General features: G+C 58.6%; 46 protein-coding genes, 1 tRNA gene and 1 pseudogene (2 of these 48 only partly in view). 15 read left to right on the top strand and 33 right to left on the bottom strand.

Annotated elements, in window-relative coordinates:
* Positions 1–1,612: the 5' portion of a metallophosphoesterase gene (locus PSH64_RS16035; RefSeq protein ID WP_305477799.1), read on the bottom strand. It extends 347 nt beyond the left edge of the window; only the first 1,612 of its 1,959 coding nucleotides appear in the window; it begins with the start codon at positions 1,610–1,612; the stop codon falls past the left edge of the window.
* A gap of 125 nt (positions 1,613–1,737) precedes the next feature.
* On the opposite strand from PSH64_RS16035, the gene PSH64_RS16030 reads away from it, so the two are divergent.
* Positions 1,738–1,917: a hypothetical protein gene (locus PSH64_RS16030; RefSeq protein ID WP_146114696.1), complete on the top strand. Its 180-nt coding sequence runs from the start codon at positions 1,738–1,740 to the stop codon at positions 1,915–1,917.
* A gap of 132 nt (positions 1,918–2,049) precedes the next feature.
* On the opposite strand, the gene PSH64_RS16025 is transcribed toward PSH64_RS16030, so the two are convergent.
* From PSH64_RS16025 to PSH64_RS16015, 3 genes are all read right to left on the bottom strand, one after another.
* Complete coding sequence (locus PSH64_RS16025; protein WP_305477798.1) at positions 2,050–2,370, bottom strand: isochorismate lyase; 321 nt, start codon at positions 2,368–2,370, stop codon at positions 2,050–2,052.
* 76 nt (positions 2,371–2,446) lie between these two features.
* Entirely contained in the window at positions 2,447–4,186 is a 1,740-nt protein-coding gene (locus PSH64_RS16020) for a dipeptidase (RefSeq protein WP_305477797.1), read from the bottom strand.
* Between the two features lie 154 nt (positions 4,187–4,340).
* Positions 4,341–5,453, bottom strand: a complete 1,113-nt coding sequence (locus PSH64_RS16015; protein WP_305477796.1) for a CapA family protein — start codon at positions 5,451–5,453, stop codon at positions 4,341–4,343.
* A 225-nt stretch (positions 5,454–5,678) separates the two neighbouring features.
* Between PSH64_RS16015 and PSH64_RS16010 the strand changes: the two genes are divergently transcribed.
* A tRNA-Gln gene (locus PSH64_RS16010) sits at positions 5,679–5,753 on the top strand.
* 186 nt (positions 5,754–5,939) lie between these two features.
* Here the strand turns inward: PSH64_RS16010 and PSH64_RS16005 are convergent.
* On the bottom strand, positions 5,940–7,940 hold the full coding sequence (locus tag PSH64_RS16005) for a U32 family peptidase (protein WP_305477795.1): 2,001 nt from the start codon (positions 7,938–7,940) through the stop codon (positions 5,940–5,942).
* Between the two features lie 164 nt (positions 7,941–8,104).
* Positions 8,105–8,371, bottom strand: coding sequence for a hypothetical protein (locus PSH64_RS16000; protein WP_305477794.1), 267 nt, complete (start codon positions 8,369–8,371; stop codon positions 8,105–8,107).
* 232 nt (positions 8,372–8,603) lie between these two features.
* On the opposite strand from PSH64_RS16000, the gene PSH64_RS15995 reads away from it, so the two are divergent.
* Positions 8,604–8,753, top strand: coding sequence for a hypothetical protein (locus PSH64_RS15995; RefSeq protein WP_305477793.1), 150 nt, complete (start codon positions 8,604–8,606; stop codon positions 8,751–8,753).
* A gap of 1,056 nt (positions 8,754–9,809) precedes the next feature.
* Here PSH64_RS15995 and PSH64_RS15990 read toward each other — a convergent pair.
* The 6 genes from PSH64_RS15990 to PSH64_RS15965 form a co-directional block, all read right to left on the bottom strand.
* Positions 9,810–10,724 carry a hypothetical protein gene (locus PSH64_RS15990; protein ID WP_305477792.1) on the bottom strand — a complete coding sequence of 305 codons (915 nt, stop codon included), beginning with the start codon at positions 10,722–10,724 and terminating at the stop codon, positions 9,810–9,812.
* Between the two features lie 537 nt (positions 10,725–11,261).
* Entirely contained in the window at positions 11,262–11,483 is a 222-nt protein-coding gene (locus tag PSH64_RS15985) for a hypothetical protein (protein WP_095131298.1), read from the bottom strand.
* A gap of 2 nt (positions 11,484–11,485) precedes the next feature.
* Positions 11,486–16,360, bottom strand: coding sequence for an RHS repeat-associated core domain-containing protein (locus PSH64_RS15980; protein WP_305477791.1), 4,875 nt, complete (start codon positions 16,358–16,360; stop codon positions 11,486–11,488).
* Positions 16,360–17,097 carry a DUF4123 domain-containing protein gene (locus PSH64_RS15975; protein WP_305477790.1) on the bottom strand — a complete coding sequence of 246 codons (738 nt, stop codon included), beginning with the start codon at positions 17,095–17,097 and terminating at the stop codon, positions 16,360–16,362. The genes PSH64_RS15980 and PSH64_RS15975 overlap by 1 nt, the downstream gene beginning before the upstream one ends.
* A complete protein-coding gene (gene tssI, locus PSH64_RS15970; protein WP_305477789.1) occupies positions 17,087–19,129 on the bottom strand; it encodes a type VI secretion system tip protein TssI/VgrG in 2,043 nt (680 codons plus the stop codon). The genes PSH64_RS15975 and tssI (PSH64_RS15970) overlap by 11 nt, the downstream gene beginning before the upstream one ends.
* A 130-nt stretch (positions 19,130–19,259) precedes the next feature.
* Positions 19,260–19,775: an Hcp family type VI secretion system effector gene (locus tag PSH64_RS15965; RefSeq protein WP_074687775.1), complete on the bottom strand. Its 516-nt coding sequence runs from the start codon at positions 19,773–19,775 to the stop codon at positions 19,260–19,262.
* 394 nt (positions 19,776–20,169) lie between these two features.
* Here PSH64_RS15965 and PSH64_RS15960 point away from each other — a divergent pair, with 394 nt between their 5' ends.
* Entirely contained in the window at positions 20,170–20,847 is a 678-nt protein-coding gene (locus PSH64_RS15960) for a type 1 glutamine amidotransferase domain-containing protein (RefSeq protein ID WP_105344634.1), read from the top strand.
* A gap of 166 nt (positions 20,848–21,013) precedes the next feature.
* Entirely contained in the window at positions 21,014–23,566 is a 2,553-nt protein-coding gene (ligD, locus tag PSH64_RS15955; protein ID WP_305477788.1) for a DNA ligase D, read from the top strand.
* A 46-nt stretch (positions 23,567–23,612) separates the two neighbouring features.
* On the opposite strand, the gene PSH64_RS15950 is transcribed toward ligD, so the two are convergent.
* A complete protein-coding gene (locus PSH64_RS15950; protein ID WP_105344630.1) occupies positions 23,613–23,891 on the bottom strand; it encodes a DUF3303 domain-containing protein in 279 nt (92 codons plus the stop codon).
* Between the two features lie 211 nt (positions 23,892–24,102).
* Positions 24,103–24,504: a hypothetical protein gene (locus PSH64_RS15945; RefSeq protein ID WP_105344628.1), complete on the bottom strand. Its 402-nt coding sequence runs from the start codon at positions 24,502–24,504 to the stop codon at positions 24,103–24,105.
* A 198-nt stretch (positions 24,505–24,702) separates the two neighbouring features.
* Here PSH64_RS15945 and PSH64_RS15940 point away from each other — a divergent pair, with 198 nt between their 5' ends.
* Complete coding sequence (locus PSH64_RS15940) at positions 24,703–25,167, top strand: VOC family protein (RefSeq protein WP_105344777.1); 465 nt, start codon at positions 24,703–24,705, stop codon at positions 25,165–25,167.
* A gap of 102 nt (positions 25,168–25,269) precedes the next feature.
* On the opposite strand, the gene PSH64_RS15935 is transcribed toward PSH64_RS15940, so the two are convergent.
* A complete protein-coding gene (locus tag PSH64_RS15935; RefSeq protein ID WP_305477787.1) occupies positions 25,270–25,767 on the bottom strand; it encodes a GNAT family N-acetyltransferase in 498 nt (165 codons plus the stop codon).
* A 336-nt stretch (positions 25,768–26,103) separates the two neighbouring features.
* Here PSH64_RS15935 and PSH64_RS15930 point away from each other — a divergent pair, with 336 nt between their 5' ends.
* Both PSH64_RS15930 and PSH64_RS15925 read left to right on the top strand, forming a co-directional pair.
* Positions 26,104–26,799: a class I SAM-dependent methyltransferase gene (locus PSH64_RS15930; protein WP_280523893.1), complete on the top strand. Its 696-nt coding sequence runs from the start codon at positions 26,104–26,106 to the stop codon at positions 26,797–26,799.
* 271 nt (positions 26,800–27,070) lie between these two features.
* Positions 27,071–27,943, top strand: a complete 873-nt coding sequence (locus PSH64_RS15925) for a DNA/RNA non-specific endonuclease (RefSeq protein ID WP_105344623.1) — start codon at positions 27,071–27,073, stop codon at positions 27,941–27,943.
* A gap of 172 nt (positions 27,944–28,115) precedes the next feature.
* On the opposite strand, the gene PSH64_RS15920 is transcribed toward PSH64_RS15925, so the two are convergent.
* The 5 genes from PSH64_RS15920 to PSH64_RS15900 all read right to left on the bottom strand — a co-directional run bounded on the left by PSH64_RS15920 (position 28,116) and on the right by PSH64_RS15900 (position 34,490).
* Positions 28,116–29,672, bottom strand: coding sequence for a methyl-accepting chemotaxis protein (locus tag PSH64_RS15920; RefSeq protein WP_105344621.1), 1,557 nt, complete (start codon positions 29,670–29,672; stop codon positions 28,116–28,118).
* 747 nt (positions 29,673–30,419) lie between these two features.
* Positions 30,420–31,412 (bottom strand): FAD:protein FMN transferase, encoded by a 993-nt coding sequence (locus PSH64_RS15915; protein WP_305481169.1) that lies wholly within the window; start codon positions 31,410–31,412, stop codon positions 30,420–30,422.
* Complete coding sequence (locus tag PSH64_RS15910; RefSeq protein WP_305477786.1) at positions 31,402–33,582, bottom strand: PepSY domain-containing protein; 2,181 nt, start codon at positions 33,580–33,582, stop codon at positions 31,402–31,404. Before PSH64_RS15910 ends, PSH64_RS15915 begins: the two co-directional genes overlap by 11 nt.
* A gap of 25 nt (positions 33,583–33,607) precedes the next feature.
* Complete coding sequence (locus PSH64_RS15905; protein ID WP_105344611.1) at positions 33,608–34,078, bottom strand: DUF2271 domain-containing protein; 471 nt, start codon at positions 34,076–34,078, stop codon at positions 33,608–33,610.
* An 88-nt stretch (positions 34,079–34,166) separates the two neighbouring features.
* A complete protein-coding gene (locus PSH64_RS15900; protein ID WP_305477785.1) occupies positions 34,167–34,490 on the bottom strand; it encodes a PepSY domain-containing protein in 324 nt (107 codons plus the stop codon).
* Positions 34,491–34,620: 130 nt separating this feature from the next.
* On the opposite strand from PSH64_RS15900, the gene PSH64_RS15895 reads away from it, so the two are divergent.
* A complete protein-coding gene (locus tag PSH64_RS15895) occupies positions 34,621–35,280 on the top strand; it encodes a response regulator transcription factor (protein WP_305477784.1) in 660 nt (219 codons plus the stop codon).
* A complete protein-coding gene (locus PSH64_RS15890) occupies positions 35,277–36,629 on the top strand; it encodes an ATP-binding protein (protein ID WP_105344604.1) in 1,353 nt (450 codons plus the stop codon). Before PSH64_RS15895 ends, PSH64_RS15890 begins: the two co-directional genes overlap by 4 nt.
* Positions 36,630–36,779: 150 nt before the next feature.
* Here the strand turns inward: PSH64_RS15890 and PSH64_RS15885 are convergent, their stop codons facing one another.
* From PSH64_RS15885 to PSH64_RS15875, 3 genes are read right to left on the bottom strand one after another with little or no spacing between them, the layout of a single operon-like run.
* A complete protein-coding gene (locus PSH64_RS15885; RefSeq protein WP_105344601.1) occupies positions 36,780–37,322 on the bottom strand; it encodes a histidine phosphatase family protein in 543 nt (180 codons plus the stop codon).
* Positions 37,323–37,339: 17 nt separating this feature from the next.
* Positions 37,340–38,383, bottom strand: a complete 1,044-nt coding sequence (locus tag PSH64_RS15880; protein ID WP_105344599.1) for an SDR family oxidoreductase — start codon at positions 38,381–38,383, stop codon at positions 37,340–37,342.
* A 3-nt stretch (positions 38,384–38,386) separates the two neighbouring features.
* Positions 38,387–38,806 (bottom strand): ester cyclase, encoded by a 420-nt coding sequence (locus PSH64_RS15875; RefSeq protein WP_305477783.1) that lies wholly within the window; start codon positions 38,804–38,806, stop codon positions 38,387–38,389.
* Between the two features lie 116 nt (positions 38,807–38,922).
* Between PSH64_RS15875 and PSH64_RS15870 the strand changes: the two genes are divergently transcribed.
* Positions 38,923–39,828, top strand: a complete 906-nt coding sequence (locus PSH64_RS15870) for a LysR family transcriptional regulator (RefSeq protein WP_305477782.1) — start codon at positions 38,923–38,925, stop codon at positions 39,826–39,828.
* 89 nt (positions 39,829–39,917) lie between these two features.
* Here PSH64_RS15870 and PSH64_RS15865 read toward each other — a convergent pair whose 3' ends face one another.
* Complete coding sequence (locus PSH64_RS15865) at positions 39,918–40,229, bottom strand: hypothetical protein (protein ID WP_105344592.1); 312 nt, start codon at positions 40,227–40,229, stop codon at positions 39,918–39,920.
* A gap of 302 nt (positions 40,230–40,531) precedes the next feature.
* Here PSH64_RS15865 and PSH64_RS15860 point away from each other — a divergent pair, with 302 nt between their 5' ends.
* Positions 40,532–40,876 carry a cupin domain-containing protein gene (locus tag PSH64_RS15860; RefSeq protein ID WP_105344590.1) on the top strand — a complete coding sequence of 115 codons (345 nt, stop codon included), beginning with the start codon at positions 40,532–40,534 and terminating at the stop codon, positions 40,874–40,876.
* 87 nt (positions 40,877–40,963) lie between these two features.
* On the opposite strand, the gene PSH64_RS15855 is transcribed toward PSH64_RS15860, so the two are convergent.
* The 6 genes from PSH64_RS15855 to PSH64_RS15830 form a co-directional block, all read right to left on the bottom strand.
* Positions 40,964–41,746, bottom strand: coding sequence for a hypothetical protein (locus tag PSH64_RS15855; protein WP_305481168.1), 783 nt, complete (start codon positions 41,744–41,746; stop codon positions 40,964–40,966).
* A 172-nt stretch (positions 41,747–41,918) separates the two neighbouring features.
* On the bottom strand, positions 41,919–44,474 hold the full coding sequence (locus tag PSH64_RS15850; RefSeq protein ID WP_305477781.1) for a bacteriophage N4 adsorption protein A: 2,556 nt from the start codon (positions 44,472–44,474) through the stop codon (positions 41,919–41,921).
* Positions 44,471–46,585: a glycosyl transferase family protein gene (locus PSH64_RS15845; protein ID WP_305477780.1), complete on the bottom strand. Its 2,115-nt coding sequence runs from the start codon at positions 46,583–46,585 to the stop codon at positions 44,471–44,473. Before PSH64_RS15845 ends, PSH64_RS15850 begins: the two co-directional genes overlap by 4 nt.
* Before the next feature lie 12 nt (positions 46,586–46,597).
* Complete coding sequence (locus tag PSH64_RS15840) at positions 46,598–48,811, bottom strand: hypothetical protein (protein WP_305477779.1); 2,214 nt, start codon at positions 48,809–48,811, stop codon at positions 46,598–46,600.
* A gap of 41 nt (positions 48,812–48,852) precedes the next feature.
* Positions 48,853–50,025 carry a non-hydrolyzing UDP-N-acetylglucosamine 2-epimerase gene (gene wecB, locus PSH64_RS15835; protein ID WP_305477778.1) on the bottom strand — a complete coding sequence of 391 codons (1,173 nt, stop codon included), beginning with the start codon at positions 50,023–50,025 and terminating at the stop codon, positions 48,853–48,855.
* A 646-nt stretch (positions 50,026–50,671) separates the two neighbouring features.
* Positions 50,672–51,562 carry a LysR family transcriptional regulator gene (locus PSH64_RS15830; protein WP_105344576.1) on the bottom strand — a complete coding sequence of 297 codons (891 nt, stop codon included), beginning with the start codon at positions 51,560–51,562 and terminating at the stop codon, positions 50,672–50,674.
* A 92-nt stretch (positions 51,563–51,654) separates the two neighbouring features.
* Here PSH64_RS15830 and PSH64_RS15825 point away from each other — a divergent pair, with 92 nt between their 5' ends.
* Positions 51,655–52,662 carry an aldo/keto reductase gene (locus PSH64_RS15825; protein ID WP_305477777.1) on the top strand — a complete coding sequence of 336 codons (1,008 nt, stop codon included), beginning with the start codon at positions 51,655–51,657 and terminating at the stop codon, positions 52,660–52,662.
* A 386-nt stretch (positions 52,663–53,048) separates the two neighbouring features.
* Positions 53,049–53,921, top strand: a complete 873-nt coding sequence (locus PSH64_RS15820; RefSeq protein ID WP_305477776.1) for an ADP-polyphosphate phosphotransferase — start codon at positions 53,049–53,051, stop codon at positions 53,919–53,921.
* A 37-nt stretch (positions 53,922–53,958) separates the two neighbouring features.
* Here PSH64_RS15820 and arsA read toward each other — a convergent pair whose 3' ends face one another.
* On the bottom strand, positions 53,959–55,719 hold the full coding sequence (arsA, locus tag PSH64_RS15815) for an arsenical pump-driving ATPase (protein ID WP_305477775.1): 1,761 nt from the start codon (positions 55,717–55,719) through the stop codon (positions 53,959–53,961).
* Between the two features lie 80 nt (positions 55,720–55,799).
* Here arsA and PSH64_RS30465 point away from each other — a divergent pair.
* Positions 55,800–55,883, top strand: a pseudogene (locus PSH64_RS30465) (tRNA (adenine-N(1))-methyltransferase); the annotation flags it as partial.
* On the opposite strand, the gene tssI (PSH64_RS15810) reads toward PSH64_RS30465, so the two are convergent.
* Both tssI (PSH64_RS15810) and PSH64_RS15805 read right to left on the bottom strand, forming a co-directional pair.
* Positions 55,844–57,160: a type VI secretion system tip protein TssI/VgrG gene (tssI, locus tag PSH64_RS15810; RefSeq protein WP_305477774.1), complete on the bottom strand. Its 1,317-nt coding sequence runs from the start codon at positions 57,158–57,160 to the stop codon at positions 55,844–55,846. The pseudogene PSH64_RS30465 and the gene tssI (PSH64_RS15810) overlap by 40 nt on opposite strands.
* 296 nt (positions 57,161–57,456) lie before the next feature.
* Positions 57,457–57,671, bottom strand: the 3' portion of a protein-coding gene (locus tag PSH64_RS15805; protein WP_305477773.1) for a polyamine ABC transporter substrate-binding protein. 889 nt of this gene lie beyond the right edge of the window; the window shows 215 of its 1,104 coding nt (coding positions 890–1,104); its start codon lies beyond the right edge, outside the window — the gene reads right to left on this strand; the stop codon is at positions 57,457–57,459.

Raw genomic sequence — 57,671 nt, 5'->3', positions numbered from 1 at the left:
TTCCGCCGAGCAGCAGTGTGCCCACCAGAAACAACAAGACCTGGAGCAGGTTTTCGACCTCGAACTGTAAGTAATGGATGTTGACACGACCCATAAGCCATAACAGCCCGATCGCCAGCCCCAGGTGAAGCAGCCCGTGAACGGCCCCGACGCCATAGGCAAGCTTTCGGGTGCGCTTGACCCCGGCAGCTGAGAGCACCGCGCAGCCCAGCACAATGGTCACGGCAAACATCACCGAAGAGGGACTGTGGGCCAGGACCAGGAATAGCTGCCGCCAAACCTCGCGGATGTTGGGGATAGATACTTCGAAGTCAGACAGTACCTCCATCAGGCTGCGGTTACCTCGCGCCGGGTGGGGGATCTTGCTGGCGCTTTGTATCATCCAGTCGAACAGCAAGTACAAGATGGCCAGCATGCCGCAGAAGGGGAGGTTGTGGGTGGGGAGCCGCCATGCCCGATTACGCAGCTGTTCGGAGGTTTTCTTGTCCGGGTAGACCCCGGCCAGTTCGTAGCGCTGCCGGGTTCCGCCGACGTTGATCGGCTCGGGCGGATCTGGAAGTTGGTGCGTGCCATGCAAAAAGGCGCCGCCGCCTCCGCAGGTGATGCGTTGCGGCGCCTGGCTGCCAGCTTTTGGCTGGTAGCGCGCATAGTGGTGCGAGTCTCCGGCCAGGACCACCGCCAGATGATCACCCAGGAGCTGCTCGATCTCGCGCAGGCTGCGGAAGCGCGGCGTCTGGGTTTCGATCGAGGACAAGGCCTTGTCCTCGCGTGCCAGCCGTTCGGCTTCATCCACCCAACTAGGCTCAGGCGTACAGAGGATCACGCGGTCACCCGGCTGCAGCCTGGTGCGCATTTCTTCGAAGTATTGCTTCTGCTGCCGGTCGATCAACGACTCCAATTGCAGGTCCAGGCCCCAGATCCACCAACCATTGGCCAGTTGCAGCACGTAGTAACTGGTGCGCTGGCGGGTTTCCCAGCCGCCGATGGGTTTTTGCTCGCAAAACAGTTGGGAGAAGCCACGCAGGCCGTCATACCAGTCGTGGTTACCGGGCGTCGCCACTATCCATGGTGCTCCCGGCTGCGGTACGGATTGCTCTTGCTGAGCAGGGCGCACCTTGGGGACCGGCGCAGGAAATGCGGCGCGGAAAGGATCCAGGAAGCGGGTGCGGTAGCCGGAGCGCGCCGGTGTGGGATAGACCTGATCGCCACCCAGCAGCAATACGTCGCCGCGCGGCAGAGTGAGTTCCGGCAACTTGACATCCTGGCTGACGCACAGCGCCATGGAATAGGTGGAGTCCCAGCCATCGCCGGTATCCGCCAGATAGTCGATCCACACGTCACCGTCGGCAGCCACCTGGATGGGCGGATTGGAGTCCCGAGGGTTGAGCATGGCCAGAACCTCGCGCGGGTCCGCGAAGGCACCTATCGTGGTGGCCACAGCCGTTTGCAAACCCGTGCGTCCAAGCTGGACCGGGCCTAGCCAGTTGACCATCGCCTCCTGGGTGTACAGCTCGATGCGACTATTGGACGTGGAAGGTTGGGTGGAGTGGGGCATGACTATGGGCACAGGCTGCCCAGCTCCCGCACGGAACTCAATCGATTGATCCTTCATCGTGTAGCCTCCATTGCTATAGAGAGAGCGTCCGGTATGCCAGAAGGGAGTGATTCCTTGTCGGCTGATTCAGGATAGGCCAGTTATGCAGCAGCCGCCTGTGCAGGGCTTTGAGGAGGTATGCGGTGAGCCAATGGTTGGCCGGACAGGCAGTGTCCGGCGAGTGTGTTCAGCAGCCAGGGTTAAACAAGGCCGATAAAAGACAGAATCACCAGGACGATCACAACGGCCCCGACGATATAGATAATATTGTTCATGAAAACCACCTCTGGATATCAACAGGATTGCGGCACTACGGTGCCTAATACAAATGACATCCCTGCTTGCGGTTCCGTTCCTCGAACCGGCTCGGAGGCAGCGCTGGAATTCACAACACCTACGGCTTTAGCGTCTTTAGGGACGGGACTGGCCCTCTCGCGCCACCCGCCCCCCGGACGTCAGGCTTTGGATTGATGAGCCGCCCAGTGCTTCATTTCTTCGGCAATGAAGTGGTTCACCAAATCGCTATACATCTTCTCGATGGCATCCGGGCTCAAGCCTTCGGCCTCCGCCCATTCGCGACGTGTTGCCAGCATGGCTCTGAAACGCTCCGGAGCACGCACCGAGGTCGCCGAGGTCTTGAACTTGGAGGCGGCCAACACGTATTGAAAACGCTTGCCCAACAGTTTGATAACGGTTTGATCAAGGGCATCGATCTCGCGTCGGATGTCCTCCATGCCTGTACATTCTGCGGGCTGCAACTGATTGATGACTTCCATGTAGTCACTCCATGTGTCAGGGGTTCAAAACAATAAAAGAGCTGGACCCGCCACAATAGCGGGTCCGAAAGGAAGATCACAGTTTCGGTAACTGGCCCATGCGCCCGAGCATTTCGGTCACGATCTGCAGGTCCAGCAGGAACTGGTCGACGGTCTTGAACTCGTTGTCGTTGTGGCCGGTGTACTTGACCTCGGGCCTGGCCAGACCGAACTGCACGCCATTGGGCAGTTCATGGACCGAGGTGGCGCCGGCAGAGGTGCCGAATTTGTGTTCCATGCCTAGGTTTTCGCTGGACACGGCCAGCAGGGCCTTGACCCATTCACCCTCGGGATTGCGGTACATCGGCTCGGCGATCGAGTAGTCGAAGGTGGCCGCGACGTGGGTCTTCTTGCTCCAGGCGTCAATTTTTTCGGCGATTTCGGCCTTGAGCGTTTCCGGGGACTTGCCCTTTGGCACACGCAGGTTAACCGCGAGCTTGAAGGCTTTCTCATCCATTCCGACGTAGGTCAGGGAAGTGGTCAGCGGCCCCATGAAATCATCGGAAAAGCCAACGCCCAATTTGCCGCCCAGGTAATCCAGGCCCCAGTTGTCGGCGGCATAGCGGGCGGCGTCGGTCATGTGGTTGTGCTTGAGCGCGACCTTGCCGTCGAGGCTATTGATCAAGCCCAGCATCCGTGCCACCGGGTTGACGCCTGACTCGGGCTCGGAGGAGTGGGCCGAAACGCCGGTGACCGTAAGTTTGACGTCCTTGTCGACGACCTTGGCGGTCACGTCGAAGTTGCCGCCATGACGCTTGGCGTAATCAGCACCGGCCTTTTGCAGGCTGGCGGCCAATTGGGCGGGTTTGTCACTTACGAACGTGGCGACCGAAGTCGACGGGATCTGGTTGGTTGCCAGGCCGCCCGTCATTGCAGTGATTTCGGCGCCTTTGCCCTCTGCGGCACGTCGGGCAAAGCTCGCCATGACGGTGCCGTAGCCTTTTTCGGCAATCACCACCGGGTAGCCGCCGTCCAGCGCCAGGTTGTAGTTGGGTGTCGGGTTGTGTTCGAAATAATAGGGAATGGCGTCGCCGGTGGTTTCTTCGGTGGTGTCTACCAGCAGCTTGAAATTCCTGGCCAGCGGCAGCTTCTCTTCCTTGATGATCTTCATGGCGTAGAGCGCCACGACGATACCGTTTTTGTCATCTTCGGTGCCCCGGCCATACATGCGGTCGCCGACCAGCGTGACCTTGAACGGATCGAGTCGTGTGCCGTCTTTCAGGACCCAGTTCTCCGGAGTCACGGGCACCACATCGGCATGCGCGTGAATGCCCACGACTTCGTCACCACTGCCATCAAGGGAGATTTCGTAGACGCGGTTGTCGATATTACGGAAGTTCAGGTTGAAGGCCTGGGCCAGCCCCTTGAGCTTGTCGCCGATCTTGATGAATTCAGGGTTCTCGTGTTGGGCCAGGCCGTCCACGCGGAAGGTCGGGATGGCCACCAGTTCACGCAGGGTCTCGGTGGCGGCGTTGCCATACTTCACTCGTGCATAGAGGCCAAGCAGGCGATGGATCTCGTTCTGCTGTTCAGGGGAAAGGGGCTTGTTGTCCTGGAAGGCACTGATTGCCAGGCCGAGGTTGTCGGTTGTGGCAAGCTCGCTCTTGGCCAGGCGTCCCAGGAATTGCCTGAAATCGGTTACCGATGCGTCATTGAAGGTCTTGAGGATGGTCGCGCTCTGCTGCGGGGTGATGTTGGCGTGCGCTGACGTGGTAAACGCCGAAAGGCTGGCCAGCATCAGGGTTGTCGCGGCCAGGTGCTTGAGTGAAAAGTCCATTGCTGGAGGCATTCCTTTGCAGGTGGTTGGTAAGAAATATCTGATTGATTAGTCAGAAACTTTTCCAAACTAACACCAAGAGGGAGTAGTACGGGAGTGCCTGAAGTGCGATCTGTCGCACAGAAATGCAAAAGCGACGCAGAAATGAAAAAGCCTACCAACGCAACTTGAAGGCATTTTGCGCGCCCGGCCGGATGCCGCTGCCCAAGCCTGCGCACTCACGAGAAAGGGTGTCGTGCAGCCATTGGCGGTCATCCCCTTCGGCGCGACAGAGGCGAAAACGATGGAGGCGGGTGGGTATCAGCTCCAGCGTCTGCAGGTGCCCGTCCGGGGCCAACGAGGCAAAGTACAGAAGCCCCAGGTCGCCGCGATAGGCTGCGTGGCCCTCGATGCCTTCGTAATCGTTCAGCAGATCCCCGCAGCCATACAGAATCAGGCGTTCGCGGTACACCTCGATGCCCTTGATGTGGTGCGAGGAATGCCCGTGCACCACGTCAACTCCGGCCTCATCGATCAGGGCATGGGCGAACCGGACCTGCTCCTGTGGGATCTCGAACCCCCAGTTGCCGCCCCAATGAATGGAGGCCACCACCCGATCTCCCGGATTCTTGTACTTGAGAATCCGCTCGGCCACAGGGCGCAGACTGTGCATCGACAGATCTTTCAGCCGTGCGACGCCCGCGCGCTTATCAGTCGCGGCCCAGTCTGGTGGAATGCCACTGTCGGGTGTGCCGAGGCCAAACACCAGCAAGCGCTGCCCGCCAGGCAACGGCAGCACGGCGGGCGCTTCGGCAGATTGCCGGTTGAGCCCGGAGCCGGCACTGCACATGCCGTTGTTCGATAGGGTATCCAGCGTATCGGCCAGACCGGCCGCGCCCCAGTCCAGCACATGGTTGTTGGCCAGCACGCAGCAGTCGATGCCGGCGGCGCAGATGGCCGGGAAGTTCTCCGGGGTCATGCGGTAATTGATGCCCTTTGGCTCCGGTCGTCCGCGGCGGGACACCGCGGTTTCCAGATTGATGATGCGTGCGTGTGGCTGGCGAAGTTCGAACTCATCCAGCGCAACGCCCCAGATATAGTTGAAATCGACCGGACGGGGAATCGGACCATTGACGCTCTCTGCCAGCCGGACGTAATCACCGGCATTCTTGACATAGTCTTCGTAAAGCCGCGGATCGCCAGGTTGCGGCAGTACGGAGTCGATGCCGCGAGCGGTCATGACATCGCCGCAGAGAAACAGCTTCAGCGTACCGGTAACAGCTGCCATGGCACCCTCCGGATATCCCGAATCGCCTGGATCTACAGTAAATATCTGTTTTAAAACAAATTAGTTTGTTTTTGGTCTTCCCAGACACAGCAAAAGTTGATAAATTTCCGCGCGTTCTTGCAGAGGTCCCTTACAGGGCTTGCAGCTCAAGGACGCAGCAGCTCGATATTGCTCGCAAGCTGCGAAATCAGAAAGAGAGTGCCAGGCACTCGTCGCAACAAATACAGGGGCGTCGCCAAGCGGTAAGGCAGCAGGTTTTGATCCTGCCATGCGTTGGTTCGAATCCAGCCGCCCCTGCCATTTTCCTTACACTCATCCAGATTTGACTCAGCCGGCAGGTAGTGCGCGAGTCCGGGATGGTTGTGTTTACGAGAAACGCCAACGCCGTTCCGGCCTGGCGTTTTTTTGTGTCGGTTACATACCCGCCTTTAACCTCATTCAGCCGACATGCGAGCGCGACGTCTTGGCGCCGCGCTCGCCCGTCACTCAGTGGGGCGCGCGAGGGATGGTCTTGAGCAGGTCTTCAGGGCTGATGTAGCCGACGACCGGCTGCGTCACGCTGCCCGGTTGCGGCAGATCAAGGATATGCCCCTTCATCTTGCCGATCACGTGCATCTCGCAGGGCTTGCAGTCGAACTTCAGCGTCAATACCTCGTCACCGTGCACCAGTTGCATCGGCGCGACCTTGGTACGCACACCGGTGACGCCCTTGGCCTGTTTGGGGCAGAGGTTGAAGGAGAAGCGCAGGCAGTGCTTGGTGATCATCACCGGCACTTCACCGGTTTCCTCGTGAGCCTCATAGGCCGCGTCGATCAGCTTGACGCCGTGACGGTGATAGAAGTCGCGGGCTTTCTGGTTGTAGACGTTGGCCAGGAACGACAGATGCGACTCCGGGTACACCGGTGGCGGATCGGTCTCGGCCTTGCGACCACCCCGTGGGTGGGCATTGATGCGGGCCGTGGTCAGCGCCTCGATGACTTCCCGGCGCAAGGCCTTGAGCTGCGAGTTGGGGATGAAATATGCCTGCGGTGCATCCAGCTCGATGGCCGTGGCGTGGTACTGAGTGGTGCCCAGTTGGCCGAGCAGGTCGTGCAGTTGCTCCAGCGCCTGTTCCGGCTTGTTGGCCAGACCGAATGGACCGTCCAGGGCGACACTGGCGCTGACACCTTCCTCACTGGTGGCGGTCAACTCCAGGCGATCCTCATGCAGGCGAGCGACCCATGCCACACCCACCCGGCGCTCGGCGGAGGTCTTGAGCAAGGCCTGCTGCCAGTTGTGGTCGAGGTTACGGTTCAGCGGGTGGTTCGGCCGCAACTGATGCAGCCCCTTCGGCATCTCGTTGGGCTCGACACGGTAGCGGTAGCGCTTTTCACCGTCCTCTTCGAACTCGCCCTTGGCCTCGGCAATGTTGGTACGCCAACCCACCACCTCGCGCTTGACCAGCACATTGAGGCCGTCGCCATTGGACAGCGGCTCATGGGTAACTACCAGCAAGTCGCGCTTGCCGACTTTCTCCACCACGCCCACCGGCAGGCCGGTGAAGGTCGGCGAGTCGAAGGCGCCGATGTCGATCTTGCGCTCGCTGACGAAGTAGTCGGTGCTGCCACGGTGAAAGGTCTTGTCCGGATCCGGCAGGAAGAAGTGCGCGGTGCGGCCGCTGGAAGCGCGAGCCAGGTCCGGGCGGTCTTCGAGGACGTCGTCCAGGCGCTGGCGATACCAGGCGGTGATGTTCTTCACATAGCCCATGTCCTTGTAGCGCCCCTCGATCTTGAACGAGCGTACGCCGGCTTCCACCAGCGCGCGGATGTTGGCGCTCTGGTTGTTGTCCTTCATCGACAACAGGTGTTTTTCGTAAGCGATCACACCGCCTTTTTCGTCCTTGAGGGTGTACGGCAGGCGGCAGGCCTGGGAGCAGTCGCCACGGTTGGCGCTGCGCCCGGTTTGCGCATGGGAGATGTTGCACTGACCGGAAAACGCCACGCACAGCGCGCCATGGATGAAAAATTCGATGGCCGCGTCAGTCTCGTCGGCAATCGCGCGGATCTCCTGAAGGTTCAGCTCACGGGCCAGTACCAGTTGCGAGAAACCGGCCTGATCGAGGAACTTCGCCCGCGCCAGGGTGCGGATATCGGTCTGGGTGCTGGCGTGCAGCTCGATCGGCGGAATGTCCAGCTCCATCACGCCCAGGTCCTGGACGATCAGCGCGTCGACGCCGGCGTCGTACAACTGGTGGATCAGCTTGCGCGCCGGCTCCAGTTCGTTGTCATGCAGGATCGTGTTGATGGTGGTGAACACCCGGGCGTGATAGCGACGGGCGAACTCCACCAATTGGGCGATATCGCTCACCTCGTTGCAGGCGTTGTGGCGGGCGCCGAAGCTCGGGCCCCCGATGTACACGGCATCGGCGCCATGCAGGATGGCCTCGCGGGCGATGGCCACATCGCGGGCGGGGCTGAGCAATTCCAGGTGATGCTTGGGTAGGGACATGTTTTTTTAGTCTGGCTTGTCACGGTCAAGGTGCGCATTGTAGCGGCGAAACGCTTGACCGGCATCCGCGTGCTGTCCGGTACGTAAGGTTTGTCGTCGAGAAAGTCGGGTATAAGGGGATAAAAGATGGGCGACCCTGGGGTCGCCCATTGTTATTGGCTGAATTAAAGCTGCGTTCGTAACCGCCGCCCGACCACATCCAGCAAATCGCAGCCGTCCCGCAGCGGGATGGCCAGCACCCGCGCAAACTCTTGCAACAGCGCTGCGTCACCGCCAGGCGCTTCGCCAAGAGACAGCCCTTCCAACAGCTGAGTGACACAGCGAATGCGATACGCCGCTGTGTCGTGCAACACATCGACAGGTGTTTCAGTGTCGATCAGCAGGGAAGGGGTCGTGCAGTCGATGCCGGTAATCGGCATGTATCGAATCATGGCTGAGCCTCCTGAACTTCCGACGCCCCACCGGGTGGGTCGAGGTTGTCCTGCGCCCGGTTTACCAACAACTCACCCAGCACGGCCAATTGCTGAATCGATAGCGCCAGGCTGCGGTGCGAGCCTTGAGGCCAAAAGGGGACATTGAGGCCAAAAGGGGCCAAAAGGGGACAGATTTATTTTCCCGCCATGAAAATAAATCTGTCCCTTTTTCTAGGTGCGGATGGCAGAGATGGAGTTTCGCAAAGCACAGGGAGAACTGGTGGAAATAAGCTTCGTGCAGAAGGCCGCGTATGAAACGGCACGTTCGCTCAATCAGTCGTTGATGAGCCTGTCCCCGCAATTAGCACCGCAGCTCGCCGCCCGGACCCATGGGAAGTAGAGAGGCGATTAACCGCTGCGCTCCGCCAACGGCTCAACGAAGCGGCTCAGGTGTCCAACGACGACTTCGGCTTTGCATTGAACGGTGCTAACGATATGCGCATGAGTACCTAGTACTGCTGGCAGCGTGAACCAGCTCGTCTGCCATCGGCCATAAGCAGACAGCACCGATGTACGATGGTTACTTTCTGGCAAAAGGACTCTTCCCTCATGATGCGTCGTGTCGGCTTTTTGCTCATCGGAACTCTTGGACTCGCGCTCATCCTGCCTTGGGGTGCCTATTGGGTCGGTCTGTATAGAATGTCTCAGTACCCTTTGCCCCCATCTCAGGCTATATCGGCCCCGCAGCGTGAGTGGGTATGGAGCCTCGCCAAAGTCTCAGGCGAGCCGATAATAGTGCTGTTAAGTCCATATTCGTATCTGTACGACCTTTTCATTTTGAAAGGGGAAACCGATAGGAGTAAGCGGGTCGCCTGGTGGGTGGCTTCTGATCACCTGATCAAACAGAACACAAGCCAACGAATGCTGTGGTGGCACCTATCCGGCGCGTCTCTGACCATATGGTTAACCAGGAACTGGACAGATCAACAGATAACAGCAGCCGCTTTCATCGCCCTTCAGCACCGGGGTGAGGTATATGGCGGTAACTAGCTGAACTTAACAAATGCGCAGTCCTTAATAGCTCCGCATTTGGAATGGCACGTTTGCCATGATGACCATGCCACCCATACCATGCTTTCTTGGCGACGCATGATTCAGGCAGTAATCGGCCAACAGGCGTCGTTCGTGGATCAAAGGAGTTGGCTGCCGATAGCCCCTACACTGGGGCACTCGCATGGCTTGGGGTTCCAACTCAATCAGCAGGGTGTTGTCAGCAGCGGGGCGAGAGGCGACGACTTCGTAGCCTGACCAGAAAGCGGCAAGATCAATAGGATGCACGGCGACAGCAGGGGCAGGTGAAGGGTGTGTTTGGGGACTGCCGATTTACCTGCTTCCCAGACGGTCAACTCGCTCGTACCCCCAGAGTCCGCGAATAACCTTAAATTTTTGCTTCGCTTTACTTTGCTGCGGTCACAGCGTATGGCGCATAAGCCTGTTTCACCGCATATACGGCGGCGGCGCATTCCTGCCATTGTTTGCAATCCAGGGGCAGGCCTGGAGTTTTGATAGCGGAATCGTCCGAGCGTTTCCCCAGCACGTTGTGGTTGTTCATCAGTACCGCTTTTGAGCCATCCATGTTGATGAACCAGCAGTACCGTTCGGTCTTATCCGAAACCTCCCGCGACGCGCAAGTGGCGGCAACAAGTGGCTCATCTGCAGGAAGTGTCAGGCTGAATTTGCCGCTGGCATCGGTCTGAGTGGTGATCGCCGACTCCGGCGCTGCCTCAGCGTAGGGCTTAGCACCGGATACATAGAGTAGATCTTCGTAGGCATATCGCAGGTACCTCTCTGCATTATCCAACATTCCGCGAATTGTTTTGTAATTTTTGTATTGCTGTTTCTCTACTACTTCGTTGTATATAGCTTCGGTGGCCGCATATTTCATATACTGTTTTTCAAATTTTTCAGAGTATTTGGCTACATCCGAGGCCAATGCCTGGTACATTCTAAGTTCATAGTCTTTGATCACTTGCGGGGAATGAAACGACACGAAGATACCCCCAAGTGGGATGCTTTCACCGCCCCGCGTGACTACAAATATTTGGCCCTGGTAAGTCTTGGCGGATGGTGCAAATTGAGGAGTTTTGGCCAACTGATCTGGTAGGCTGCCGATAGGTTTGCCTTGCTGATTTGTGTACAGCACGTAGGACGTCGAGGCAAAGGCAACTGTAAGTGTGGCGAAGATGAAGAGGAGTGCGTTTTTCATGCTCCAGCTACCTTCAATTCTTAAGTGGAAAACCCCGTTCTCAGTCAAGACCAATTCGCTAGAAAGTTCCAGCCAGGCTGCTTGGCCGCTTTTGTTTGCTTCCAAAAGAAACTCGTCACTGAGCGAGTCTAGGTGTCTAACCTGGCCGGGCTTTGCATGATGGCGACGTCTCCCCCGGTTTGAGTAGTGCCAAGCTTTATAGTCAAACCCAAGCAGTCAATCACTGAGGCAGCCCCCAAGGTGGCAAGTTCGAGTAGGGTTAGATCTGTCCGCTCCTGGCCGATTTCTGCCGGTCGCCGCCGGCAGAAATCCACCCAGAGTGTGTAAAAACGCTTCACCAAAATTGAAGTGCCCGCGTCTACGTTAAATCTGAAATTTATCGCCACGTCAGCAGATGTGGATTTTGCGTAGAAGCGCGATTTTCAGTCCGGTTTTGAGTACCTGTCGCGCTCAAAAACGTTTTTACACAGCCTCGGCCGATAGCTGCCCGCCATCAGTGGCAGCTATCGGGTAATGGTAGATATCAAAATGAGAGGGGCCAGAATGAGCCAAACGGCTTGCGCTGCTCTAACCAAGCTTGAACGGACACTGATCGAAGGCGTTCATATTTCAACCGTTCGCCCGCTACCAATACGTTTCGTCTCACCCATACATGTACAAAAGGTCGTCGATCAGCTCAAGCTCCTGCTGTGTGTACTGAACCTTGTTGTACCGTCTAATATCCTCAAGCACACCCCTGATCGGAACTTGCCGCGAAGGATCCTGAACAATTTCGATCAGACGGTCGTAATCGGGATCTCTTCCCTTGAGGTATTTTTCAATCAGTTCTTTGAGCGCTACGCGCGCTTCTAGATCGGTTAGCACTGTTACTTCTCCGGCAAGATAGTGACTTCATCCGCTTTGATGATGGTGGTGGTACCCGGTTTGGGGATGAGTTGCTGCGCACCACCCGTACCGTACTCAGGGTACGCTTTGGTGAACGGTTCCAGGTTCGGACCTTTGCCACCAAGCTCGTACGGCACTGTAGCGTTGGGCACACCATCTTTGTAGAGTTGCAGCGTGTCAAACTTCAAGCGCAGACGCCCATCACTCCATGCCGGATCCGGGTCGGCCGCGGTAACGTGCTTCGGTGCTCGTACCTGGAAAGCTTCCGTAGCGGCGTCTCCGGTCTCAAATTTTTCAAAACCAAAATACGACAATCGAGCTTCCTGAGTGTTGATTGTGTTCTGCGCGTGAGTGTTTACGGTTCCGTCAGCATTCTTGTAGCCCATATACCGGTAACCCGTCGCAGGCAAAGTCGAGTCCGGCCCGGATGGTCCGACATAGAAGTCTGGCTTCGACTCTATGACTGCCGGTGGGGTGACGTCGCCAGTCTTTACGCTGGAGTCTGCGAGGGTAGGGGTGGTGCTCGGAGAAGATGTCCCTCCGGGCTTCGGGCAGTTCGCAGCGGGTTTCAACGGTGCCTTTTTGGCGACACCGGAAACTGCCTTAGTTATTGCCCTGAACATCAGGCCGAGCGGGTCTACCCAGCCGGTAGGGTTGGGTGCGTACTGGTAGTTGTTTAGGCCACCTGCAAGCTTTACCGGGTCCGGGGTTAGAAACCGTCCTGTACTCGGGGTGTAGTAGCGGTGGCGGTTGTAATGAAGTCCTGTCTCTGCATCGAAATACTGGCCTTGAAACCGTAGCGGGTTATCGATCTCCGATACATCCAGCGCAGCCAGGTTGCCGTAGGCCCGATATTTGGCCGACCACATGGTCGCGCCGCTGTAATCGGTGAGTTCCTGCGGTGTGCCCAAATGATCGAGCTGGTAGTAGAAAGGCGTGGCTTTGAGTGGGCCTTCACCATCGAGCATTGCCAATGGGCGGAAGCTGTCCGGCTCATAGACATAGGTGCGATACCGATTGTCACCACTTTCTACGACCAGACGTTCGCCTTGCCAGAGGAATTCGGTGGTGTGACCATCGACTGTTTTCTCGATTCGCCGGCCGAATGCGTCGTACCTGTAGGATGCGATACTACCGCCCGGTAGGCTGGCGCCAATCAAACGATGCTGGCAGTCATAGCGGTATTCAGTGACGAGTTTCTGTCCGGTGCCTCGGCGTTCGCGAATCAGATTTCCGTAGGCGTCGTAGTCGTAGTGACGATCGCCCTGCATGAGCAGGCGGTTGCCTTTTACGTTGGCAAGGTTGGCGGTGCCTTCATTGTTCTGGCCCAGCAGATTGCCGGCTGGGTCGTGTGCGAAGCTCTCCGGTGTTGCACCCCGAACGCCGATCAAGCGATCCAGCGGATCGTAGTGAAAGTTGCGGATACCTTTAAGGCTGTCGTTGATGCCTGCAAGGTTGCCTGCCGCGTCGTAGTTATACCGGCGCTGCAGCAGGACGCTGTCGCGCTGGCTGACGCTGTGGGCACGCAGGCGACCCTGATCGTCGTATTGATACTGACTCAACAGCAAACCTTGTTGACGTTGCTGTTCACGGCCAGCCTTGAACTGGTGAGACGTCAGGCGAGAACCATTGAGGTCAATGCTGCTGAGATTGCCGCCAGGCAAACGGCGATAGTCGAGCTTGCTACCGTCCGGTAGACGGCAATGCTTGAGTTGGCCGACGCTGTCGTACTCGTAGCGCAGGGTGCCCCAGCCCTGATGCTCGGTGATCAGCCGATCTTGGGAGTCGTATTCATAAGCCAGTGGCCAGTGACCGTCATCGACGTTGACCAAGCGACCGAGAGCGTCATAGCTGTAGTGAATTTCCTCGCCATCAGCCAATGTCTTCACGAGCAAGCGGCCACCGGAGTCACGCTGGTATTCAGTGACCAGTTCGCTACCGTCGTCGCCGTACTCGGTTTTTTTCAGCAGATTGCCATTCAGGTCATATTCGTAGGCAGTACGGCGACCATCAAATCCAGTTTCCTGCTGTATCAGCCCGTTTGAGTAATAGTCGAGCTGATAATGTTCGCCGCGCTCGTTTTCGATCTCAGTCAGCAGCAGGCGTGAGTTGTCGTAGCGATAGCGCAGCTCACTGCCGTCCGGGTTGATGCGGCGGCTGACAAGTTGCAGGTTGTCGGCGTATTCGTAGCGGGTGATACGGCCCAGTTCATCGCGCTCGGCTGTGATCTTGCCGTAGGCGTTATAGGTGTAAGTGCGGGTCGCACCGCCAGGCTGTGTGGTCTGCGTCAAGCGGCCAGCCGCATCCCATTGGTAATGGGTGATGGTGCCGTGTTCGTCCTGGCGGGTGATCTGACGACCCAGTGCGTCGTAGCGGTATTTACGCCGCCCCCCATCAGGCAATGCCTCTTCGATCAACTGACCCAGTCCATTCCAGGCGAGCTGATGCCGTCCGCCGTCTGGATGAACGATCTCCAGCACACGACCTTGGGCATCGTAGCTGTAGTGTGTTTCGTTGCCGTCAGGATCTGTCTGGCGGGTGATATCGCCTTGGCTATTTCGCTGGTATTTCCAGCTCGCTTTGCCGCGATGAATCTCACTCACAAAGCCATGTCGATATTCGTAGAATGTCGGCGCATCTTCAGGAGGAATAACAACGGCAAGCAGGCCGGCGTCGTTGTAACGATATTCAGTGATTGCGCCGAGAGGATCCTTTTCTTCAATCAGCCGACCTTTTTCGTCATAGGCTTTCTGTGTTTCAGCGCCGTCCGCAGCGATCTCGCTGATGAGTCGAGCATTTTCGTCATGCACATAAACCTGCTCGCTACCATCCGCGTTTGTAACGGTAACTTTGCCGGCATCGTCCCAAGCGTACTGCGAGTCCATCTGTGAAAAGCTGGCCCAGTGACGGATGCTGCGTGACGATTTACCTTCGTTTTCCCACTCCCAGAAAAAGCTCGCACCGCCGGCCAGTTGTCGTTCCAAAATTACGTGCTGTTCGTTGTAACGGTAGTGTTCAGTTTCACCGGCAGCATTGGTGGCGCTGATAAGTTGGCCTTGCGAGTTGTACCGATAGGTCACCAGGGTTTGTACGGTGATCCATGGCTCCTGCCGTTGACCTTGATCCGTGTATTCGGCGCGGCGCAGCTGGTAATCCACGGCAACGATATGACGGTCTTCGTGGCGGACTAAAAGGGAACGTCCGGCGTTGTTGTCGATACGCTGGATTCGGTCAGCAAAATCGTAGGTCAACAGTAACTGGTTGTTGTACGCGTCACTGATGGTGATCAAACGGCCCGCGCGGAAATGATAAAAGCGCGGATTCTGTCCGGCCTGCGTCAAGATGAGTTCGCCTGGGGTCGATCCCAGGTAGATGGCCGCTTTCGACAGGCTATTAGTGATAGCGGGGCGCTGTTGTGTCGGCATCGGAAAACGAGTGGTTCGGTTTTCGTTGTCCGTCCACAGGACGCCTTCATCATCCAGATCCAGCCGATGAGAAAGAGCGTGGCTCCATCCATACCCAAGACGACTGTCGATCTCGACCGCACTGGTGCGATAAAGGCGCGTCCACTCAAACGGCAGCAGACCGTGGAGTTGGCCATCGGTAAGAGTCAGTAGTTCCTCACCCGTGACCATTGAAACCGGACAGCCGTTGGTGCAAGTGTCCTGCGCCGGTGCAGCGCTTTTTTCATCGGGGTTTTTCGATTGTTTCGAGGCATCATCAGGACGCTTTCCGTGTTCAACGGTCGCATTACGTTTGCCATCAAAGCGTAGCTGCGCGACTCCCTTTTCTACCCGAGTCGCTACTCCACGAGCGGCGATAGCGACGTATTTGCCGACGTAGCCCATGAAGCCTTTGATGATGTTGAACAACGACTTCACAAATCCGGTAACAGCCTTGACGATGATCTGGCCGTATTTTGCTAAACGTGCGGCTAGGTAAAATAGCCCGGCGCCTTCGGCTGCGACGGTCAGTACGACCGAAATCACGATGTCGATGAGAATTCCGATAACGGCGGCCGATGTCATCTTCGCCGTTTGGCCCGCCGCTTGCGTCGGTGGCAATGCTGAAACCCAGATAGATGCGCAATGCACCATCAAGAACAGTGCGGCCTCGTCGCTGGCAAGCAACATCGCCTGTTTCATCACATCTGGCGCCTCTTTGGCCAGCTTGATCAGTTCCTCGGCACCGGCCCCCAAGTCCTCTGCAAACTTTTTAGGGTTTTGAAGGATGTCCAAGGCCTTTGAGATGCCATCCCAGACGCCTTTGATAGCTTCCCATCCACCTTCGAGAATGCCGACCCCAATTGCCATCGCTTTGGCTGACGCACTTTGATTCGACCACTGCGGTTTGAAGCCTGTCCATTCCTTGCGCAGAAACCCTTCCAGATCGGCAGCTAAGCCGTCGTAGGATTTGAAAAGGGTGTCGATCTGCGCAGGCGTCACCTGATCGTGGACGTGGATCTTATAGGATTTTCCAGGCTGTCCCTGAAAGCTGCCTTTACCCTGTTTATCCAAGGTAATCGTCGACTTGGCGCCTCCATCCACGGCAATGATATCGACCTTGATATCGCCGATAGGGATGTCGAAAACCGATTCGAATTTGCTCTCAATCAGCAGTGGCCCTACAAGCGGGCACTTGGCGACGTATGAAAAATCACCATCAGTCATGCTGACAGACTTGCTGGAGTCGCCGGCCTTGATTACGCGCTCCATACCAAGCAGGGAGGGCATGTCTGCAGCTCGGCTGGCTTTGTCAGCAAGCTGTGCGTACCAGCTCTTGGTTTCCTCGCGGTACAGCTTCAGGCTGTTTTTGAAGGAATCCAATTGTGTTTCGATAGTGGCAACGCGATCCATCAGCCTTGCTCCAGAATCAGGTGGTTTAACAGTGCTTCTTTAAGGTTGTCCGGAGCATCCGGGCGGCGCACGAAACGGGTGATTTTCAGTTTCAGGTTGTTCTCGGGCCACGCGGTGTAGAGATCCGGGCGTGCTTCTTCGAGCCATTGCATCAAGTTGCCGACCAGCGTCGTCTGATCTTCTTTCGCCAACTGATCCAGCAACTTCTTCGGCACCTCCCACCACGGCCAATCCTTCGCCTTCGGCACCACCCTCGGCCCGACTTCCAGGCTGCGCCCATTGATCAGATACCGCTCAAACATCGGCAACACTTCCCCAGCCGTTTCACCCAGCCCTTCAAGAATCGGATAGATATGCCGCCCGTCCCAGAACCGGAAAAACACCTCGGTCCCGTCCGGCATCTTCACTTGGGTCAAACTGCGCAGGTGTTCGAAGACTTCGTTGGGTTCCGAGCGGGAAACCGCCAGCCAACCCCAGTCGAGGGCGTCGGTTTCGGTGACCCAAGGCAGGAAGGCCGAGTTGTTTTCCAGTTCGGCAACGTAGGGCATTACCGGTTGCCAGGTGGAGTAGGGCGTTCCGCCCCAGACGGGAATGGTTTGGATGGACGGTTCGCTCTGGTACAAGGCTTTGAGCGCTTCGGCATCGCTGGCGGCGCTGACGATCAGGTACAGGCGTTCGTCTTTTTGCAGCGGCTGTTGTGCCAGCCAGTCTTTGGGTGTCAGCCGATTAGATCGCACAAGCACCTGCCTTGCACTTCTCGCACTCTTCACAGAACGGCGCGTTACGTTTGAGGGTGTTGATCTGGGCCGGGGTCAGGACCTGGCCGGCCTTGTCAGCGTCGGCCTGTTTCAGCACGCCGGGCATCAGCGGGGCGGCGCCGGTGCCGCTGCCCGGGCTACCGCCGGAGTTCATGTTGATCGCCGGGCCGCTGAGGGTGACGCCGCTGGCGTCGATCTTGATGAAGCTGCCGCCGGCCTTGAGGGTGAGTTCGCTGCCGGCCTCGAGCACGACTTTCATGCCGCTGCTCAGGTGGATTTCCTGGCCGGCTTCGATGAACTGGCCGGTGCCGACCTTGATGTGCTGGTTGACGCCCACGGTGAGGTGGTCGTTGGCGCGGGCTTCGACTTTGCGGTCGGCGTAGACGGTGTGGTGTTCTTCGGCCTTGAATTCGCTGTAGCTGTTTTGCTCGACGGTGTCGTGGCGTTCGTTGCCGACGCGGATTTTCTGGTCGTGTTCGACGTTCTCGTCCCAGTCGCGCTGGGCGTGCAGGAAGATCTGTTCCTGGCCCTTTTTGTCTTCGATGCGCAGTTCGTTGAAACCGCCGCCGCCCGGAGAGCTCAGGGTTTTGAAGGTGCTGCGGGTCTTGTTCGCCGGCAGGGCGTACGGGACGACGTTTTCCTTGTGGTACAGGCAGCCGCTGATCAGCGGTTGATCGGGGTCGCCTTCGAGGAAGCTGACCAGTACTTCCATGCCGATCCGCGGAATGGCAATGCCGCCGTAGTGGGCGCCGGCCCAGGCGGAGGAGACGCGCAGCCAGCAGCTGGTCTTGTCGTCGGCCTGACCTTCGCGGTCCCAATGGAATTGCACTTTGACGCGGCCGTATCGGTCGCAGTGGATCTCTTCACCTTTTGGCCCGGTGACCACGGCGCTCTGGCTGCCGAGGATTCGTGGCTTGGGGTGGTTCAGCGGCGGGCGGTTCGGCACGTCCCAGGGGGTGGCCTGGAAACGGTTGCGGTAGCCCTGGTGGAAGTCGTCCTTGAGGTTGGTGGTGCTGCTGGTCACCGACTCTTCCAGCACTTGCGGCTGTTTGCCTTCGTGGAGGATTTCGGTCAGCAGCCACAGGTCGTTCCACTTGGCCTTGGGGTGTTGGGTCAGGGCCAGGAAGTGGCCGCTGACCAGCAACGGCTGATCGCTTCGGCCTTCGGCCAACTGGAAGTCGCTGCGATGACGCTCGAGGGCGCGTTTGGCCAGGTGCTTGCCGCGTTCGCGGTCGATGAAGCGACCAGGGTAGTCGTAGTCTTCGAGGTCGGGCAGGGCGTCGCCACGGTTTTCGCTTTCCAGTTTCAGGCGCGGCTTTTCGAAGTCGTAGTCGCGGCGGGTGGTGCGGCTGGTGCGGGTTTCCAGGCGCAGGTCGAAGCGCTTGATCACCGGGTCGTTGGCGACCATGCCGGAGTCTTGATGATAGGCCACGGGCGCGAGTTTCGGGAACACCGTCTGATCATCGCCGAACACCAGCTTGTGGGCCGTGGCGCTGTGCTGGAAGTGGTAATGGATACCTTCTTCCTCGCACAGGCGCTGGATGAATTGCAGGTCCGATTCATCGTACTGAACGCAGTAAATGCGCTCGGGATAAATCGCCCCGACTTTGAATTCGTAGGCATTGCTCTGGATGCCGTGCTCTTCGAGGACCATCCCGATGATTTTCGGAACGGTGAGGTTCTGGAAGATGCGTTGGTTGATGCGGTGCGCCAGGTAGGACAGCTGCGGGCGCAGCGTCACGGCGTAGCGGGTCAGGCGTTTGCCCGAATCGCCCTGGGCGGCGCGGTAGATCTGGCCATGAATGCCGCTGCCGTCAGGCGAGAGCTGCAAAAAAGCCGGTTTGTGCAGCAAGGTCTCGAGGTCCAGGGACGGCTGCTCGCTGACCAGCTCCACCTCAAACACAAAAGGCTGGCTGATGGCTTCCCGACCTTGCAGGGACAGGACCTGGAGATCGTTTTCCAGTCCTTCGATGGTCAGGGCAAAGTGAGTCTGATTGGCCGGCGCGAACATCCCTTGTTCCTCGTGCAGTGCTGCTGCGTTCGTTGGCAACCGGAAACCGGGCAACGGACGCGAAATTCTGGAGGGGCGTAAACAACATCGACCAGCAGAGCTGGCCGATGCTTGTAACTGTCAGCCGCGATTAAACGACTGGAGCGCGCCAGTCATCGGAACCCGAAGTACCGGATACTTCGTGGGTCCAGGTGATTTTGCGGTAGGTGAACTGCACTTCTTCCAGGTGCGTGAAGTGTGCGTTCGACGGATCCTGGCAGTTGTGCATTTTGTTGTTGATGGCGACGATGATCGCGTCTTCCAGTTTGGTGGTGTAGTAGTGCTCTTGGGTACCTTGAGCCGAAGTGCGGTACCACTGGATAACGATTTCGCTCATGCGCTCGCCGGAGGTCAGCGCCGCTTGCAGCAGTGGCGAAGACTTGTCGTAGACCTTGGTGATCACGACTGGCTTGTGTACACGCTGACCGGTCGGTTGGCCGGACTGTGGGTCACGCGGGATGATCACGTCGTGGCTGAACGCCTGAACCATGACCTGGTCTTCGTGGCCTTCCTGGTAGGTGTTGCCAACGGAGTCGGCGGTGAATGCGCCGGCAGTGATCAGGCCTTGTTTTTCGCCGGTAACGGACATGTACGCTGGTGTTGCCATGGGGTGCTCTCCTTGCGGATAAATTTAAGGTGCCCGGGAGGCGGTATCGCCCGGTGGGTGCCTGACTGTTATCAAAGAGCGTGCCAGAAATGATTAAAGCTATATAAAACAGGTGGTTGGGAGGTTTTTTCAAGCGCTTGGAGGTTTCTTGGCAACGATTACCTGAAAAAGTGCGCAAGAAGTTGCGCACCACTGCGCAACTTCTTGCGCACTCGGCTGGAGGGCTTGATACACCGGGCCTCCAGCGTTGTCGAGGCGCCTTTCGACGGGATGACTGCGCAACTTCTTGCGCACTAAGGCTATGAGCCGTCATGCCGGGAGTGAGTGCAACGAACGGTGTCGCCCGATGGTCAAATCCAGCGCCGAACACACCTGAAATCGACTGGAGAACGACATGAAAATCCTGATGGTTTTAACGTCCCACGATCAATTGGGCAACACTGGCAAGAAAACCGGCTTTTGGCTCGAAGAATTCGCCGCGCCGTATTACACCTTCAAAGACGCCGGCGCGCAGCTGACCCTGGCCTCGCCCAAGGGCGGCCAGCCGCCGCTGGACCCTAAAAGCGATGAACCGGACGCGCAAACCGCAGCCACCGATCGCTTTCGCAAGGATTCCGCTGCGCAGTCCGCATTGGCGTCTACCGTGGTGCTCAGCACCGTCAAGGCCGAGGATTACGACGCTGTTTTCTACCCCGGTGGCCATGGCCCGTTGTGGGATCTGGCTGAAGACACCGATTCGATTGCGCTGATCGAGGCGTTTTCCAAGGCGGGCAAACCGGTGGCGGCGGTCTGTCACGCGCCGGGTGTGTTGCGTCACGTCAAGGATGCGCACGGCCAACCGTTGGTCAAAGGCAAGCGCGTGACGGGTTTTACCAACTCCGAAGAAGCCGCTGTGCAATTGACGGACGTTGTGCCGTTTTTGGTGGAGGACATGCTCAAGGCCAGCGGTGGCATTTACTCCAAGGCCGATGACTGGGCGAGTTACGTGGTGGTGGATGGTCTTTTGCTAACCGGCCAGAACCCGGCGTCCTCGGAAGCGACCGCCAAGGCGTTGTTGGCGAAGCTGGAATAAGCTCAAAAGATTGCAGCATTACTCTGCGAGGCGGCGAACAAGTACCTCGGCACTGGTCCGTCTGTCCGGGCGATTTCAATGGCGATGGAATTTTATTCCGGGCCTGTCGCTCTGCTGATGTAGAGACGTGCCGATTCAGCGTCCCGCAGCGAGCACCCGGTATGCCATGAACAAGACCCTGGACGATTACAACCGCAAGCGTGATTTTGCGGCGACCCCGGAACCGGCCGCCGCCAAACGCTCGGGCAAAAGGACGACGAAGGATCATGCCTTGCAGTTCTGCGTTCAGAAGCATGACGCCTCGCACCTGCACTATGACTTTCGCCTGGAACTCGATGGCGCACTGAAAAGTTGGGCCGTGCCGAAAGGCCCGTCGCTGGACCCCAAGGTCAAGCGCCTGGCGATTCATGTAGAAGACCACCCACTCGATTACGCCACGTTCGAAGGCAACATTCCCGAAGGGCATTACGGTGCCGGTGACGTGATCGTTTGGGATCGCGGCGTGTGGATTCCCCAGGACGACCCGGCAAAGGCATATGCCAAGGGGCGATTGAAATTCGAGTTGCAAGGGGAAAAACTCGGCGGTTTGTGGAACCTCGTGCGCACGCACATGCCGGGCAAGCAGGAGCAATGGTTTCTGATCAAGCATCAGGACGGCGCAGCCAGGCCCGAAAGCGAGTACGACGTGGTCGCCGCCGAGCCCGACAGCGTGCTCAGCGACCGCACCATCGTGGAAAAAAAGCACGGTGCGGAACCACCCAAACCGATCAAAAAAGCTCCGGCCAAGGCACGCAAGGAAAAGTCGCCAATACTGAAAGGCGCCCGTAAAGCCAGGCTGCCGGAGCTGCTCAAGCCTGAACTGGCGACGCTGGTCGAATCCGCGCCGAGCGGCGAATGGAGCTATGAGATCAAGTTCGACGGCTACCGGGTGATGGCGCGTATCGACCACGGCGAGGTCAAACTCTTTACCCGCAACGGTCACGACTGGACTCACAAATTGCCTGAGCAGGCCCAGGCGCTAGCGGCGCTGGGCCTGGAATCGGCCTGGCTCGACGGCGAAATGGTGGTGGCCAACGAGCGGGGCGTTCCGGATTTTCAGGCGCTGCAAAACGCCTTCGATGCCGGCCGTAGTGGCAACATCGTCTACTACCTGTTCGATTTGCCCTACCTCAACGGCGTGGACCTGCGCGCAGTGCCTGTCGAGGAGCGCAGGGCGGCGCTGGCGACTGTACTCAAACTCAATGAAAACCCGTTGTTGCGATTCTCCGATGCGTTCGGCGAGTCCCCGGAAGCCTTGCTCAACAGCGCCTGCGAAATGCAGATGGAAGGCTTGATCGGCAAACGCCTGGGCTCGCCTTACGTGTCCCGGCGCACCAGTGACTGGATCAAGCTCAAGTGCAAGCATCGGCAGGAATTCGTCGTGGTCGGCTTCACCGATCCCAAAGGCGCGCGCAGTGCTTTCGGCGCGTTGCTGCTGGGGTTGCACGACCGCGACAGCGGTGAGTTGCGCTATGCCGGCAAGGTCGGCACCGGGTTCAACGAGGCAACCCTCAAGCGTCTTTATGAACAACTCAAGCCACTGCAGACGAAAAAGCCGTCGGTGGTCAACCCGCCCACCGGGTTCGAGGCCAAGGGAGTGCATTGGCTCAAACCCAGCCTCCTGGCGGAAGTAGCCTTTGCCGAAATGACCAAGGACGGCTCGGTGCGCCATGCTGTGTTCCACGGTCTGCGTGAGGATAAGCCTGCCGAAGAGATCACCGAGGAGGTGCCGAAAACCGTGAAGACCTCAGCCAGCAAAAAGCACGCCGCACCCGCACCGTCACAAGTCGGCCTGGGGCAGGGCAAGGTGCGTATCACCCACCCGGACAGGGTAATCGACGCCAGCAGCGGCATCACCAAGATGCAATTGGCGGAGTATTACGCCGGCGTCGCCAAGTGGATTCTGCCGCAACTCAAGGACCGGCCGGTGGCTCTGGTGCGCGCGCCGGAGGGTATCGCCGGTGAACTGTTCTTTCAGAAGAACGCTGAAAATCTGGCCATTCCCGGCATTGTCACCTTGGACAAGGCACTGACAGGCCAACCGATCATGATCATCAACAGCGCCGAGGCCCTGATCGGCGCGGTGCAGATGAGCACGGTGGAGCTGCACACCTGGAACGCCACGTCAGTCGATCTGGATAAACCGGACCGCTTCGTGCTCGACCTCGACCCGGACCCGGCGCTGCCCTGGAAGAGCATGATCGAAGCCACCCGGCTGACCCTCACGGTGCTCGATGAACTGGGGCTCAAGGCGTTTCTCAAAACCAGTGGCGGCAAGGGGATTCACCTGGTTGTACCGTTGACCCGCAAGCACGGCTGGGATGAGGTCAAGGACTTCAGCCACGCGATCGTCAGCCACATGGCCAAGCTGTTGCCGGATCGTTTTTCCGCGGTGTCGGGACCGAAAAACCGTGTCGGGCGCATTTTCATCGATTACCTGCGCAACGGTCTGGGCGCCACCACGATTTGCGCCTACGCCGTGCGCACCCGCGAAGGGCTGCCGGTGTCGGTGCCGATTTTTCGCGATGAGGTGGCCGAGCTCAAGGGGGGCGATCAATGGAACCTGCAGACCGTGCATGAACGCCTGGCAGAGGTAGGCGATGAACCCTGGGCCGATATGAAGAAAACCCGGCAGACGATCACTGCCGAAATGCGGCGACGGGTCGGGATGAAAAAGTAGGCAGTCAGAAGCAAGGCGGCGAGGGCACTCGCCGCCTCGACAACTATTATTTGCTGACCGCGGCAGCCAGCAGTGGCGCCACCTGTTCATCGGTCAAAGCGACGTGGACTTCCATGCTCATCAGGTCGCTCCATTCCAGCACCCACTTCTGTATCGCCACCGGATCACTGGCCTCGGCAATGCCAAAACCGCTCGAGCCGCCGACAGCATGCCAGCGTCCCTGCATGGTGACACCTGCGGGTGGAGCGCCGCCGGTCTTGAGAAAACGTTCGATCGCACTGTTACGCTGTTGCGGGCTGATGGACCAACGGACCATGAATAACATCTGCCACCTCCTGCTACGGGTTGGCACCTTTTTCTTCGCGTACCTGGCTGGCGCCGGGACCACGGTCACGCCTGTGTTTCCAGCTCCATCCCGGCTGGCCTGAAACCTGTTCTCCCATGAGAAGGCATAGCAGCGGACCGCATTGCGCGTACGACCGCTGATCCTGTTTCAGGACATTCGAACGAACGTATCGGGATAACGAAGCAAGCCATCAGGCATCACGCAACAAGTCGTTGGCGTTGAGCAGCTCGTAGGCAATCTCCGGGCGTTTTTCCAGCCCTCGGCGAATCGCCGCCGGAATCGACTGACGGGTTTTGCGACACAGGCCCGGCAGTTCGCCCAGGGTGATGTTGATGCCGCGCATCGTGCGCACTTCGTTGAAGCCGGGGACAACCTCCACGCGCAGGCCCAACTGCTCGTACATCCGCCGTTGCAGGCGCTCCAGGTCACTCAGGCTCTGCAGGTTTTCCAGGCGATCGATCAGACGCTTTTCTTCCGAGCGGGTCAGGCTGAGGATGCGCAGGTCCGTGCCGGGAGTTTCCAGCAGCTGCTCACGCTCGCAGATGCAGGCACCGGGTGGGCAGGGTTGGCGGATCAGAAGAGAGGTCGTCATGGGGTTCAATCATAGAGCGCTATGGTTGGGTTTGCCCATGGGGTTTTCTCCCGTCAGGCGGGTACCGAGCAATTCGGCACGCACGGCTGGCAATGGCAAGATCCGGATACCCAAGCCTGCTTCGATCATGCGCACGTTCGGGGTGGCGCGCAGGAACTGATACATTTCAACATCGCATATCTGAAAAAGGTGAGGCAATTGCAACTAAAGTTCAGCCACGTAGACGTTCTCGTGGAAAACCTCGAGGAGGCGTGCAGGTATTACGCCCGTGTCTTCAGCGCCAAAATTTCAAAGACACTTGATTGGCAGCGCGACGGTTTGCATGTGCGTTATGCGATCGTCATGTTTGGGACGGAGCGTCTCATGCTGGTGCAACCGTTTACCGGAAATCTCAAGGCGCTGATGGACGCCAACGGCGAAGGCACAATTTACCGGCATTGCTATTCCACACCGGACATCGAAACCGCCTACGATGAATTGATCGACGCCGGAGTCCAGCCGGAAAACGAAAACGGCAAGCCGCTGTCTCGCGATAATCTCCAGTCGCCAAGTGGCACACGCATACTCTGGTTGCCGAAACGCTTTGGGCATTTTTCTATTGAACTGCTTGAAGAAAAAGAGCTGGAGGCATTTATCAAGGATGCATTCGCCGAGGAGCGATGAGGGAAACGCTCGGCATCACTACGCGTTTCCAACACGCAGCAGTGATCAGAGTGGGGGCCAGGGACTTGGCTGCTGACGCATGCAGGCCAATCATTCACTCATCTAAATCGTCAGGCTAAATCGATAATCCTGCACTGTTCCTTCTTGCTGAGTTTGTTCGATCAAGAAGCCACACCGTTCGAGTACTTTTGCCGAACCGATATTTCCAGCGTATACGTCGGCAACCAGTTGTTTAAGGTTCCAATGCAACTGCGCCTGCTGGATCAGATGCCTCACCGCGAACGTTGCCAGTCCCTGTCCGCAAGCGCCTTGAGCAATCCGATAGCCGACTTCTGCCGACCGTTCGGACCTGTCGATGCCTTTCAGGTTCGCTCGACCCACTATATTTCCAGCGGGATCTTCGATGACAAATGGATGCCAGGTTCCGGCGGCAAAACCAGATAAATAAGCCGCAATGTGATCGGTGACACCCTGTATCGAGTAAAACTCAGAACCGCGCGCGTCGATGTGGCGCTCAAACCACTCGCGATTATCCAATTCAAATATCAGTAACGCCTCAGCATCAGTACTTTGCAGGGTACGAATTCTGACGGGCTTCATAAGATGGCTCCCTTTCCTGGTAGAACGTCTTTGATCATTGTGCGATGCGGCCATTCCCGCACACTTGGCGGCGCTATTTGACTGTCATTCGAATGCTTCCGTAGGGCCGTGCCGCCGAGTTTCTGCTTTCTGGTCCCGAGATGCATCTGCTTTCATTTCTCAACCGGCTGATTGTGAACGGTAAATCCTGCCGACCGGCTCTGCTGCGCGAGCGGTAGGTACGGGGCGAGCCATGGCCCTGGTCGAGGAAATTTGAAATGCACGGCGTTGCGCGACAGAATCGCGCCCCGATCCGGCCAAAGATGCCGGACGTTCGTGGTGAGAAAGGGGTTGCAGTTGAACGAACAGACATTGTCCATGCGCCTGGAGCGTGTGGCGGCGCATGTACCCGCAGGGGCGTGCCTGGCCGATATCGGCTCGGATCACGGCTACCTGCCGGTGGCGTTGATGCGCCGTGGTGCCATCGCGGCGGCGGTGGCCGGCGAGGTGGCGTTGACGCCGTTCCGCTCGGCCGAACGCACCGTGCGCGAGAACGGCCTGGACCAGCGGATCACCGTGCGCCTGGCCAATGGCCTGGCGGCGATCGAGCCGGGCGACGGGATCACGGCGATCAGCATCTGCGGCATGGGCGGCGAGACGATTCGCGACATCCTCGACAGCGGCAAGGCGCACCTGAGCGGCCAGGAGCGCCTGATCCTGCAGCCCAACGGCGGCGAGCAGCCACTGCGCCAATGGCTGATGGAAAATGGTTACCGCATCCTCTGCGAGGAACTGCTGCGGGAAAACCGCTTCGACTACGAAATCATCGTCGCCGAGCGTGCCGGGCCGGTGACGTACACCGCCGAGGAGCTGTACTTCGGCCCGCTGCAGATGCAGGCCCGCAGCCCGGCGTTCCTGTCCAAGTGGCAGCGCATGCTGCGTCAGAAGCAGAAGACGTTGAGCAACTTCGCCCGGGCGCGGCAGGCCTTGCCTGAAGAGAAGGTGCAGGACGTCGCCCGGCAGGCCCGATGGATTACCGAGCTGCTGGCTTGAGCCCGGGTGTGACTGAGCGATTTGCTCGCGCACGCGCATTGGCAAGTCGAATGTAAACGCTGCTCAGCACTAATGTGACTTGTAATGGTCAATAACCCCCGCACGACTGTCAGTAGTCGTACTTCTCGGAACCGACCGGGCCCGCATCAGCATTTGATCAAGGACAGTGAAGCATGCTTGCCGCAGTTTAATCAGCAACCGCCTTAACCTGGTCCCGTGAATCGGGACTCGCCGTACGTTGACCCCTCAATCCAATTCGAAGATTTAAAGCATGCACCTACGCAAAATTGCAGTTGGGCTATCGGCCCTTGTTTTGCTCTCGACCGGGGCACAAGCCCGCAGTCTGCTGGATTACCTCAAGCCACCGACCCAGCATCAGCAACAAACCTCCCACTCGGGCTCGATCAGCCAGAACGCGGCTCTGGAGCTCTATTCAAACAAACAGAAACAGGCATCGTTTGACGGCTGCGCAGATCTGTTTCCGGCTGCGAAACCGATCAACATGGCCACAGTGCCTGCCACAATGAAACCTCTGGCCCTGTGTTCCGATAACTTTGCGGTGCTGTACTCGCAAACCAGCAAGACGCCGCTGGTAGTGGTCGAACGCCTCAATGCCGCCCAGCTGCAGGATGCCAAAGGGGAGGAGCGCACCAACCAGTTCTACCCGGACCCGCGCATCCCCAAGAGCGGGCGGGCAGAGTTGAGCGACTACCGTAGCCAACATCCGGCCGTGGACCGTGGCCATCAATCCCCGGCAGCCGATGCACCGAGCCCCAATGCAATGGCCCAATCGTTTGCGCTGTCGAACATGGTGCCGCAAGACCCAACCAACAACCGGAAGATCTGGAGCAAGGTCGAGTCCGATGTCAGAAAGTTTGCCAAGCGAGCCGATGGTAATGTGTTTGTCTTTACCGGCCCGCTCTTTGACTCGGGCCACGCCACCATCGGCGACAACAAGGTCTGGGTACCGACCCGTCTGTTCAAACTGGTTTACGACGCATCGTCCAAGCGTGCCTGGGCCTACGTACTGCCCAACGCTGAAACCCGTATCGAGAGACCGATGGACTATGACACTTTCGTGAAGAGTACCGGGCTCAAGCTGCTGGGGAATCTACCGGTCACAGGTTCCGTAGGGCGCTCTTGAGGGCTTGATGACTGGCACCCCAAAGGCTGGATGCAGCCGATGGGGTGTTTCATTCATGGATAAATCGTGGCTGCGCTGAGCTGGTACCAAGCATTATCGACGTTTGTGAGGGTGTCGCCTGCTCTCTGATGGCTTTACAGCAGTGTGTAAACATTATGGCTGGCTTTTAAGTCTAGACTTTGAAGCGTCCTACCAACCTTTCCAGTTCATGGCCCAGCCGTGCAAGTTCGGTACTCGAAGACGCGGTTTCTTCGCAGGTGCTTGCCGTCTGCTCGGAGATGTCGCGAACGTTGATCACGCTGCGATTGATTTCCTCGGTGACTGCGCTTTGTTGCTCCGCCGCCGTGGCAATCTGCTGATTCATCGCCTGAATGATTGAGACCTTACTTGTGATGTTCTCCAGGGCGTCAACAGCGCGATGGGTAAATTCCACGCTGCTTTCGCTCAGCAGCAGGCTGCTTTCCATGCCTGAGGCAACGGCATGAGTGCCGCTTTGGACTCCGGCTACCAGCGTTTCAATTTCTTCGGTGGAGCGCTGGGTGCGTAAGGCGAGATTACGCACCTCGTCTGCCACCACCGCAAAACCACGACCGGCTTCTCCGGCGCGAGCTGCTTCAATGGCCGCATTCAGCGCCAGCAGGTTGGTTTGTTGGGCCACTGCCTTGATCACATCCAGTACGCCGCCGATTTTATCGCTTTGTTCCTGGAGATGGCGCACAGCGTCTGCCGACTGGTTGAGCTCTTGCGCCAAGCGCTTGATCTGCGCAATGGCTTCACCCACGATCTGCTCTCCTTCGCAGGCTTGCTGATCGGCGATGGATGCGGCAGCAGAAGCTTCTTCGGCATTGCGTGCGACGTTTTGCACGGTAGCGGTCATCTCGTTCATTGCGGTGGCGACATGATCGGTTTCGGCTTTCTGGTTGTTGACACCTGCCGTCGTTTGCTCGGTGACCGCCGATAGCTGTTCGGCAGCGCTGGCAACCTGGATGACGCCGGATCGAATGCCGTCGATCAGCTCATGAAGGTTGAGCATCATCTGCTGAAGACCTGATTGCAGTTGGCCTAACTCATCACGCCGGTTGACCTGCACTTGCTCACTCAAATCACCCCTGGCAATACGGTTCACCGCCTGGAGCGTGTGCTGCAGCGGATGAACGATTTGTCGTGTGATGACCCACGCTGCGAGTGTGCCCAGCAGCAGAGCCAAGGCCGCGACAAGACCCAGCAGGGCCTTGGCGGACGCGGCATCGGCGTCGCGTTTGGCATTTTGCGACTCGATGAGTTTTTGCGTCGTGTCGAGCAACAGATCGCCCAACTGCCCCATACGTTTAAACGTTGGCGCCTGGTCAGTGTCAGGCCGCGTCAGGTCATGCAGCAGTTGTCCGTACTCCTTGACCGAGTTGTCCTGCTGTTGAATCAAGTCTTGATCGAAGGGGGAAGTGAAATGTTCCTTGATACTGTGCAGGTGGGCTGCCAGGTTATCCAGGGTTATCTGCAGCGGTTGATAGGCATCCGATTGAGGGTTTGTACCTATGCGTAAACGAATGATTCGCAAGTCTTTGGTGTAATCACTGATTCGAGCAATTTTTTCAATCTTAAGCCCGCGGTCGGTCAATGTAACAATTGCGTACCAGCCGGTGGCGGCCAGTAACAATGCAAGCCCTAGTACCAGGCCGAACCCCACGCTTAATTTAGCGCTGACACGGATATTGCTGATCCAGCCGAACATAAAAACTCCAGGCAGTAATGCAGGTTGATTGATCATGGCGCTCTGAATGTCGACCATGGACCGCAATGCTTTAACTCTAAAGTGGTTGCCAAAGTGTTCTGGATGACAATTAGGGTCATTCGTAAAAAATACTGGGATGTATGAGTTATATGGTTGTAGCGTGACTGAAAGGATACAGCTCCCCAGCCTGTCGGACGTTGCCAGAGATGTCCGCTCCCAAACTAAGGGTGTTTTCGGGCGCCAAAAATGTTGCCTTGTGCTTTAGTCGAATGTTCACGGTCGATTGGTTCTGGTTAGCCCGTATTTATGGCGCAAACCCCGGAAAATAGAGCAGGGCGGTGGTGGACGATTCAAAGCCGGATCGCTTGTTTTAGATAAAGGAACAACTGGTCTTGACATGCTCTGTATTGGCTTTCGAGGTTTTCAACCTCCCACATTCGAGCGAGCCACACCTCATCACATGCCGCGTCCAGATGATTGACAGTAGATCTCCATGAGGTGTGCGCCTGATCAATGGCCTGGAGTAACTGCAATAGTTCTTCAGTTATCGGAAGCGTTTTTATGGGGGATTTTCTTAGTGACATTTAAAATACCGGGTATTGATTTTATTGTGAGGTGGTTTTTGCAATGTGCACTATAAGGTTCAGCTCATGGGGGCAGTATTCGACTTATGGCTAGCGAGGCGCTGCAGTAATAGGCGGTTTTTTATTATAAGTATTCATTAAAATTATAATGCGTTGGGGCGGGTCAACTCGTCCAGGCTTCGAGTAGCCCTTCAGCGCATTCAATCTGCGCCTGCAGTTGGCCACCGACAATGGATATTTCCTTGAATTGTTCACCGTCGCGCAGCACGAACAAAGCGTCCATGCCGCGCTCTTGTGCCAGGCGTGGGCCTTCAATTTCACCCAGCACCAACAGCGCCGTGGCCCAGGCGTCGGCGAGCACGCACGAGGTCGCCACCACGCTGACGGCCGCGAGCGCGTTGCACAGCGGTGCGCCGGTTGTCGGGTTCATGGTGTGGGCATAGGACTGCCCCCTCACATCGACCCAGTGTCGGTAGTCCCCGGATGTAGCGATGGCGGCGTCGCCGAGTTCCATCACCCCCATGACTTCACGCACGCCCCGGCAGGGTTTTTCAATGGCCACGACCCAGGGTTGCGCATCAGGTTTGACGCCACGGGCACGCATCTCGCCGTCGATGCCGACCAGATAACGAGTGATGCCAAAGCCCTCCAGGCAGCGGGCCAGCTCATCGACACCAAAACCCTTGGCGATACCGTTCAGGTTGAGGTTCAGTGGCGCTCGTTTGCGTACCTGATTACGTTGCGGGTCAATGACCAGCGCCGAGCTGGCGTGCAGGCGAGCTCGCGGTGGCATCGTGTCCAGCACCTGCTCCGTGATGGTCTGTTCGCCGGGGCCAAACCCCCAGGCGTCCACCAGATCGCCGATGGCGATGTCGAAGGCGCCGCTGGATTGCTGACTGACACGCAGCGCGGCAGACAGCACCATGGCCAGCTCCTTGGGCACGGACACCCACTCCTGCTCGGGGGCGGCGTTGAGGCGGTTGAGATCGGAGTCAGGTTTCCAGGTGGACATTTGCTGGTCCACCCGGGCCACGGCGCGGGCCAGGCTGTGGTCGATTGGGTCGGTATCGATCCCGGCTTGCGCATAGAACAGGGCGGTGTAACGGGTGCCCATGGTCTCGCCATTCAGGCTGTAGCGTTGCAAGTCAGTAGACATCTTCACGGTAGCGTCCTTGTGCCTTGAGGGTCAGCACACTCAGGTTAATCGGCGCCAACACGTCATCCAGGGCCTGCATCACGCCCTTAGCCATTTCGCGACCGCCACACACCAACACCTGGGCGCCTTTCTCAATCAGCCGACGCAAGACCAGTGCATCGCCGATCAGCCGGTCTTGCACGTAGCTGCCGTCCATGACCTGGGAGAAGGCGGCGCGCAATGCCGTGAGGCGTCGGTCCGCCAGGTAACGGTTGAGCTCCGATTCGTAAAGAAAGTCCGAGGCCGGATTGCGCCCGCCCCAATATAAATGCATGGGGTGTCGGGCCTTGTTGTTGCGAATAAAACCGGCCAAGGGACCTATGCCGGTACCGGCGCCAATCAGGATCACCGGATGCGCGCCCGATGCCGGACGAAATTGCGGGTTGGGCTGGATGAATGCTTCGATCGGCGCGCCGATGTCCAGGCCATGAAGGAATGGCGAGCACACGCCGCCTTCGTGTTTACGTACGCAGATCTCCAGCACGCCATCTTCTGAGCTACTGGCCAGCGAGTAGAAACGCGGAACCTGGCTATCCGGCGGGAAAATCCCGACCAGGTCACCGGCCAGAAAGTCCGGCAGCTCGCTGGGGGCCTTGAAGCGTAGTACGTGGGTCGGCGCATTCACCTGTTCGCCGTAGGCGATGCGCTCCATCAGCGCCAGTTGATGGGTACGTGGCTGCTCAGGGGTGTGGACCAGCGTCAGGTCATGCCCCAGCACTTCACCCAGTGCATGACCCCAACGAGCAAATTCCTGTGCGGACTGGCGGTTGACGGTTTCCAGCCCCAGCAACGGCGAGCCACCGGCCCGTAACATCGCGTCCTGCACCTGGTGGGCGTACTGACAGAACTGCGCAAACTGGCGATCGCCCAGGCCCAGCACGGCAAACGGCAGGCCGGGTTTGAGGCCGACCCTGGTCAACCGCGCCAGGAACTGCGAAGCCGAGGCCGGGGCATCGCCGTCGCCGTGGGTCGCGGTGAGGATGAACACCCGTTGCGCATTGCCGTAGTCGTTGGTGTATTGATTCATCGGCGCGCTATGTACCCGGTGTCCAGCCTGGTGCAAGGCGTCATGCAAGGTGTTGGCAAAGCCCCAGGTGCTGTTGTTTTCACTGCCGACCAGAATCACGCTGTCGGCGGATTGCGCGGCGCAATTGTCGCGGATGTTCGGAGCGGCCTTGCGGCGGCGCCACCACAGCAGGATGCCGGTCACGCTCATCAACGGCACGCAGAGTGCACAGAGCCCCAGTGGCAGACCCAGCCACCAGAGGCCTTCACCGGTGTGCAACTGATAAATCAATTCGTAGAGGTTGTGCATCGAGTCGTGGGCTTGATAGGACAGCAAGGTGCCGCTGGCCTGGTCCACGTAGCCGTCGCCCTGGGCCGTGCGCAGGGAAAACACGTCTTGCGGGTTGTTGGGGCTCGGGTAGACCAGTTCGCGCAGGTCATTCAGGTCAGTGGCCTGCAAGGCTTTCAGGTTCGCCACCGGCAAGGCCGGACCGGCGCTGACGTGGGTGGGGAAGGTGGGTTCGTTCTGACTGCCGTCAGCGATAAGACCGAAAGTCGTGGCGCACAGATAGAGCCCGCTCAGCGCCGACAGCAGCAGCCCAAGCAATGCCAGGCGTCCGACTTCAGCATGCCAGCGCTGGCTGAAGGAACCTCGCAGTGGTCGCAACAGGTTGCGCCAGCCGCCCAGCCGCCGGGCCAGCAACAGCGCACCAGACACCGACAGCATCAGCATGAACAGCGCGCCGACTCCAGACACCCCGTGGCCAGGCGTGCCAAGGAACAGCGAGCGGTGCAGGTCTTTCATCCAGCGTGAGAAGGCGGATGGCTCGTAGGGTGCGAGGCCTTGACCGGTCAGTGGATCGACCTTTTCGGCCCCGGCCTGACCGTCCTGGTTGTAGTAGACGATGACCGTCCCGGACGCTGTGCGCTGGATCTGCTCCACGCCCTGGAAATGGCCGGCGACGTGCCCGGCCAGCTGACTGACGTTGACTTGCCCGGCAGCGGTGGGCGTGCTGTGCAGGCGTTCCAGGGCCGGGTCGACAGACAACATCGCGCCGCTGATGGCCAATAGCATGACCAATAGGGCGGCGATCAGGCCGGGCAGGGAATGGAACTGGCGAAGCATGTTCAGCCTCCAGAAATGGCAGGTGCTACAGATCGTAAGTAAAGGATTCGACGTAAGTACTGCCGGCCGCCGGCTTGCCTGCGCCCTTGGACGTCAGGGGCACGCTGACATCGGCGCGGGCATCACGTTTGTCCTCGACGGCGCTGTCGATGCGGATTTGATAGCCGGCGTCGATCAGGGTGTCTGCCAGTTCGACACTGACTTTGAGCGTGCGCCCACTGCCGACGCTGGCGCCGCTGACCCCGTCAAACTCGCGCGGGTTCATCCCGCTCCCACGGGCCCAGTCGGCCAGATGCTTGTAATACTTGGCCTTCTTGCCGGCCACCCAGAGGGTTTTCTGGTATTGGCCAGTGGCGTCGGTGACGTAGATCGCCAGATATGCATCGTTGCCGCTGTAGTCCTTGAGCTGAGTGGTCAAGGTCACTTCACGGGCCTGGACCAGCCCCGGCAGGGCAACGGCGCCGGCGAGGCAGGATGCAGCGATGAGCTTTTTCATGGAGTTGTCCTTTTGATCGTTAGGTCGAGAGCCTGGACCTGCTTGCTGACAGCAACCTGAAACGCGGGAAAAAACATCGACAGGTGGGTTATTCGGTGAGCGGGCTGCCGAGGTAATCCCTGGCGTCGCCATCGTCCCGGAAATGGATCTCGAGTGTGTGCAGGTGCAGCGATGCCGGTGAGTAACTGGCTTCGATGGCATTGCCTTTGCGGTCCAATCCCTTGAGCTTGTAACAACCGTCGTCGACCTTGATGCGATGCACGCTCCAGCCGTATTGCTGCTCGACCTGCTGACGCAAGGTTTCGCGTGGCTGCCAGTCGCTCACCGGGTCGCTGCAGTCTTCATCGGCCAGGGCGTAGCCGTTGAGCAGCAAGCTCAATAACGCCGTACTGGCAATAAAAGCGGATTTCATGATCTATCTCCTGCCGGGGCGGCGTCTGTGGCATACCCTAAGGTGCATTCCTGACAACCACCTGAATCTTCAGATTCACGTCAGGTAAGGCGGTTAAGGTGCTGCACGACAATCATCAAGGAGATGTCAGATGCGGGTTTTATTGGTCGAGGACGCGCCCGGATTGGGGGAAGCGGTGCGCGAACAGATCGCCGATGACGGCCATGCCGTCGACTGGGTACAACGCCTGGAGCATGCGCGCAGCAGTGTGCGCACCACTCCCTACGACCTGATTCTGCTCGACTTGATGCTGCCGGACGGTCGCGGGCTGGATTTTTTGCGTCAGCAGCGCTGCGCGGGGGACGCGACGCCGGTGATCATCCTGACCGCCCAGGATCAGATATCCGATCGTATCGCCGGCCTCAATGCCGGGGCCGATGATTATCTGGTCAAACCGTTCGACCTGTTTGAGCTCTCGGCCCGTGTAGCTGCGGTGGCCCGCCGTTACAGCGGCAACCCCAACCCGCAGATCAGACTCGGCCAATTGCAGATCGACATGAGTGCCCGTACGGTGCTGCGGGCCGGCGCGACGGTGGATCTCACGGCGCGGGAGTGGGCGCTGTTCGAGGCTTTTGTCCAGCGCCCCGGCGCGCTGCTGTCCAAGGCGCAGCTCGAAGAACGGTTGTACGCCTTCGGCGCCGAAATCGAGAGCAACACGATCGAGGTCTATATCAGCCGGCTGCGCAAGAAACTCGGGCGCGACCTGATTGAAACCGTGCGCGGCATGGGTTACCGGTTGATGTCCGCATGAAATCGTCAAGCCTGCAAAAACGTCTCGGCCTGGGGTTGACCCTGGGCATGACCTTGCTTTGGCTGGGGGCGACCGTCGGTGCCTGGCTGGTGGTGCAACATGAGTTGAACGAAGCGTTCGACAGCGCGCTGGAAGAAACCGCGCAACGCATCCTGCCCCTGGCCGTTCTGGAAATCAGCAATCGGGAAACGCCCGATGAGACACAACACGTGGCCACCCTGAAAGTGCACAAGGAATACCTGACGTACCTGGTGCGCGATGTCACCGGCAAGATCCTGATGCAGTCCCACGACGCCAACCCGGATATCTTCAACAAACAACCGACTGAAGGTTTCTCCACCACTGAAAAGTATCGTCTGTATGGCGCCAGTGCACTGCGCGAAACGCTGTTCATCGAGATCGCCGAACCCCTTGGCCATCGCCGGGAAGCCGCGCGGGAAGCCTTGTTCGCCTTGCTGATGCCGCTATTGGCGCTGATTCCCATCAGCCTGTTGGGCACCTGGTTATTCGTGCGCATCAGTCTGCATAGCGTGTTGGCCTATCGTCATGCGGTGGAGGCCCGTGGGGTGGGGGATCTGTCGCCGATCAAGGTTTCGCGCCTGCCAGCGGAGATCGATCCGTTGGCTGATGCGGTCAACCATCTGTTGGAGCGCCTGCGCAAGGCCTTGGAGGCCGAGCGCAGCTTTACCGCCAATAGCGCCCATGAACTGCGCACGCCACTGGCCGCGACCTTGGCGCAGGTCCAGCGGCTGCGCCACGAAGCGCCCGAAGGCCCGTTGCGAGTGCGCGCGGCAAAAATCGAAAACTCGTTGCGCGAGTTAGCGCGGCTCTCGGAAAAACTCATGCAACTGGCCAAGGCCGAGGGCGGTGGGCTGTTGTCCGAAACGCCCCAGGACCTCATTCCGTTGCTGGCCCATGTGGTTGATGAGTGGAACCACAGCAGCGCTCGCCACATCGACTTGCAGCTACCAACCCAGGCCAGCGTGTACTCGGTCATTGATCCGGACGCTTTCGCCATTCTGTTGCGCAACCTGATCGAGAATGCGCTGAAGTATGGCGCGGCGGATCAACCGATCGAAGTCAGCCTCACCGACCAGGCGCTGCTGCGGGTGGTCAATGGCGGCCCGGTGGTGCCGGAGCCCGTGTTGCAACACCTGACCGAGCGTTTTGTGCGCGGTCATAGTGAAGCCAGCGGGTCAGGATTGGGGTTGGCGATTGCTAAAACCATTGTGCAGGGGGTCAATGCGCGAATGATGCTGGTGTCGCCGGCAACAGGCCGGCAGGAGGGCTTCGAGGTGCGCGTCTGGTTACCGCTCGCCTCGACCGTCGAAGGCAGAGGGCAGGCTTAGGTGTTCATTTCAAGCGGCACTTTCCAGGCACCGGGATTCTGGCCAGTACAAGCATTAGAAAGCCCGGCACCTGGCCGGGCTGTCTATTGAAGAGACCTGGTTCATTTCATCGATGTCGATGTCTCTCGGATATCGCTTGATAGGCTCCGCTTAAACACCGCCACATTGATACACCGTCGCACTCCAATACCGGCTGCCGTTATGTTTTTGGCGAGTCCATCCACCTGCCACCAGTTGTTTGGCGATCATCCGATTCATAAAGCCATGGCCGACCAGCAGAACCGGTCCTTCGCTGGCAAGGGCCTGAAGCCGTTGAGCTGCCAGGCTGGCGCGCATCATTGCGGTGCGGGCGGATTCGACTTTGCGTGAGTAACCGCACAACCATAGGATTCGCAGGATAAATGCCCAGGTAAACGGCGATAGCCGTGGCCGTTTCCAGTGACCATACGGCAGTTGCGCTTCACAGAACAACGCGTCGACGAGGACGGGCTTCAGGCCAAGGGCCTGGACGGAGGCCAGCGCACGAGGCGCGCTGCTTGAGACAATCGCCGTGGCAGTCGCGGCGAGCTGCATGCTGGCATCCGGGACGGCGTGGTCAGTAATTTCGGACCGATCGTAGTGTTCGATCCAGTCTTTCATATCGAGGGCCGAGATTTTTTCGGTTGTGGCCAGCTTTGGCTGGCCGTGGCGCATCAGGATTATTGTCCTGCTCACAGTATGTTTACGTCCTTGTTCTGGTGTTTTCCAAACCAATCGTGCTCGCGGTACCACGCCACAGTATCGGTGATTGTCCGCTCCAGCGTCCGAAAACTCAGGTCAAGCTCTCGTTCACTCTTGCTGTGGTCGAAACGGGTGCGGTCCTTCTCTCGTACCAACAGGCGCAACGTGGCCGTGCTCAGCAGAATGGGCTTGCCGGTAATACGCGCATAGATCTCCTGCACAGTCGCCAAGGCGTATAGAAAAGGCAGCGGTAGTTGTCGAACGGGTGTCTTGACGCCTGCTATACGGCCAAGAATAGGCACCAGTTCACGCATTGTCATATGTCGGCCCGCCGCGAGATAGCGCTCACCGCGCCGTCCATGTCTGGCTGCGGCAATCTGCGCCAATGCCACATCGCGGGCATCGACAACGGAGAAGCTACCGGGGATCAGGCCGGGCAATTTGCCGTTCACCACATCGTTCACCAACTGTCCCGAGGAGGTCGGGCCAATGTCGCCGGGACCCCACATCCAGCCCGGCAGGACCATGCAGGCATGCATCCGGGGATGGTGTTCCAGGAATGACAAGACGACACGGTCGGCGAGGATCTTGCTGCGGTAATAATCATCCGCGTCAGCGTCGGCCCGCAGGCATGTTTCATCAATTGATGTGCCGGGAGCGCCGTCGAGCACGGCAATGGACGACGTATGGACAAACCGTCGTATATCGGCGCGATAGGCCTGATCAAGCAGGCGCCGCGTACCCGATACATTAATCTTTTCGAGTTCCTCCCAGTGACGGCCGCCCTTGTAATTGTCACGAAAGAACGCGGCGGTGTGAAACACCGTATCGCAGCCTCGTAGCGACGCCGCGAATGCATCGACATCGGCCATGTCACCAACCACCAGCTCTACACCCGGCAAATGGTTGAACTGCTGTTCACCTTTGGCTCTTGAACGGACCAGGGCTTTGACCACGCAGCCATGAGCGATCAATTCACGCACCAGGTTGTTGCCCAACAAACCGGTTGCGCCGGTAACGAATACGCTGCGCATGATTCAACCCTCCCTCGGATCGGCTGACGGCATCAATACCGCACTGTCGAAGAAGGCCTCTTCACGGATGGCCAGCCCGTCTCTGAAGGTGAAATGTGCGGCGTAGTACATGGCAATGTGGCGTCCATGGGGTGGAATCACCCGGTCCGGCATCACCAAGGGGGCGGTGAAGGTGCCGGTCAGGAAGCCGGTCAGTGCCAAACGATCGTCACTGACGGCAAATGGGCTCAAGGTCAGCTGGGCATCGGGGAATGCTTCGAGTATTGCGGTTTCTCGCTTGTGCATGGATTCGCGACCGGTTTGCACCCCCATCCCGTCGAAGTAGATGAAGTCTTCGGATACCAGCGCGAGCATCGCCTCCACATCACGGCGATTGAAGGCGATGGCGGCGCGTTCCGCAAAGTCGTTGGGGCCAGAAGTCATACAGTCCATTCCATTTGTTTCGAGGGTCTGTAGATATACCGTTGAGGCCGCTGTCGAAAAACAGCGACTACTGCATAATGGCTTTGCACATATGCAAATCAGGGAGGATACGAAGCATGGCGTTGCAGGCAAATTGGGACGATCTTCGTCTGCTGTTGGCAGTCTCGCGGCGCGGCAGCTTTCTTCAAGCTGGCCAGTTGCTGGGTATCGCGGCGTCTACCGTGTCTCGCCGGCTGACCCAACTCGAGGGCGCCCTGGGCGAGCCGCTCGTGGAGCGGGGCGTTGAAGGGTGCTGGTTGACCTCGCGGGGCCAATCCCTCGTGGAAGTTGCCCTGGCTGCGGAAGCGGGTTTGAGGCGTCAAGCCGTTGCTGGGGTGTCCGGGCCAGACACAGAGCTATTTGGCAGTGTCCTGGTCAGCGCCGGCGAGGGGTTCTCGTCTTGCGTGCTGGAGGCCACGAGTCGCTTCACCGCTCTTCATCCGCGTTGCTCGGTGGAGTTACTGGTCACAGCCGACTTTCACAAGATCGTCCGTGGCGTGGCAGACATTGCCATACGCACCGCTCATCTGGGCGAGCCGTCGCTGATCTATCGACCCATAGGCAGTCTCGCCTATGGCGTCTTCGCCGATGCAGGTTATCTCAAGCGGTTTCCAGGGCTGACTCCGGCGACCGCGGTCAATATTGCCTTGCTTCCACCGCTGGACATGTTGCCGCAGATGCGTGCGGCTAAGGCGGCGGGGCTGGAGCGCGCGCAAATCAGCGTGAACTCATTTGCGGCGCAACTCGAATCGGTGAGGCGAGGCATGGGTGTGGCAGTACTGCCCCGTATTCTGGCAAAGGGCCTGACCGAGTTGTTCCCGGATCTTCAACTTCCCGATCTGGACGTCTATCTGGTGACCCGGCCTCAGGCATTGAAACAGGCCCACATCAAATATTTTTTTGCGATCCTGGCGCAGGTGCTGCTCGAAGCTCTTTCCACAGGAAATGTCGAAAATTATCTCTTGGGGGGTGACCCGAAATAGCGCATGGCGGACGGTCCGTCTATTGAACCCGGGGCGGTTCGATCAGTCGGGACCGTGAACCCAATGGCTTGCATCGCCACCCGCTCTATTTAGTTTTTGCAATCCGCCGCCACCACATGGCAGGTATCCGGGGTGCCACCGGATTGGCCGGCATAGCGTATGCAATTGTCCAGGGATTTTTGGCGAGCCAGATTCAACGTGGAGCCCCAGGCCAGACCGCCCTCGCCGGCAGTGGGGAGCGCTTTTGCGTAGCAGTTTGAGCCTGTGCTTGAACCTGCGCTTGAGGCGGTATAGCGAGCGGTGGCGGCTTTGCCTGCACATCCCGCGGTCAGCGCAAGGTTGATGGCGAGCAGGGACGGAAGAACCCATGACGAGCATTGGTGCGCTGTTTTACCGGTCATCCCGTTTCCCCTGTATCAAGAGGCTGGAGGCGTGTTTGTGGCTGTGCTCTATACAGAATAGACGCTGTTGAACCTCGTATTTTGAATACACGCCGCGCGAAGAAAAACGGCTCGTCGAACAACGAGCCGCTGCTGTGACGGTGCTGGTTCAGGGGAGTGAACGGAGGCGGGATCAGCCTCAAAGCTGATCCGGTATAAACAAGGACTTTCATTTGCGTTGGTTTTTTTATCGACCATGATCAATGCATGTGATCACACCTTTCAGTGTGTCGAGTTCCTGTCTGTACAGAGAGGAGAGCACGATGAGCAACGAACAGGCGGCGCCGGAGACGAAAGGTGTTGCGGTGAAGTTACTGGCAACGGTTGACCTGGGCCCTGAGATCGAGGGCATGACAGGGCGCCAACTCAGGATGCGTATGGTGACCATCGAACCTGGAGGCGTCTTCGGGCCGATTCACAACCATATAGACAGGCCAGGCACCGTCTACATCCTGCAAGGCACGATCACTGACCATCGAAATGGAGTCGCCACGGACTACGGGCCGGGAGTGGGCTGGCCGGAGGACAGGAACACCACGCACTGGCTTGAGAATAGAGGAACGATTGCGGCGGTGGAGATCTCGGTCGATATTGTCCGGCAAGAGTAAGCTCCGGCCAGCCAGGTGTGCTTCCGTCGGCTTCACCTCTTTTCACACGTCGGCTAGCCACGACGTTAGTCATGGCTGCTTTGCGACTCACTGCACCAATTGCTCCACCAACTCAGGCGTCACGTAGTGCGGTCCGTCGAACAGGTAGAGCGGATAGCCGTCATAGGCCGCGAGTTGCGGTTTGAGTTCGGCCGCGGTCGCGGAGCGGAATCCGCCGCCGAAGTTGGGGCGAAAGGCTTCGACGATGATCCGCACACGGTCCTTGCCCAGGCGCTGGCGCATGGCATCGGCGTAGGTTCGGGCCACCGGGGCGGTGCGGGTGTAGACGCCGACGCCGTCCTGGAAGAACACGCCGATGTCATCCGGCAGCCATTGCTTGAGCCAATCGGCGGTGGCGGCGGGGCCGATGTTGGCGCCGTCATAAACACTGATCCACAACGGTCGCGGCAACTTGGCGAGCAGGGCGGGCAGTTCTTTGGCGCGGGTCCAGCTGGGGTCGACTTCGGCCGGGAAATACCAGCCGGTGACGTGTAGCGGCGTAGGCAATCTGGCGATGCGTTCCGAGACAGCGGCCAGTTGCTCGATGTTGTCCCGTGAGCGGCTCTCGCTGAAGTCACCGGCCAGGCCGAGAATGACATCCTGCGCCCAGGGCGCCTTGGCGATGCGCGCCCAGTCGGGCAACACCGGCACGGTGGGCAGGCCGGTACCGGGAACGAATGCCTGATCGTCGACGACGGTCCATTGCACCAGCAGCTCATGGGCGCCGAGTTTTTCCCAGTGGCCGTTGATGCCGACAGTCTTGTTGTCCGGCTGCCAGACGATGCCGACAATCCCCGGCTTAAGAACCTTGGTGTGTGTCACGTAGAACATGGCGGAACCTGCGCCGAGGGTAGCGATAAGCAACAGGGCGACAACGGTCGCGCGACTGGCGCTGTAGCCAAGGATTTTCACAGGGCTGCCTTTTTCAGGGGCGGGGGATATGCCCACGTCGAGGGCAGGTTAAACCCCAAGCGCAAATAAATTCGAACGTTCATGCCAGTCCTCAATAGGAATAAGTCAGGCGAGCGAACACACCTTGAGCGCGGTCATCGCCCAGCACCTTCACGCGGTACTGCAGAGAAAAATCCACATAGGAGCGTGGGGCGTTGTAGGCATCTTCGCGGAACCAGTACCGGACGTTGTTGCCGACGCCGATGCCTGCGGCCTTGCCGGATGATGAGCTCGTGCTGCCGTCGGTATCGGTCTCGCTGTTCATCTTTGAGTCATAGTCGAATGCGGCCACGACATGGGGGAAACTCACCCAGCGCGAACCTGCACCGCCGATGGCGTAACTGCGGCCCACCTGCCACTCGCTGTTGAAATAGTTACGCGAGTCGTTGATGTAGTGACCGGCTTCAGCGAACAACTGCGAGGTCCACCAGCTGGAGGCATCGACCCGCAGATCGGTCCCGATACTTGAGCCATAGCCCAGGCGCACCAGCCAGTCACCGTTGACGTCGGATGACCCCAAGGGGAACGTGCGCTCAACGGCAGCCATCACGTTCACCGCCGTGAACGGTTTGACCCGCACACCCACGGCGCCTTGCAGGGCATCGACACCGGTCGCCGAATCGCTGTTCTTGCTCCATAGCGTGTCGGTGACTCGACCGTAGAGTTCGACGAAACGCGCATTGCGATAGCCCAACGGGCGCCAGGACAGTTCTGTGCTGTTTTGCAGGCTGTCATTGCTGTCATTGCTGTTACTGCCGCTGCTCGGCGCTGAACTCAGACCGCTGCTGGAACTGTTGCCGCGATAACTGGTGGTGCTGGTCAAGCCCCAGGTACGCGACACATCGGCCACCGCGCGACGGGTGTCGAAGAGTTGCTGCGGGGACAGGTCGAGTTTACCGGCATTTTTTGCGTCGATGACTCGCTTGAAGTAGGTGACAGCTTGCTCGTCGTCATTGACCCGCATGGCGTTGTAGGCGGCGTCCTGTGTTGCCGTCGGTGAGAGCCGGGTGTCGGCATCGGCCTTGCGAAACGATTCATGGGCGCGGTCATCGTCGCCGGCCTGGACCGATAAATAGGCGATCTGCAGGTCGCTCATCGCTTCCAGTTCGCCAGTGTCCCGTGCCTGCTGCAATCGTTCGCGCGCGGTTCTTCTCTGGCCGATGGCGGCATACAGGCTGGCCTCTTCGTAAGCCGGCAAACTGCCCTGGGCCAAGGCTTGGGTAAAGTCCTGGCGTGCTCCGGTATCGTCCCCCGATTGCTGACGCAAGAAGCCGCGCTGGCTCAGCAGCCGGGCGTCATCGCCATTGGCCTTGAGACCGGCGCTAGCCGCCGCGATGGCTTCGGGCATTTGCTTCTGGTCGGTCAGGGCTCCGACCAATAGGCGTCGATACGCCGGGTTCCGGGGCGCGCGGGCGACGGCCTGGTTCGCCAGGGCAACCGCCGTTTCGACGTCCTTGCGGGCCAGGGCCGCGTAGGCCTGGGCGGCCATGTCGGTTCCGCCGTCGCGCTGGTTGCCCGGCCAGATATCACACACCAGGCCGAAGGCCGTTTCCTGACAGTTCAGGGCCGGAGCAGGGAGGTGAGCGACAGTGTTCAGACCTCCATTGTTTTTCTGCCACAGCACCATTCGGGCGGCGCTGCGGCGACGGGCGACTTCGCCGCTTTCATCGTCGACCAGTGGTTGCAGATGATCGAGCGCCTGCTGCGGCTCGCCATGGGCCAATGCGGCGTCGGCGGCGAAGAAACGAATGTCGCGGACTTGTGCTTGCGGCAGGCCATCGATGGCCAGGGCCTGCTTCAGATCAGCTTGAGCGGCTTGAGTTTTACCCTGCCGATCGAGGGCGTAGCTGCGCAGAATCCACGGTGTGATTTCCCCGTCATCCTGTGCCAATGCAGCGGACGCGGCTTGCTCGGCCCCGGGGTAATCGTTGGCGGCGAGCAGGGCGCTGATCAGCAGTTGCTGGTTGGCGCCGATTTCCGGGGCCCAGGCGACGGCTTTTCTGGCTTGGTCCACGGCCAGCGGCACATGGCCTTGCTGCAGGGCGCGATAGCCCTGAACCGCCAGCGGCATCGCCAGTTGCCGACGAATCGCCGCGCGCCGCATCAGCAACGCGTCGTCCGCCGGGAACAGCGCAAGCGCCTGGGTGGTGGCTTGATCCGCTTCCTGCAGATGCGGTTGGCGCTGCAAGGACTCGATCAGTAGCAGCCGATAATCCAGGCGCTTGGGCGCCTGAGCGATGGCTTTGCGTGCCGCCAGGGCAGCAGCGCCGAAGTCATCGCGGTCATAGGCCTTGAAGGCCTGGGCAGCGGCGCCGAAGCCAGGGGCCTGGCGTGATTGCGGGTAGCGCCTGGGATGATCGCGCAGATCCTTGTCCCGTTGAGCCAGCACAATCAGTGTGTTCAAACGCTGGATATCGGCGCGCTGACGTAGCGCTTCGCGAGCCTTGGCGATGGCCAGGTCATAGTCTTTGCGCTCGTATGCGCTATACGCCTCGTTGGCGGTTACATAGGCCGGACCGGTCAATGGCAATGGCAGCGTCTGGGCATGAGCAAACGCAGGTATCAGGCTCAGCCCCGTGGCCATGAGGGTCAGTAAGGGGCGATTCATGCAGGAAGCTCCGCAGGGTAGTGGCTGTGCTGACGTGCCACGGCTTTTTCGATGGTGGCGCGAGGCAGCACGCCGCTGTCGACCAGATAGTCGCCGATGCGACCGTGATGCTGCGGGCGGTACTGCAACATCGCACGGCTGAACACATCGCGATCCAGCAGGCCCATTTCGATCAACAGGTCGCCCAGCAATGGCGCTCGGGCATCCGGCACGGACTGGCCTTCACGCACGTTCAGTCGACGCAATTGCGCGACGATTTCGCTCTCCCGGGCAATCAGCTGCACCGGTTCGCTGCCCAGTTCGTCGCTGACCTGTTGCAGGCCTTCGGCCGGCAGCGGGCTGGCCACGGCGACTTGCGCGCGGCCGTCGGCATTCAAGCCAAGGGGCACCACGCGCCAGCGCAGGGCGAATTCATCGTCCAGGGTCTGGTTCGAGTCCCGCGCCTTGGCGGCCACATCGAACACCCGTGGCAAGTCGTTCTGGAAGGCGATGGCTTCGGCCAGCGTTTCGTCGTCCAGCCAGCCGTTGCTGAGCAGAATCCGTCCCAATGGCATGTGCCGGGTTTTCTGTTCGACGAGGGCACTTTGCAGGTCGCTTTCGTTGATCGCCTGCCAGGACAGCAACACGCTGCCCAGCTTGCGCGGTGCGGCAGCGACCAGGTCGGTGGAGGGGAAGTCGTGCATGGTCTTGTCCCACACCAGTTTGCGGTTCAACGCCTTGCCGACCAGGAACATGCGCCAGGCCCGTGACGCGGCCATGAAGTTGACGAAGTTGCCCACGACCATGCGCGGGATCGACAGCAAACCATGCTGCCAGCCGTACAGCACGGTGGTGAAATAGCAGCGGTGTGCGATGCGCCAGACCAGCGCGAGACCGTTGGCCAGCAGCAGGTATTGGATAAAGCCGTTGGTTTCAAACGGCGTCGGGAAACTCACGTCCCACAGACCGCTCTGGCGCAAAACAATCAGGCCCAGCAACTGCACCAGAATCACGTAGGCGATGATGCTGACGAACGCCGTCACTACGCCTTTACGGTCACGAAACAGTAGATAACGGTTGGCCAGCGAGCCGCTCCAGCCCATTTGTTCCCAGCCTTGCAGCCCGATGCCCAGTGTCCAGCGGGCTTTCTGGCGGAACGCGGTGCGGAAGGTATCGGGAAAGAACTCGCGCACGCACAACGGCATTTTCAGGGTCGATTCGTAAGGCTTGCGAAACCATGATTTGCGCAGCACGCGAAACTGCACCGGGAAGCGCACGAAGATCGCGTTCATGCCAACCTTGGCCAGGCGTGCGCCGACGTCGTAGTCTTCGGTGAGGCTGTCGGTGTTGAACGGCTGGTTCTGGGTTTCCCCGGCCAATACTCGCAAGGCACGATGCGAAAAACAGGTGCCGACCCCGGCGGATGGCACGGTATCGGTCATGCTTTCTCGCACCACCAGGTCCTTGCCATGCCATTCGGCGAATTCGTCCATGTAGGTGCCGGCCACCCATTCGTACCAGTTGCGCTCCAGGGAAACCACGGGCAACTGGATCATGTCCTTGCGCGGCAGCAAATAGTTGAACAGGCGCAATTCCAGCGGGTGCAGCACGTCTTCGCTGTCGTGCAGCACGACGCCGGCGAAGGTCATGCCGTGGGTTTTCTCGTGCAGGAAAATCGCCTGGATCACCCAGTTCAGGCAGTCGGCCTTGCAGGTCGGCCCGGCATGCGGGACTTCCACGCGATGCAGCTGCTTGTAGCGCCGACGCATGCGCTCCACTTCATCAATGGTGCGTTGATCGTTGATGTAGGTGCCGACAAAAACCACATAGTTCTGGTAGTCCAGGGTCGACACCATGTTCTCGATCATCGGCGCGATGACGTCGTATTCCAGCCAGGCCGGAACCATGATTGCCAGCGGTTGCTCATCCCGGGCCATCAGCTGCTCGGCGGTCAGCGGCCGGTATTTGCGACCCACGGTGAACTTGCGAAACAGACGACGAGACCAGTACCACAGGTCGATGAACAGATCGTCCAGGCTGGAGATCAGGATCAGCACCGCGATCACGATGGTCGAGATTTCCAGAAAGCTGTAGTAGTGGGCCAGCCAATAGGGCCAATAAAGCGACGTCATCGAGGGTTACCGTTACTGGCGATTGCGACGGGCGTTACGGCCGGCCAGCAACAGGATGAGGACCAACAGGATGCCACCGGGAATCAGCCACAACAGCGACGGTGTGCGCCAGGCGTCCAGCCCCTTGGGTTCTTCGTGGTCGATCAATTGGCTGCCACTGGGGTCCCGGGTGTCGAAGGTGGTCAGCGCACCGTTGTCACCGAGGATGGCGACGTCGCCGCGACTCAATAGAATCTGCCTGGCGAAGCGGGGGGCGTCGGCGCCCAGTGTGCGATAGACCAGACCGTGCTGGCCGCCGCTCTCCACGGCTTGCAACGAGGCCAGGTGGTTGAGCGGATGCACGTCGAGCAACACCTGATCCTTGTGATTGATACGCAGGCGACCCTGCTCATCGACCTGCACCGATTCCTTGCTGTCCTTGATCGGCAACTCGAAGGCCAGGAAGGCTTTGTCCGGCGCGCCCGAGGCTTTCGGGTCGGCGCTGACATTCAATTGCGCACGCAGCGGCGAAACGCCCGCGGCATCCGCCACCGAAATCACCTGCGGCAAGCTGCTTGCCGGATGCTCGAGGTAGGCCTGCGGCACGAGGATTTGCGCGTCCATGGCAAAGCGCGCGGCCATGCCGGAGAAGTCATCATCCAGCGCGGTTTTTTCCAGCACGATGTGGCTGGTCGGCAGCACCGAGACCGGGAAGGCTTGTGGCGTTTCGAGGCAGCGATCACTGACCGGCTGGCGTTGGAACGACACGCGCAGCACGTTGGTCGAGCCCACGGCGTAACGCGGGATCCGCGCTTCGATGCGTTGCTTTTCTCCGTTGGCCACCAGCTGTTGTGCGCCAATCAGATAATCGTTGAGAAACAGTGAGGCCACCGGCGCGGTGTCCGAGGCGCCGGGTGCGGCGGACACATCGATCACCGCCTTCACCGGCAGACGTCCGTCGTAGGCCACGCTGCCCAGAGGGAACGAGGTGCTCCAGTCGGATTTGGCCAGCACGTCGATGGTGCCGGGTTTGCCGCCCAGGCGCGACAAGGCCACACGGCCATCGGCGCTCAATGGCAAGTGGGCTTCGCTGACCGTCAATTGGCGGCTGCGTGCCAGTGTGTTCCAGGCCGAGCTGAACAAGGCCAAGGCCTTGCCGGTCGCTTGCGGCGCGATCGTCAGCACCGGGCGTGTGCCCAGCAATGCCAGTCGCACATTGTCCGTGCCGGTGGCGGCCAGGCCCGCATCGATATGCCTTACACGCCATTGCGCGAAGGCGCTGGCCGCAGTGGCGTCGAGACCTTGAATCTGACTTTGCAGCGCGTCCAGAGACTCATTGACGGCTTTGAGCAGTTGCGGGTCGTTGATCGCCAGATCCGCCTGGACGTTCGGGGTCTGGCCCAACATCAGCAGCGCGCCGATTTGCGCCGGGTTCTGCAGAACGTGCAGGCCTTTACCGTTGAGGCTGGCGAACGCTGGAATAGTTTGCAGTTCGGCCGGGATGCGCAGGCCGGTCAGGTCGATGCTGTCCTGCACGGCAGGGAAGGGCAGGATGCGGCTGTGCTTGCCGATCCGCTCCAGTGCCACGCCCAGACGCCAGGCCGCGTCGTAGCTTTCGGTGGACAAGGTGCCCGGCGCGACCATGATCCCCGGTTTGCCGGGCAATGCCGTCCAGGCCGCACCGACGTCCTGTAACTGGCTGGCGTCGTAGCTGTAGTTGAGGCGGGTGTCCGGTTCGATACGCAATACGTTGCCAATGGCGCGTTCGTCCTCGCACAACACGCGGGATACGATCGACGACCAGGCAATACCCAGGCGCACCGAGCCGCTTTCACGCGCTTTCTTGTCCACGCCCAGCGTGGCGCTGGCGTCGCCTTGAGCTTCGCTGAGGCCTTCGGCGCGCACCGGATAGCTGTCCAGCGACAGCAGCAATGTGTTACGACCGCCTTCGCCATTGAGGTAGCTGGCGTCGAAATTCAGTGTGGCATCGGTCAATGGCACACCGGCCGGCACTGGCAAATACAATTCGCGGCGGGCATCGGTGGAGCCAAGGATGATGGGGGCATCGATCCCCAGATCGCTCAAGCGGATCTCACGCTCCTGCCGAGTGTCGGCGTTGAGCCGATTGATCGCCTGGGTGAGCGGGCTGTCCGCGGCCAAGGCGAAGGTCGGCATGAGCGCGAGCAGGCTCACGCCACAGGCAAGGGCGCTGAACGCACCCCTATGGATGGCAACGGAAGGCTTCATTCAGGTAGATCTCGAGCTGATAAGGGGAGGAGCGGTTCGGTTTAGAGAGAGGTGAAAGCCGGGTAACTTTTCTCGGGCACAGGCACCGCTGACGGGTAGTGCAGGAACCTGGGCAATGACTGCCGAGTGACGACGAATTCATCGACCGGGCGCCCCATCAGCGCGTCGACGATACGCGCACTGGCGTAGCCATCGCCGTATGGGTTGGCCGCCTGGGAGCATCGCCGCCACAGCAGCTCGTCATCGAACAACGCGTTGACACCCGCGATGATCGAGTCCGGAGAGGTGCCGACCAGGCGCACAGTGCCCGCCGCGACCGCTTCGGGGCGCTCGGTAACGTCACGCATGACCAGCACGGGTTTGCCCAGTGACGGCGCTTCTTCCTGCACGCCACCTGAGTCGGTGAGGATCACATGCGCCCGTTGCATCAGACGCACGAAAGCCAGGTAGTCCAGTGGTTTGATCAGATGCACATTGGGCAGGTCGCCCAACTGCTCGGTGACCGGGCCCATGACATTGGGGTTCAAGTGCACCGGATAGACGATCTGGATGTCGGCACGCCGGGCCAAATGGCTCAGGGCCTTGCAGATGTCGAGGAAGCCTTCGCCGAAGTTTTCCCGACGATGCCCGGTGACCAGCAATACCTTGCGGCCGGGCTGCAGGAACGAGAATTGTCCATCCAGGCTGGCACACAGGTCAGCGTCCTGTTCGAGGCGTTGCGCGGTCATCTGCAAAGCGTCGATCACCGTATTGCCGGTCACGAAAGAGCGACCCTGCAAACGCTCGTCGAGCAGGTTCTGGCGCGACTCCTGGGTGGGTGCAAACAACATGTCCGCGCCCAGGTCGATACAGCGGCGATTCATTTCTTCCGGCCATGGGCTGTAGATGTCACCGGTACGCAGTCCGGCTTCCACATGGCCGACCGGGATGCGTCGATGGAACGCAGCCATCGCGGCCACCATGGCCGAGGTGGTGTCGCCATGTACCAGCACCCGGTCGGGACGGGTCATTTCCAGCACCGGATCAATTGCCTCGTAAAGCGCCGCGGTCAGCGAATTGAGCGTCTGGTGCGGTGTCATCACATCGAGGGTGTAATCGGCCTTGAGGTCGAACAGATCCAGCACCTGTTTAAGCATGCTTTGATGTTGGCCGGTGATGCATATCTGCGAATGAATGCCAGGTTCGGCAGCGAGGGCTTTGACTAAAGGCGCCATCTTGATGGCTTCTGGACGGGTACCGAAGATCGAAAGGATTTTAAGCCTTGAATGATGGCGGACGATGATGCCTTCCTCGCGCAGTTTTAGTGCGCAACACAAAAGCTGACCCAAGTTTTATTGGAACTTGAGCAAGCTAGCGTTATTTGAGTTTAGTAAAGGCCGGGATAGTCAGCGCAAGCGCTGATGTTCACTTCATGTGAGGGGGGATGTCGCCTGGAAACCCGGAAGCTGCCGGATTATTAGCATCGATGATGAATATTTTAAAGCGTTATATGTGTTTTTTAATTTAATTATAAAGTTTGAAACTTTTATATTTGTGGTCGGTCTTTTCTAGTTTTCTTTGAGTTGGAGGTGTTTAGTTTTGAGCGTTGCTAGAGTTTTATATAATTGATTCTTATCGTAATTTTATATTTTAATTCCGTTCGTCAGTGTGTATGAATTATTCATTGGTTGTGACGGTCGCGGCGGCACTGCTAAAAGTCTTTTTTTCTGGGTGATGGTTATTGTAGTGGTCACTTAAATGACGCCTGAATATTGTCGTGGTTGAGGTAGGGTAATAAGGTTTTAAATAAAGGTCTATGGCTCATTGAACGAAGCGACTCTGTTTTTTATGGTTGACGCGATTGTAAGCATCAGACGTTTTTTAATTCCCTCTGATGAATTCGATGAGCGCTTTCAAGGCCGGTGGCACATGGCGCCGGCTGGAGTAGTAAAGAAAGAATCGGCTTGGCGGTGCTTTCCATTCCTGGAGTATTTCTCTGAGATTTCCGTTGCGGAGATCGTCGCGCACCAGCTCCTCGTAGACATAGGCAATACCAGCGCCATCTTTCGCCGCCTGGATCATCAGCGCATCGTCTTCCAGAATGAGCGGGCCTGTGACGGACAACCGTATCGGTTGACCGTCTGCTTGATACTCCCAAGCGTAAAGTTTGCCACTGGGAAAACGCCTGGCAATACACTCATGGTCGAGCAAGTCACGGGGTACCTGCGCGATCCCATTCGTGTCCAGATAGGCATCCGCCGCAACGGTCACGAACGATTGAGGTGCGCCGACAGGGACTGCGATCATGTCGCCGGCCAGGCTTTCGCCAAAGCGGACTCCAGCGTCAAACCCGCCATTCACGATATCGGTCAATCCGTCATCGGTGATCAGGTCCAACTGGATACGTGGATACCTGGCCACGAAGGGCGCGAGCATTTTCGCAAACACGATGCGAGCCGCCGGACGCGCCACGTTGAGGCGAAGTTTGCCAGTGGGCACTTCCTGCATCGAGGTCAATTGCGCCAATGCATCGGCAACCTGGTGCAGGCTCGGGACCAGCGTCGCCAATAGCTGTTGCCCGGCCTCGGTCGGGGTCACGCTACGGGTGGTTCGGTTCAGCAGCCTGATGCCCAAGCGTGCTTCCAGCGCTCGCATCGCATGACTCAACGCGGAAGCCGAAACGCCACGCTCATCGGCGGCCTTGCGAAAGCTGCGATGGCGAGCGACGGCGGCAAAGGCATCGAGTTCAGAGAGTTCGGGGTGATTACTCATGAATGCCATTCATTAGTTCAAATACGATTACCTATCTTATCGTCACGAGATGGCTCCCGGATACTTCTCACATCATTTGTGGAGAGGTCGCTATGCAAAAGAATCGTCTTGGATCATCGGATTTTCTGATTTCGCCTATTGGCCTGGGGACATGGGCAATCGCCGGTACCGGTTGGGAATACAGTTGGGGAGCGCAGGATGACAAGGAGAGCCTGGGCGCACTTGAATATGCCGTCGAACGCGGCGTGAACTGGATTGATACCGCTGCGGTTTATGGCTTGGGCCATGCGGAGCAATTAGTGGGGCAATTGCTGCGTCGGGTGCCGGCCTCGCGGCGTCCTTTGGTGTTCACCAAAGGCAGCCTGGTCTGGGATCCGGTCACGAAGGCGATTTCGCACTCCCTGGCCCCCCAATCCATGCTCGCCGAGATCGATGCAAGCTTGCGCCGGCTGCAAGTCGAGACGATCGATCTTTATCAGATCCACTGGCCAGCCTTTCCTGCCGACGCCGGCAGTGAAGGTATTGAAATGGCGCTTTCGGCGTTGGCGGCCGCGCGCGATCAAGGAAAAATTCGCGCTATCGGTGTATCGAATTTCGACGTCGCTCAGCTCAAGCGGGCGCAGGCGGTGACAGAGATTGTTTCGCTCCAGCCGCCATATTCCGCCTTGATGCGGGACATCGAGAAGGATGTCCTGCCATTCTGTGAGCAGGCCGGGATGGGTGTCCTTGCCTATTCCACGCTTCAATCGGGGCTGCTGTCCGGCAGCATGACGCGCGAACGCATTTCGCAACTGCCCGAAGACGATTGGCGCAAGACTCGAAGTGCTGATTTCCAGGAGCCTCGTTTGAGTGCGAACCTGGCATTGGTTGACGTCATGGCACGCATTGGCGAAAGGCACGGGGTGAGCGCTGCTGCAGTCGCCATCGCCTGGGTACTTCGCAAACCGGTTGTGACGGGCGCCATTGTCGGAGCCCGCCGTCCGGCACAAGTAGACGGACTGATTGCCGCCTCGGAGCTGCGCCTTGGCACCTCGGAAATCGACGAAATTCGACCGTTTCTACCATCGGGCACGGGAACAAATGTCCCTGGTGCCGCCTGACTCCATTGAGCAGAGGATAAGCATTAAACGCAGGCATTCAATGGGTAGCAGAGTGGTCGATCAAGATCGCAATGCTACCAACGCCAGGACCAAGAAGATCGTCAGTAGCGTAGCCACGGTAAGCCTGCCGATGATCGCAATTGCGCACCCACTGCCGCAAATATTTTCGCGTCTCAAAACTCTACCAACGCGTTTGCGCATGCAGCAGGCAGGGCTCAAGGGCTTGCTCCTTTGCCCGGATGGCAGATACTCGCGAGATTCGGTTATGCGCTAGTCTCTTGTCTAATTCTGAACGACGCTTTGAAGGTCGCGATGATCAGATGGCGAGCTCCCAATGCAGCTTCAAGGCAACCAGCAACAGCGCCGGTGGCGCCGAAAGGCGAAATATGAAAATCAATTCGGCGGATTTTAGAGTTCGGGAGGGTGACGACGTCGATCTGCGCAAGTGGCCGACGAAGCTGGAACCTTTCTACAAGTCAAAACAGCAATATCGCAAGCTTTTGAGCGAGCATGTTGCGCAACTAAGTGAGCAACAACAGCTACTTTACGCATCCAATCGCCATGCCATCCTGCTGATTTTCCAGGCGATGGATGCGGCAGGAAAAGATGGTGCCATCAAGCATGTGATGTCAGGGGTTAATCCGCAAGGATGCCAAGTATTCAGCTTCAAGCATCCCAGCGCGGCCGAATTGGAACACGACTTTCTTTGGAGAACCACGCGTGATTTACCGGAACGCGGACGGATTGGCATATTCAATCGGTCCTACTATGAGGAGGTACTGATAGCCCGTGTGCATCCCGAGATTCTCCGAAGCGAGGGGCTTCCGGATGCCTTTGCAAGCAATAATACTGTGTGGCGTGACCGATACCGTTCGATCTCCAACTTGGAGCGACACCTTTCCAGCAACGGAACCCGAATCGTCAAGTTCTTTCTCCATCTCTCAAAAGAGGAGCAACGAAAACGCTTCCTCGAACGCATCGACAAGCCGGAGAAGAACTGGAAATTTAGTACTGCTGACATCGAGGAACGAAAGTATTGGGAAGACTATATGCAGGCGTACGAAAAATGTCTTAGTGCAACCAGCACGACCGAGACGCCTTGGTATGTCGTGCCTGCCGACGACAAGAAAAATGCCCGACTGATCGTATCTCAGATATTTTCAGATGTACTGGATGGACTGAAAATGTCATATCCAAAGACCAGTGATGAGCGCCATCACGAACTGCTGAGTATCCGCAAGCAGCTCCTGGAAGAATAACCGGCCCACTCGAATTGGCCGAGCCGACGCTGGCGCGTCAATCCAGCAGGCGCTTCAGCGCAGCGACCCCAACAGGCGGCTCCACCGTCCAGGGCACCACGATGACTGCATGGCTGGTTTGGCCTGCAACCCGCGTCATCTGCTTGCGCTCACTATCCAGGCGCGCTCGTAGCAGCGGGTCATCGGTGCCTGTGGCCAGTAGAGACTTATTGACCACCCATGCAAACGGTTCGATTTTGGCCCGGCGCAAGTCATCCTGCAGTGCTGCCGCCTGAGACACCGGTGTGGCTTCGGGTAGCGTCACCAGGATGATTTTGGTGTAGTCCGCATCTTGCAGGCGCATCAAAGGCGTGACGATGTGGTCCGAGGTCTTGCCTTTGAATTCCCGAAGCATCTGGCGGTGATAGGCGCCTGTGGCATCCATCAGTAGCAAGGAATGCCCCGTGGGAGCGGTGTCCAGCACCACGAACGAAGTTCTGGCTTGAGAAACCACGCGGGAGAACGCGTGGAAGACCGCGACCTCTTCGGTGCAGGGGGATCGCAGATCCTCGATGAGCAAGGCTAATTCATCTTCCGTCAGGGTCGGCGCGCGGGACGCCACGATCTTGTCCACGTATTTTTGGGTCTCGACCTTAGGGTCGATGCGACCAATGCTGAGCCCTGGCACATCGGCGTGGAGGGTCACGGCCAGATGCGCCGCAGGGTCCGTGGTGCTCAGGTGCACGGACTTGCCGTGCTGCACCAGTCCCAGGGCGATGGCGGCGGCAATGGTGGTTTTGCCAACCCCCCCTTTGCCCATGACCATGATCAACCCACGCTCGTCATTCGCAAGCTCGGCAACCAGTTCCGAGAGGGGGTGATATTCCAGGTGTGAGTGTTCTTGGTTTGCAGTACTTGTTGGTCGAGCAAACTCCGGGGAAAGCAGTCCTCGGAGCGCGGGCAAGCCAACAGAATCTACAGCCTTGAGCGCAATGTAGTCGGCTGAAAGCTGGCGTAGCGAAGCCGGCATCTCGTCTAGCGCCTGCTGGCCGATCGCTTCGATGGCTGCTGCGATAGGGTCATTCAAGTCGCCGCGTTTGAACACCGCATTCACCACGAGACGTTGGTTTTCCAGACCCAACTCACGGAGCTCGTCGGAGGAACGCGCGGCCTCAACGAGCGCGCCTTTGTCAGGGCGAGCCACTAGCACGACGGTGGTCAGGGCCGGATTGTTGAGCGCCGCCAACGCCTGATTGAAAAGCTGCTCCTGCATTTTCAACCCCGAGTGCGGCCCCAGGCATGACGCACCACGATCATTGCCCTCCAAAAATCCGCTCCACGCTTTTGGCAGGCTCAACAGCCTGAGCGTATGCCCCGTGGGAGCGGTATCGAATACGACATGATCATAGGCCGCGCCGCCCTGTGACAGGAGGAGGGAGAACTCATCGAAGGTTGCGATTTCGGTCGTGCATGCCCCCGAAAGTTGCTCACGCACCAGAGCAATATCTTGATCGCTGGCCTGGGAGCCCATTTGTTCGACCACTCGGGCTCGGTAGCCAATGGCGGCGGTCTCGGGGTCGATGTTGAGCACGAACATTCCAGGCACGTCCGGCACCGCTACAGGCTGATTGCTCAGCTCGACACCGAGCATCTCGTCAAGGTTCGAGGCAGCGTCTGTGCTAACCAGCAGCACCTTCTTGCCTGCATCAGCCAAGGCGATTGATACCGCTGTGGAGACCGACGTTTTGCCAACCCCGCCCTTGCCAGTGAAGAACATATATTTGGTGGGTTGATCGAGCAGCTTGATGGTGGACTGCATAGCACACTAGCCTCCCTATGGAGCACAACTGGGGCTTAGAGTTTAGACCGATGCTCTCGACACGACAGCGCATGTGAGTTCATGGAGGAACGCAGCCACTGCCTCAATGGCTGATGAAAAATGGCTACCGCATCCTCTGCGAGGAAGTACTGCGGCAACACAGGCAACCGCTGATCAGCGGTTGATCGGGGTCGCTTTCGAGAAATGTGACCATGACTTCCACGCCCGTTCGGGGGGACGTTATTTCACAACTCCAATTGGAGGTCCCCCCCAGCCAACAACAACTCTTGTCGTCAAATCTACCTTCGCGGTCCCAGGGGAACTTGACCTTGACCCTTCCGAGACGCCGATCACTCTGGTCCTCGTCTTCCAGAGCGATGACCACAGCGGTCTGGTTGCTTGGCACCTGAGGTTTTTGGTGAGCCAAGGGCGGACGATAGGACACGTCCCAGGGAAGAACCATAAAGCGGTTGCGGTAACCCTGATGAAAGTCATCCTCGTTGTCAGTGTTGCCACTGGCGACGTTCTCACTCAATACCTGTGGTTGCTTGCCTTCGTGGATGACCTGAGTCAGTAGCCATAGGGCGTTCCACTCTTGATGCGGATGGCCTGAGATTTCCAGAACATGGCCACTGACTAACCGGGTCTGGTCACTTTGCCCTTCAGCTTGACGATAAGCCGCGTGGCGGCGCTCCATAGCACGCAGACTTATCTGCTTGCCGTGCTCATGGCTTGTGAAAGGCTTCAGCTTGATATCGTTTTCCATGCCTGGCTGTTGCTCGCTTCTCCCCAGACGCAGATTGAAGCGCTTGATCAGTGGCTCGTTGGCCACCCTATCGCTCTCTTGTCCATAAGCAGTGGGTTGCCCAATCCTGGGAAAAGCTGCCTGATCATCGCCAAAGACCAGTACGTGGCCTTGAGCGCTGTGTTGGAAGTGAAAGTGGATACCTTCTTCTTCGCACAAGCGCTGAATAAAGTGCAAATCCGTTTCATCGTACTGGGTACAGTAGTCACGCTCGGGGTAGGTCGACCCCAGATGAAGCCGATAAGCGTCACCCACAATCCCGTGTTCTTCCAGTATCAAGGCGACGATTTTCGGCACCGAAAACTGTTGATAGATCCTCTGGTTGATGCGGTGGCGCAAGTAGGACAGGTGCGGTACGAGGGCCAGGCTGTAGCGCGTCAAACGCTGACTCTTACCGCTTTGAGCGATGTGATAGACCCGTCCATGAATGCCATTGCCCTTCGTGTCGAAGGTCAGAAAAGCCTCTATGTCGAAAAGGCTTTCGAGATCCAGGTCAGACCGCTCGCTAACAAGCTCCACGTTGAAGAGGTAAGGCCTGCTGATTGCCTCCTCTCCGGTGAAGGCGAGCACTTGAAAATCATGCTCAAAACCGTCGATTGTCAAACTGAAGTGCGCCTGATTGGCTGGGCTGAACATCCGCTGTTCTCTTCTTGCATGAGGTGTTGAATTGACGCTGTCGCAGACAGCAATGTCAGGAACGCGGTTTTTACAAACAGCTGCGCGAATGCCGTTACGAGCAATGGCTAGAACAAGGGCTATCAGTATCGGCAGCTTCCGACGCCAACTCCAACGCGAGGGGGTTCCTTCCAGGAACTCAAGGATGAGGGCGTTTGCGTCTTGTTTTTCGGATATAAATAGTCAACCTGCTGCTCGTCATGCCCACGATTAGAATAAAAACTTGCATCGAGCAACAGGCGACAAATCAAGTCAGATCACACACCACTCTTCACTTTGTTCCAAATCCGTGTGCGGATTCGCTCCAGCTTCAATGGCAGTGGCTCAAGGGGAACAAGTGTGGCAATAGTCTTTTTGTCTGGATAAATCCAAGGGTTGTCTCGCAATTTCTGTTCGACAAACTCAGCGGCATCTTTATTGGCGTTAGGATAGAGAGTGTGGTTTGAGGTCTTGGCAATGATTTCTGGTCGCA

The sequence above is a fragment of the Pseudomonas sp. FP1742 genome (assembly GCF_030687145.1).
Taxonomy (GTDB): Bacteria; Pseudomonadota; Gammaproteobacteria; order Pseudomonadales; family Pseudomonadaceae; genus Aquipseudomonas; species Aquipseudomonas frederiksbergensis_D.
This window is presented reverse-complemented; position numbering and strand designations above follow the sequence as displayed.

Coding starts and splice junctions, on each gene's coding strand:
- PSH64_RS16025 (WP_305477798.1), bottom strand. CDS start 2,370: ATGGAAGTCATCAATCAGTTGCAGCCCGCAGAATGTACAGGCATGGAG.
- PSH64_RS16020 (WP_305477797.1), bottom strand. CDS start 4,186: ATGGACTTTTCACTCAAGCACCTGGCCGCGACAACCCTGATGCTGGCC.
- PSH64_RS16015 (WP_305477796.1), bottom strand. CDS start 5,453: ATGGCAGCTGTTACCGGTACGCTGAAGCTGTTTCTCTGCGGCGATGTC.
- PSH64_RS16005 (WP_305477795.1), bottom strand. CDS start 7,940: ATGTCCCTACCCAAGCATCACCTGGAATTGCTCAGCCCCGCCCGCGAT.
- PSH64_RS16000 (WP_305477794.1), bottom strand. CDS start 8,371: ATGATTCGATACATGCCGATTACCGGCATCGACTGCACGACCCCTTCC.
- PSH64_RS15995 (WP_305477793.1), top strand. CDS start 8,604: ATGGAGTTTCGCAAAGCACAGGGAGAACTGGTGGAAATAAGCTTCGTG.
- PSH64_RS15980 (WP_305477791.1), bottom strand. CDS start 16,360: ATGGATCGCGTTGCCACTATCGAAACACAATTGGATTCCTTCAAAAAC.
- tssI (WP_305477789.1), bottom strand. CDS start 19,129: ATGTTCGCGCCGGCCAATCAGACTCACTTTGCCCTGACCATCGAAGGA.
- PSH64_RS15965 (WP_074687775.1), bottom strand. CDS start 19,775: ATGGCAACACCAGCGTACATGTCCGTTACCGGCGAAAAACAAGGCCTG.
- PSH64_RS15960 (WP_105344634.1), top strand. CDS start 20,170: ATGAAAATCCTGATGGTTTTAACGTCCCACGATCAATTGGGCAACACT.
- ligD (WP_305477788.1), top strand. CDS start 21,014: ATGAACAAGACCCTGGACGATTACAACCGCAAGCGTGATTTTGCGGCG.
- PSH64_RS15950 (WP_105344630.1), bottom strand. CDS start 23,891: ATGTTATTCATGGTCCGTTGGTCCATCAGCCCGCAACAGCGTAACAGT.
- PSH64_RS15945 (WP_105344628.1), bottom strand. CDS start 24,504: ATGACGACCTCTCTTCTGATCCGCCAACCCTGCCCACCCGGTGCCTGC.
- PSH64_RS15935 (WP_305477787.1), bottom strand. CDS start 25,767: ATGAAGCCCGTCAGAATTCGTACCCTGCAAAGTACTGATGCTGAGGCG.
- PSH64_RS15925 (WP_105344623.1), top strand. CDS start 27,071: ATGCACCTACGCAAAATTGCAGTTGGGCTATCGGCCCTTGTTTTGCTC.
- PSH64_RS15920 (WP_105344621.1), bottom strand. CDS start 29,672: ATGTTCGGCTGGATCAGCAATATCCGTGTCAGCGCTAAATTAAGCGTG.
- PSH64_RS15915 (WP_305481169.1), bottom strand. CDS start 31,412: ATGTCTACTGACTTGCAACGCTACAGCCTGAATGGCGAGACCATGGGC.
- PSH64_RS15910 (WP_305477786.1), bottom strand. CDS start 33,582: ATGCTTCGCCAGTTCCATTCCCTGCCCGGCCTGATCGCCGCCCTATTG.
- PSH64_RS15905 (WP_105344611.1), bottom strand. CDS start 34,078: ATGAAAAAGCTCATCGCTGCATCCTGCCTCGCCGGCGCCGTTGCCCTG.
- PSH64_RS15900 (WP_305477785.1), bottom strand. CDS start 34,490: ATGAAATCCGCTTTTATTGCCAGTACGGCGTTATTGAGCTTGCTGCTC.
- PSH64_RS15895 (WP_305477784.1), top strand. CDS start 34,621: ATGCGGGTTTTATTGGTCGAGGACGCGCCCGGATTGGGGGAAGCGGTG.
- PSH64_RS15890 (WP_105344604.1), top strand. CDS start 35,277: ATGAAATCGTCAAGCCTGCAAAAACGTCTCGGCCTGGGGTTGACCCTG.
- PSH64_RS15885 (WP_105344601.1), bottom strand. CDS start 37,322: ATGCGCCACGGCCAGCCAAAGCTGGCCACAACCGAAAAAATCTCGGCC.
- PSH64_RS15880 (WP_105344599.1), bottom strand. CDS start 38,383: ATGCGCAGCGTATTCGTTACCGGCGCAACCGGTTTGTTGGGCAACAAC.
- PSH64_RS15875 (WP_305477783.1), bottom strand. CDS start 38,806: ATGACTTCTGGCCCCAACGACTTTGCGGAACGCGCCGCCATCGCCTTC.
- PSH64_RS15870 (WP_305477782.1), top strand. CDS start 38,923: ATGGCGTTGCAGGCAAATTGGGACGATCTTCGTCTGCTGTTGGCAGTC.
- PSH64_RS15865 (WP_105344592.1), bottom strand. CDS start 40,229: ATGACCGGTAAAACAGCGCACCAATGCTCGTCATGGGTTCTTCCGTCC.
- PSH64_RS15860 (WP_105344590.1), top strand. CDS start 40,532: ATGAGCAACGAACAGGCGGCGCCGGAGACGAAAGGTGTTGCGGTGAAG.
- PSH64_RS15855 (WP_305481168.1), bottom strand. CDS start 41,746: ATGTTCTACGTGACACACACCAAGGTTCTTAAGCCGGGGATTGTCGGC.
- PSH64_RS15850 (WP_305477781.1), bottom strand. CDS start 44,474: ATGAATCGCCCCTTACTGACCCTCATGGCCACGGGGCTGAGCCTGATA.
- PSH64_RS15845 (WP_305477780.1), bottom strand. CDS start 46,585: ATGACGTCGCTTTATTGGCCCTATTGGCTGGCCCACTACTACAGCTTT.
- PSH64_RS15840 (WP_305477779.1), bottom strand. CDS start 48,811: ATGAAGCCTTCCGTTGCCATCCATAGGGGTGCGTTCAGCGCCCTTGCC.
- wecB (WP_305477778.1), bottom strand. CDS start 50,025: ATGGCGCCTTTAGTCAAAGCCCTCGCTGCCGAACCTGGCATTCATTCG.
- PSH64_RS15830 (WP_105344576.1), bottom strand. CDS start 51,562: ATGAGTAATCACCCCGAACTCTCTGAACTCGATGCCTTTGCCGCCGTC.
- PSH64_RS15825 (WP_305477777.1), top strand. CDS start 51,655: ATGCAAAAGAATCGTCTTGGATCATCGGATTTTCTGATTTCGCCTATT.
- PSH64_RS15820 (WP_305477776.1), top strand. CDS start 53,049: ATGAAAATCAATTCGGCGGATTTTAGAGTTCGGGAGGGTGACGACGTC.
- arsA (WP_305477775.1), bottom strand. CDS start 55,719: ATGCAGTCCACCATCAAGCTGCTCGATCAACCCACCAAATATATGTTC.
- tssI (WP_305477774.1), bottom strand. CDS start 57,160: ATGTTCAGCCCAGCCAATCAGGCGCACTTCAGTTTGACAATCGACGGT.